The organism is Klebsiella sp. F11 (assembly GCF_056712265.1).
Genome location: NZ_CM160060.1, coordinates 3,854,286 through 3,910,620, shown reverse-complemented (window position 1 = coordinate 3,910,620; position 56,335 = coordinate 3,854,286). Strand labels below are relative to the sequence as shown.

General features: G+C 59.9%; 52 protein-coding genes and 1 riboswitch (2 of these 53 only partly in view). Of the genes, 23 read left to right on the top strand and 29 right to left on the bottom strand.

Annotated features, from left to right (window positions below):
* Positions 1–42, bottom strand: the 5' end (the start) of a protein-coding gene (locus tag AC1M2H_RS19330) for a putative acyl-CoA thioester hydrolase (RefSeq protein ID WP_480148654.1). Its footprint begins 1,242 nt before the window's first position; only the first 42 of its 1,284 coding nucleotides appear in the window; it begins with the start codon at positions 40–42; its stop codon lies beyond the left edge, outside the window.
* Between the two features lie 275 nt (positions 43–317).
* Between AC1M2H_RS19330 and hutI the strand changes: the two genes are divergently transcribed.
* From hutI to AC1M2H_RS19300, 6 genes are all read left to right on the top strand, one after another.
* Entirely contained in the window at positions 318–1,577 is a 1,260-nt protein-coding gene (gene hutI / locus AC1M2H_RS19325) for an imidazolonepropionase (protein ID WP_480148653.1), read from the top strand.
* On the top strand, positions 1,574–2,530 hold the full coding sequence (hutG, locus tag AC1M2H_RS19320) for a formimidoylglutamase (protein ID WP_480148652.1): 957 nt from the start codon (positions 1,574–1,576) through the stop codon (positions 2,528–2,530). The genes hutI and hutG overlap by 4 nt, the downstream gene beginning before the upstream one ends.
* A gap of 56 nt (positions 2,531–2,586) precedes the next feature.
* Positions 2,587–3,312 (top strand): histidine utilization repressor, encoded by a 726-nt coding sequence (locus AC1M2H_RS19315; RefSeq protein WP_480151989.1) that lies wholly within the window; start codon positions 2,587–2,589, stop codon positions 3,310–3,312.
* A 142-nt stretch (positions 3,313–3,454) separates the two neighbouring features.
* The gene (gene hutU, locus AC1M2H_RS19310; protein WP_480148651.1) at positions 3,455–5,140 is read left to right on the top strand and encodes a urocanate hydratase; all 1,686 of its coding nucleotides are present in this window, start codon (positions 3,455–3,457) and stop codon (positions 5,138–5,140) included.
* A 1-nt stretch (position 5,141) separates the two neighbouring features.
* Positions 5,142–6,674: a histidine ammonia-lyase gene (gene hutH, locus AC1M2H_RS19305; RefSeq protein WP_480148650.1), complete on the top strand. Its 1,533-nt coding sequence runs from the start codon at positions 5,142–5,144 to the stop codon at positions 6,672–6,674.
* Between the two features lie 100 nt (positions 6,675–6,774).
* Positions 6,775–8,163, top strand: coding sequence for an amino acid permease (locus AC1M2H_RS19300; protein WP_480148649.1), 1,389 nt, complete (start codon positions 6,775–6,777; stop codon positions 8,161–8,163).
* Positions 8,164–8,198: 35 nt separating this feature from the next.
* Here the strand turns inward: AC1M2H_RS19300 and AC1M2H_RS19295 are convergent, their stop codons facing one another.
* Both AC1M2H_RS19295 and bioA read right to left on the bottom strand, forming a co-directional pair.
* Complete coding sequence (locus AC1M2H_RS19295) at positions 8,199–8,675, bottom strand: kinase inhibitor (RefSeq protein ID WP_480148648.1); 477 nt, start codon at positions 8,673–8,675, stop codon at positions 8,199–8,201.
* Positions 8,676–8,744: 69 nt separating this feature from the next.
* Positions 8,745–10,034: an adenosylmethionine--8-amino-7-oxononanoate transaminase gene (gene bioA / locus AC1M2H_RS19290; protein WP_480148647.1), complete on the bottom strand. Its 1,290-nt coding sequence runs from the start codon at positions 10,032–10,034 to the stop codon at positions 8,745–8,747.
* 85 nt (positions 10,035–10,119) lie between these two features.
* Here bioA and bioB point away from each other — a divergent pair, with 85 nt between their 5' ends.
* Genes bioB through bioD form a run of 4 tightly spaced genes read left to right on the top strand, consistent with a single transcriptional unit; the run spans position 10,120 to position 13,768 of the window.
* Positions 10,120–11,160, top strand: a complete 1,041-nt coding sequence (gene bioB / locus AC1M2H_RS19285) for a biotin synthase BioB (protein WP_480148646.1) — start codon at positions 10,120–10,122, stop codon at positions 11,158–11,160.
* Positions 11,157–12,314, top strand: coding sequence for an 8-amino-7-oxononanoate synthase (gene bioF / locus AC1M2H_RS19280; protein WP_480148645.1), 1,158 nt, complete (start codon positions 11,157–11,159; stop codon positions 12,312–12,314). Before bioB ends, bioF begins: the two co-directional genes overlap by 4 nt.
* On the top strand, positions 12,298–13,053 hold the full coding sequence (gene bioC, locus AC1M2H_RS19275) for a malonyl-ACP O-methyltransferase BioC (protein ID WP_480148644.1): 756 nt from the start codon (positions 12,298–12,300) through the stop codon (positions 13,051–13,053). The genes bioF and bioC overlap by 17 nt, the downstream gene beginning before the upstream one ends.
* Positions 13,046–13,768: a dethiobiotin synthase gene (gene bioD, locus AC1M2H_RS19270; RefSeq protein ID WP_480148643.1), complete on the top strand. Its 723-nt coding sequence runs from the start codon at positions 13,046–13,048 to the stop codon at positions 13,766–13,768. Before bioC ends, bioD begins: the two co-directional genes overlap by 8 nt.
* On the opposite strand, the gene AC1M2H_RS19265 is transcribed toward bioD, so the two are convergent.
* Positions 13,710–14,432, bottom strand: a complete 723-nt coding sequence (locus AC1M2H_RS19265) for an ABC transporter ATP-binding protein (RefSeq protein WP_426815385.1) — start codon at positions 14,430–14,432, stop codon at positions 13,710–13,712. The genes bioD and AC1M2H_RS19265 overlap by 59 nt on opposite strands.
* 737 nt (positions 14,433–15,169) lie before the next feature.
* Here AC1M2H_RS19265 and uvrB point away from each other — a divergent pair.
* On the top strand, positions 15,170–17,185 hold the full coding sequence (gene uvrB, locus AC1M2H_RS19260) for an excinuclease ABC subunit UvrB (protein ID WP_480148642.1): 2,016 nt from the start codon (positions 15,170–15,172) through the stop codon (positions 17,183–17,185).
* Between the two features lie 251 nt (positions 17,186–17,436).
* Here the strand turns inward: uvrB and pmrB are convergent, their stop codons facing one another.
* From pmrB to yvcK, 4 genes are all read right to left on the bottom strand, one after another.
* Positions 17,437–18,534 carry a two-component system sensor histidine kinase PmrB gene (gene pmrB / locus AC1M2H_RS19255; RefSeq protein ID WP_480148641.1) on the bottom strand — a complete coding sequence of 366 codons (1,098 nt, stop codon included), beginning with the start codon at positions 18,532–18,534 and terminating at the stop codon, positions 17,437–17,439.
* A gap of 2 nt (positions 18,535–18,536) precedes the next feature.
* Positions 18,537–19,211, bottom strand: a complete 675-nt coding sequence (gene pmrA / locus AC1M2H_RS19250) for a two-component system response regulator PmrA (protein WP_480148640.1) — start codon at positions 19,209–19,211, stop codon at positions 18,537–18,539.
* Complete coding sequence (gene eptA, locus AC1M2H_RS19245; RefSeq protein ID WP_480148639.1) at positions 19,208–20,854, bottom strand: phosphoethanolamine transferase EptA; 1,647 nt, start codon at positions 20,852–20,854, stop codon at positions 19,208–19,210. The genes pmrA and eptA overlap by 4 nt, the downstream gene beginning before the upstream one ends.
* A gap of 112 nt (positions 20,855–20,966) precedes the next feature.
* Positions 20,967–21,872, bottom strand: coding sequence for a uridine diphosphate-N-acetylglucosamine-binding protein YvcK (gene yvcK / locus AC1M2H_RS19240; protein ID WP_480148638.1), 906 nt, complete (start codon positions 21,870–21,872; stop codon positions 20,967–20,969).
* Positions 21,873–22,081: 209 nt separating this feature from the next.
* Positions 22,082–22,220: riboswitch (molybdenum cofactor riboswitch) on the top strand.
* Here yvcK and moaA point away from each other — a divergent pair.
* The 6 genes from moaA to AC1M2H_RS19210 all read left to right on the top strand — a co-directional run bounded on the left by moaA (position 22,208) and on the right by AC1M2H_RS19210 (position 25,668).
* Positions 22,208–23,197, top strand: coding sequence for a GTP 3',8-cyclase MoaA (gene moaA, locus AC1M2H_RS19235; RefSeq protein WP_480148637.1), 990 nt, complete (start codon positions 22,208–22,210; stop codon positions 23,195–23,197). It overlaps the preceding riboswitch by 13 nt.
* Positions 23,198–23,219: 22 nt before the next feature.
* Complete coding sequence (gene moaB / locus AC1M2H_RS19230; RefSeq protein ID WP_480148636.1) at positions 23,220–23,732, top strand: molybdenum cofactor biosynthesis protein B; 513 nt, start codon at positions 23,220–23,222, stop codon at positions 23,730–23,732.
* 3 nt (positions 23,733–23,735) lie between these two features.
* A complete protein-coding gene (moaC, locus tag AC1M2H_RS19225; protein ID WP_480148635.1) occupies positions 23,736–24,224 on the top strand; it encodes a cyclic pyranopterin monophosphate synthase MoaC in 489 nt (162 codons plus the stop codon).
* Positions 24,217–24,465: a molybdopterin synthase sulfur carrier subunit gene (gene moaD, locus AC1M2H_RS19220; RefSeq protein WP_480148634.1), complete on the top strand. Its 249-nt coding sequence runs from the start codon at positions 24,217–24,219 to the stop codon at positions 24,463–24,465. The genes moaC and moaD overlap by 8 nt, the downstream gene beginning before the upstream one ends.
* 1 nt (position 24,466) lies before the next feature.
* Entirely contained in the window at positions 24,467–24,919 is a 453-nt protein-coding gene (moaE, locus tag AC1M2H_RS19215; RefSeq protein ID WP_480148633.1) for a molybdopterin synthase catalytic subunit MoaE, read from the top strand.
* 44 nt (positions 24,920–24,963) lie between these two features.
* Complete coding sequence (locus tag AC1M2H_RS19210) at positions 24,964–25,668, top strand: Bax inhibitor-1/YccA family protein (protein ID WP_159237240.1); 705 nt, start codon at positions 24,964–24,966, stop codon at positions 25,666–25,668.
* 74 nt (positions 25,669–25,742) lie between these two features.
* Here the strand turns inward: AC1M2H_RS19210 and AC1M2H_RS19205 are convergent, their stop codons facing one another.
* From AC1M2H_RS19205 to AC1M2H_RS19195, 3 genes are read right to left on the bottom strand one after another with little or no spacing between them, the layout of a single operon-like run.
* Positions 25,743–26,708: a lysylphosphatidylglycerol synthase domain-containing protein gene (locus tag AC1M2H_RS19205; RefSeq protein WP_480148632.1), complete on the bottom strand. Its 966-nt coding sequence runs from the start codon at positions 26,706–26,708 to the stop codon at positions 25,743–25,745.
* A complete protein-coding gene (gene clsB / locus AC1M2H_RS19200) occupies positions 26,708–27,952 on the bottom strand; it encodes a cardiolipin synthase ClsB (RefSeq protein ID WP_480148631.1) in 1,245 nt (414 codons plus the stop codon). Before clsB ends, AC1M2H_RS19205 begins: the two co-directional genes overlap by 1 nt.
* Positions 27,949–28,710 (bottom strand): endonuclease/exonuclease/phosphatase family protein, encoded by a 762-nt coding sequence (locus tag AC1M2H_RS19195; protein ID WP_480148630.1) that lies wholly within the window; start codon positions 28,708–28,710, stop codon positions 27,949–27,951. The genes clsB and AC1M2H_RS19195 overlap by 4 nt, the downstream gene beginning before the upstream one ends.
* 131 nt (positions 28,711–28,841) lie before the next feature.
* Between AC1M2H_RS19195 and AC1M2H_RS19190 the strand changes: the two genes are divergently transcribed.
* The gene (locus AC1M2H_RS19190; protein ID WP_426815371.1) at positions 28,842–29,276 is read left to right on the top strand and encodes a YbhQ family protein; all 435 of its coding nucleotides are present in this window, start codon (positions 28,842–28,844) and stop codon (positions 29,274–29,276) included.
* Between the two features lie 262 nt (positions 29,277–29,538).
* Here AC1M2H_RS19190 and AC1M2H_RS19185 read toward each other — a convergent pair whose 3' ends face one another.
* From AC1M2H_RS19185 to cecR, 5 genes are read right to left on the bottom strand one after another with little or no spacing between them, the layout of a single operon-like run.
* Positions 29,539–30,645, bottom strand: a complete 1,107-nt coding sequence (locus tag AC1M2H_RS19185) for an ABC transporter permease (protein WP_480148629.1) — start codon at positions 30,643–30,645, stop codon at positions 29,539–29,541.
* Positions 30,646–30,705: 60 nt separating this feature from the next.
* Positions 30,706–31,827 (bottom strand): ABC transporter permease, encoded by a 1,122-nt coding sequence (locus tag AC1M2H_RS19180; RefSeq protein ID WP_480151988.1) that lies wholly within the window; start codon positions 31,825–31,827, stop codon positions 30,706–30,708.
* Position 31,828: 1 nt separating this feature from the next.
* Positions 31,829–33,568, bottom strand: a complete 1,740-nt coding sequence (locus AC1M2H_RS19175) for an ATP-binding cassette domain-containing protein (protein WP_480148628.1) — start codon at positions 33,566–33,568, stop codon at positions 31,829–31,831.
* Positions 33,561–34,556: a secretion protein HlyD gene (gene hlyD, locus AC1M2H_RS19170; RefSeq protein ID WP_480148627.1), complete on the bottom strand. Its 996-nt coding sequence runs from the start codon at positions 34,554–34,556 to the stop codon at positions 33,561–33,563. Before hlyD ends, AC1M2H_RS19175 begins: the two co-directional genes overlap by 8 nt.
* Positions 34,553–35,230: a transcriptional regulator CecR gene (cecR, locus tag AC1M2H_RS19165; protein WP_480148626.1), complete on the bottom strand. Its 678-nt coding sequence runs from the start codon at positions 35,228–35,230 to the stop codon at positions 34,553–34,555. The genes hlyD and cecR overlap by 4 nt, the downstream gene beginning before the upstream one ends.
* A 258-nt stretch (positions 35,231–35,488) precedes the next feature.
* On the opposite strand from cecR, the gene rhlE reads away from it, so the two are divergent.
* The 3 genes from rhlE to ybiB all read left to right on the top strand — a co-directional run bounded on the left by rhlE (position 35,489) and on the right by ybiB (position 40,295).
* Positions 35,489–36,850, top strand: a complete 1,362-nt coding sequence (gene rhlE / locus AC1M2H_RS19160) for an ATP-dependent RNA helicase RhlE (protein ID WP_480148625.1) — start codon at positions 35,489–35,491, stop codon at positions 36,848–36,850.
* A 206-nt stretch (positions 36,851–37,056) separates the two neighbouring features.
* Complete coding sequence (gene dinG, locus AC1M2H_RS19155; RefSeq protein ID WP_480148624.1) at positions 37,057–39,201, top strand: ATP-dependent DNA helicase DinG; 2,145 nt, start codon at positions 37,057–37,059, stop codon at positions 39,199–39,201.
* A 125-nt stretch (positions 39,202–39,326) separates the two neighbouring features.
* Positions 39,327–40,295, top strand: coding sequence for a DNA-binding protein YbiB (ybiB, locus tag AC1M2H_RS19150; protein ID WP_480148623.1), 969 nt, complete (start codon positions 39,327–39,329; stop codon positions 40,293–40,295).
* A gap of 245 nt (positions 40,296–40,540) precedes the next feature.
* Here the strand turns inward: ybiB and ybiJ are convergent, their stop codons facing one another.
* The 6 genes from ybiJ to AC1M2H_RS19120 form a co-directional block, all read right to left on the bottom strand.
* Positions 40,541–40,801, bottom strand: a complete 261-nt coding sequence (ybiJ, locus tag AC1M2H_RS19145) for a DUF1471 family protein YbiJ (RefSeq protein ID WP_095095340.1) — start codon at positions 40,799–40,801, stop codon at positions 40,541–40,543.
* 285 nt (positions 40,802–41,086) lie between these two features.
* Positions 41,087–41,353: a DksA/TraR family C4-type zinc finger protein gene (locus AC1M2H_RS19140; RefSeq protein WP_480148622.1), complete on the bottom strand. Its 267-nt coding sequence runs from the start codon at positions 41,351–41,353 to the stop codon at positions 41,087–41,089.
* Positions 41,354–41,421: 68 nt separating this feature from the next.
* Positions 41,422–42,099, bottom strand: coding sequence for a PKHD-type hydroxylase YbiX (gene ybiX / locus AC1M2H_RS19135; protein WP_480148621.1), 678 nt, complete (start codon positions 42,097–42,099; stop codon positions 41,422–41,424).
* A gap of 46 nt (positions 42,100–42,145) precedes the next feature.
* The gene (locus AC1M2H_RS19130) at positions 42,146–44,434 is read right to left on the bottom strand and encodes a catecholate siderophore receptor Fiu (protein WP_480148620.1); all 2,289 of its coding nucleotides are present in this window, start codon (positions 44,432–44,434) and stop codon (positions 42,146–42,148) included.
* 295 nt (positions 44,435–44,729) lie between these two features.
* Complete coding sequence (locus AC1M2H_RS19125; RefSeq protein ID WP_480148619.1) at positions 44,730–45,851, bottom strand: mandelate racemase/muconate lactonizing enzyme family protein; 1,122 nt, start codon at positions 45,849–45,851, stop codon at positions 44,730–44,732.
* Entirely contained in the window at positions 45,848–47,353 is a 1,506-nt protein-coding gene (locus AC1M2H_RS19120; protein WP_480148618.1) for a BCCT family transporter, read from the bottom strand. Before AC1M2H_RS19120 ends, AC1M2H_RS19125 begins: the two co-directional genes overlap by 4 nt.
* Before the next feature lie 168 nt (positions 47,354–47,521).
* On the opposite strand from AC1M2H_RS19120, the gene AC1M2H_RS19115 reads away from it, so the two are divergent.
* Positions 47,522–48,427 (top strand): LysR family transcriptional regulator, encoded by a 906-nt coding sequence (locus AC1M2H_RS19115; protein ID WP_480148617.1) that lies wholly within the window; start codon positions 47,522–47,524, stop codon positions 48,425–48,427.
* Between the two features lie 25 nt (positions 48,428–48,452).
* On the opposite strand, the gene AC1M2H_RS19110 is transcribed toward AC1M2H_RS19115, so the two are convergent.
* On the bottom strand, positions 48,453–49,079 hold the full coding sequence (locus AC1M2H_RS19110; protein WP_480148616.1) for a flavin reductase family protein: 627 nt from the start codon (positions 49,077–49,079) through the stop codon (positions 48,453–48,455).
* A 95-nt stretch (positions 49,080–49,174) separates the two neighbouring features.
* Between AC1M2H_RS19110 and rlmF the strand changes: the two genes are divergently transcribed.
* Positions 49,175–50,077 carry a 23S rRNA (adenine(1618)-N(6))-methyltransferase RlmF gene (gene rlmF / locus AC1M2H_RS19105; RefSeq protein WP_480148615.1) on the top strand — a complete coding sequence of 301 codons (903 nt, stop codon included), beginning with the start codon at positions 49,175–49,177 and terminating at the stop codon, positions 50,075–50,077.
* 67 nt (positions 50,078–50,144) lie between these two features.
* On the opposite strand, the gene ybiO is transcribed toward rlmF, so the two are convergent.
* The 6 genes from ybiO to rhtA form a co-directional block, all read right to left on the bottom strand.
* Positions 50,145–52,361, bottom strand: a complete 2,217-nt coding sequence (gene ybiO, locus AC1M2H_RS19100; RefSeq protein WP_480148614.1) for a mechanosensitive channel protein — start codon at positions 52,359–52,361, stop codon at positions 50,145–50,147.
* A gap of 108 nt (positions 52,362–52,469) precedes the next feature.
* Positions 52,470–53,192 (bottom strand): glutamine ABC transporter ATP-binding protein GlnQ, encoded by a 723-nt coding sequence (gene glnQ / locus AC1M2H_RS19095; RefSeq protein ID WP_480148613.1) that lies wholly within the window; start codon positions 53,190–53,192, stop codon positions 52,470–52,472.
* The gene (gene glnP, locus AC1M2H_RS19090; protein WP_032700530.1) at positions 53,189–53,848 is read right to left on the bottom strand and encodes a glutamine ABC transporter permease GlnP; all 660 of its coding nucleotides are present in this window, start codon (positions 53,846–53,848) and stop codon (positions 53,189–53,191) included. Before glnP ends, glnQ begins: the two co-directional genes overlap by 4 nt.
* A gap of 165 nt (positions 53,849–54,013) precedes the next feature.
* The gene (gene glnH, locus AC1M2H_RS19085; protein WP_480148612.1) at positions 54,014–54,760 is read right to left on the bottom strand and encodes a glutamine ABC transporter substrate-binding protein GlnH; all 747 of its coding nucleotides are present in this window, start codon (positions 54,758–54,760) and stop codon (positions 54,014–54,016) included.
* Between the two features lie 414 nt (positions 54,761–55,174).
* Positions 55,175–55,678 carry a DNA starvation/stationary phase protection protein Dps gene (gene dps, locus AC1M2H_RS19080; protein WP_480148611.1) on the bottom strand — a complete coding sequence of 168 codons (504 nt, stop codon included), beginning with the start codon at positions 55,676–55,678 and terminating at the stop codon, positions 55,175–55,177.
* 244 nt (positions 55,679–55,922) lie between these two features.
* Positions 55,923–56,335: the 3' portion of a threonine/homoserine exporter RhtA gene (gene rhtA, locus AC1M2H_RS19075; protein ID WP_480148610.1), read on the bottom strand. Its footprint extends 475 nt past the window's final position; only the last 413 of its 888 coding nucleotides appear in the window; its start codon lies off the right edge, out of view; the stop codon is at positions 55,923–55,925.

Below are 56,335 nucleotides of genomic sequence, written 5' to 3'. Positions count from 1 at the left end.
GGCCAGCGCCAGCGTCAGTCGGGAAACTGAGAATGTGTTCATGTTGCTCCGGGCAAGAATCAATTAGCTATACCCGCCATACTTCAGGTCGTTTCTTTGCTGGCTGCGTGCGCCTGCCACCGCGATACCGACCGAATTATTTGGGGTGTGTGGATAGATAAGCTCTTTAAAACCTGCTTTTTTATACTAAGTTGAGCAAAACGGGAAGACGCTGCGCTAAAAAGTTAGCGTTATGCTGTTTTGCATCCTGAAGCGGAGCCGCTCGCAGTCACAAAAAAATAACAATTATCCCTGCTTTTATTGACATTCTCGGTGGAATGAAAATAAATGTCTATACAACCCATGACAAGTTGACCGGTATGACTGAAGCCACTTCCGATCTCGTTATCTGGCGGAACGCCCGCCTTGCCACGCTGAACCCTCACGACTCGCGGCCTTATGGCCTGCTGGATCGCCACGCGCTGCTGGTGCGCAACGGTCGGATTAAGGCCGTGATCCCTGAAAGCGACGCTCCTGCCGGGCGGAGTATTGATCTCGGTGGCAGGCTGCTGACGCCGGGGCTGATTGACTGCCATACCCATCTGGTGTTCGGCGGCAGCCGGGCGCAGGAGTGGGAGCAGCGGCTAAACGGCGTCTCTTACCAGACGATTAGCGCTAACGGCGGGGGAATTAACTCGACGGTGCGCGCCACCCGCGAAAGCAGCGAAGCGCAGCTGCTGGCGCTGGCGCAGCAGCGCCTGGATCGCCTGTTGCACGAAGGGGTGACCACGGTTGAAATTAAGTCCGGCTACGGGCTGGATCTGGAAAACGAACGCAAGATGCTGCGTGTCGCGCAAAAGCTGAGTGAAAGCAACGCGGTGGAGCTGTCGGCCACGCTGCTTTCCGCCCACGCCACGCCGCCGGAGTATAAAGACGATCCGGACGGCTACATTACCCTGGTCTGCGACACCCTGCTGCCGACGCTGTGGGAAGAGGGGCTGTTTGAAAGCGTCGACGTATTTTGTGAAAACGTCGGCTTCAGCCCGCAGCAAACCGAACGCGTATTCCAGGCGGCGCAGGTCCGCGGAATTCCGGTGAAGGGCCACGTCGAACAGCTCTCATCGCTCGGCGGCGCCCAGCTGGTCAGCCGCTATCGCGGGCTCTCTGCCGACCATATCGAGTATCTGACGGAAGAGGGCGTGGCGGCGATGAGCCAAAGCGGCACGGTCGCGGTGCTGCTGCCCGGGGCGTTTTATTTCCTCAACGAGACCCGCCGGCCGCCGGTAGAACTGCTGCGCCAGTACCGGGTTCCGATGGCGGTAGCGACCGACTACAATCCGGGCACCAGCCCGTTCGCCAGCCTGCATCTGGCGATGAATATGGCCTGCGTCAAGTTCGGCCTGACGCCGGAGGAGGCGTGGGCCGGCGTCACCCGTCACGCCGCCAGGGCGCTGGGGCGTCAGGCGAGCCACGGCCAGCTGGCGGCGGGATTCGTCGCCGATTTTGCCATCTGGGACGCCGAACATCCGGTAGAAATGGTTTATGAACCGGGGCGCAGCCCGCTCTGGCATCGCGTGGTACGAGGAGAAATGCAATGAAGCTGTGGCAACCGACGCCCGCCGGGCTGTGGCAAGGGCGCGACGACAGCGCCGAAGCCGCCAACGCGCTGCGCCTGTTTCAAACGATAGCGCGGGCGGAGCGTTTTGCCCCCGACGAGCAGCCGGGCGAGATTGCGCTGCTGGGGTTTGCCTGCGACGAAGGCGTGCGGCGCAACCGCGGGCGCACCGGCGCGGCAAAGGGGCCCGAGACGCTGCGGCGGGCGCTGGCGAATATGGCCAGCCACGACGGCCACGATCGCTGCGTGGATATGGGCACCGTTAGCGTCGCGGGTGAGGCGCTGGAAGAGGCGCAGCAGGCGCTACGCGAGGCGGTGGCCGCCTGCCAGCGCGCCGGCAAACGCACCCTGGTGTTGGGCGGCGGCCATGAAACGGCCTTCGGCCACGGCGCCGGCGTGCTGGACGCGTTTCCCGGCGAAAAGGTCGGCATTATCAACCTCGACGCCCATCTCGATTTACGCTTTGCCGAACGGGCCAGCTCGGGGACGCCGTTCCGCCAGCTGGCGCTGGAGTGCGAAGCGCAGGGGCGCGGCTTTCACTACGCCTGCATCGGCGTCAGCCGGGCGGCAAATACCCGGGCCCTGTGGGACGAAGCGGCGCGTCGCGAGGTGCGGATCGTTGAGGACCTCGAGGTTCTGCAGGCCTATGACCAGCGGGTTGCGCCGGAAATCGCGCGCCAAATCTCCCTCTACGATCGCCTCTACCTGACCATCGACCTTGATGTTATGCCGGCCGGTGAAATGCCGGCGGTATCGGCTCCCGCCGCGCTGGGGGTGCCACTGGCGACGCTGCTGCGCATCGTCGAGCCGCTGTGCCGCAGCGGCAAGCTGCAGGCGGTGGATCTGGTGGAGTTTAATCCGCAGTTTGACATCGATAGCCAGGGCGCCCGCACGGTGGCCCGGCTGGCATGGCAAATCGCCCATTGGTGGCGCTGACGATTCAGTATATTCTGCTCGTTTCGCCGCCCATTGAGAATAAGGAAAGCCAGGCTATGTTTTCACAGCAATCTCGCTCCGCGCCGGCACCGTTCTATGAAAAGGTGAAGCAGGCGATCAGCGAAAAGATCCAGAGCGGCGTCTGGCGCCCGCACGATCGCATCCCTTCGGAGGCGGAGCTGGTGGCGCAGTTTGGGTTTAGCCGGATGACCATCAACCGGGCGCTTCGTGAGCTCACCGATGAGGGCCTGCTGGTGCGCCTGCAGGGCGTGGGGACCTTCGTGGCGGAGCCAAAAGGGCAGTCGGCGCTGTTTGAGGTCCGCAGCATCGCCGATGAAATCGTCTCCCGTCACCACCAGCACCGCTGTGAGGTGCTGCTGCTGGAAGAGACCCGGGCCGACCTTATCCAGGCGGCGGCGCTCAACGTCGCCGAAGGCACGCGGATATTTCACTCCCTGATGGTGCATTTTGAAAACGACGTGCCGGTGCAGATTGAGGACCGCTGCGTCAACGCCATCGTGGTGCCGGACTATTTGCGTCAGGACTACACCGCCACCACGCCGCACGACTACCTGTCGTTGATTGCTCCGCTAACCGAGGGTGAGCATATTGTCGAAGCGGTACAGGCGAGCGCGCAGGAGTGCGAGCTGCTGCACATTCATGCCCACGATCCCTGCCTGATGATCCGCCGCCGCACCTGGTCGACGACGCATATTGTTTCCCACGCCCGCCTGCTGTTTCCCGGCAGCCGCTATCGCCTGCAGGGGCATTTCGCCTCCTGACCCTCCGCGCGTCGGCAAAAGCGTGATTGCTGACGCAATATAACAAAATTGTATCATTTCTGTTAAATCCTGACTTGCGCATAGTTGTATAGACAAGTATATGTATTTACGTAAACAACGTTAATAGTCAGGAGAAACCCCGATGTCGCAAAGCAAATACCGCCAGCTGGACGTACGTGCACCGCGAGGCACTACGCTGAGTGCGAAGAGCTGGTTGACCGAAGCCCCGCTGCGTATGTTAATGAATAACCTCGATCCGGACGTCGCTGAGAACCCGCATGAGCTGGTGGTTTACGGCGGCATCGGACGCGCGGCGCGCAACTGGGAATGCTATGACGCTATCGTGAAGGCGCTGAAAAACCTGGAAAGCGATGAGACTCTGCTGGTGCAGTCCGGCAAACCGGTGGGGGTGTTTAAAACTCATGAAAACTCCCCCCGCGTGCTGATCGCCAACTCTAACCTGGTTCCGCACTGGGCGACCTGGGAGCACTTCAACGAACTCGATGCCAAAGGGCTGGCGATGTACGGCCAGATGACCGCCGGGAGCTGGATCTACATCGGTAGCCAGGGCATCGTGCAGGGCACCTACGAGACCTTCGTCGAAGCCGGCCGCCAGCACTACCAGGGCAGCCTGAAAGGGCGCTGGGTCCTCACCGCCGGTCTGGGCGGCATGGGCGGCGCGCAGCCGCTGGCCGCGACCCTGGCGGGCGCCTGCTCGCTGAACATTGAATGCCAGCAGAGCCGTATCGATTTCCGTCTGCGTACCCGCTACGTTGACGAGCAGGCGACGTCGCTGGATGACGCCCTGGCCCGTATCAAAAAATATACCGCCGAAGGCCGCGCCGTCTCCATCGCGCTGTGCGCAAACGCCGCCGACATCGTGCCGGAAATGGTTAAACGCGGCGTGCGCCCGGATATGGTTACCGATCAGACCAGCGCCCACGACCCGCTGCACGGCTATCTGCCGAAAGGCTGGAGCTGGGAAGAGTATCAGGAAAAAGCGGTCTCCGACCCGCAGGGCACCATTCAGGCCGCTAAGCGCTCGATGGCCGATCACGTCCAGGCCATGCTGGCCTACCATGAGATGGGCATCCCGACCTTCGACTACGGCAACAACATTCGCCAGATGGCGCAGGAAATGGGCGTCGACAACGCCTTCGCCTTCCCGGGCTTCGTTCCTGCCTATATTCGCCCGCTGTTCTGCCGCGGTATCGGCCCGTTCCGCTGGGTAGCGCTCTCCGGCGACCCGCAGGATATTTATAAGACCGATGCCAAAGTGAAAGAGATCGTCAAAGACGATAAGCATCTGCACCACTGGCTGGATATGGCGCGCGAGCGCATCAGCTTCCAGGGCCTGCCGGCGCGCATCTGCTGGGTTGGCCTCGAGTGGCGCCAGAAGCTGGGGCTGGCCTTTAACGAAATGGTGCGCAGCGGCGAAGTCTCCGCGCCGATCATTATCGGCCGCGACCACCTTGATTCCGGCTCGGTTGCCAGCCCGAACCGCGAAACGGAATCGATGCGCGATGGTTCGGACGCGGTGTCCGACTGGCCGCTGCTCAACGCCCTGCTGAATACCGCCAGCGGTGCGACCTGGGTCTCTCTGCACCACGGCGGCGGCGTAGGCATGGGCTTCTCCCAGCACTCCGGGATGGTTATCGTCTGCGACGGAACCGACGAAGCGGCGGCGCGCATCGCGCGCGTACTGCATAACGACCCGGCAACCGGCGTGATGCGTCATGCGGATGCGGGCTATGAGATTGCGATTGAGTGCGCGGCGGAACAGGGCCTGAATCTTCCTATGGTGGCAGCAACGCAGGAGCAACGCTGAAATGAAAACGTTAACGCTTATTCCCGGCCAGCTGAGCCTGACGCAGCTGCGCGAAATTTACAGCCATCCGCTCAACGTCGCGCTCGATGAGCGCGCCTTCGCGGCGATTGACGAGAGCGTCGCCTGCGTCAACGCGATCCTCGCGGAAGGGCGCACTGCCTACGGCATTAACACCGGTTTTGGCCTGCTGGCGCAAACCCGCATCTCGACCGAGGACCTGGAGAACCTCCAGCGTTCGCTGGTGCTCTCCCACGCCGCCGGTATCGGCGAGCCGCTGGATGACGCCATGGCGCGCCTGATTATGGTGCTGAAGATTAACAGCCTCTCCCGCGGCTTTTCCGGCATTCGTTTGAGCGTGATTCAGGCGCTGACGGATCTGGTGAACAAAGGCGTTACCCCGTGGATCCCGGCGAAAGGCTCGGTGGGGGCGTCGGGCGACCTAGCGCCGCTGGCGCATATGTCGCTGACGCTGCTGGGGGAAGGGAAGGCCCGCTGGCAGGGTGAGTGGATGCCGGCAGCGCAGGCGCTGGAAAAAGCCGGCCTTAAGCCGATTACCCTGGCGGCGAAAGAGGGGCTGGCGCTGCTTAACGGCACCCAGGCCTCGACGGCGTTCGCGCTACGCGGCCTGTTTGAAGCCGAAGATCTGTTTACCTCCGCGGTGGTGTGCGGTGCGCTAACCACCGAAGCGGCGCTGGGCTCGCGTCGTCCGTTTGACTCGCGTATCCACGAGGCTCGCGGCCAGCGCGGGCAGATTGACGCCGCTGCGCTCTATCGCCACGTACTGACCGACGACAGCGCGATTTCGCAGTCGCACCACAACTGCGCCAAGGTGCAGGACCCGTACTCCCTGCGCTGTCAGCCGCAGGTGATGGGCGCCTGCCTGACGCAGATCCGCCAGGCGGCGGAAGTGTTGCTGGTTGAAGCCAACGCGGTCTCCGATAACCCGCTGGTGTTCGCCAGCGAGAATGAGGTGATTTCCGGCGGCAACTTCCACGCCGAACCGGTGGCGATGGCGGCGGACAACATCGCCCTGGCGATCGCCGAAATCGGCTCGCTGTCGGAGCGCCGCATCGCGCTGATGATGGACAGCCATATGTCGCAGCTGCCGCCGTTCCTCGTGAAAAACGGCGGCGTCAACTCCGGCTTTATGATTGCCCAGGTGACCGCGGCGGCGTTAGCCAGCGAAAACAAAGCGCTGTCGCACCCGCATAGCGTTGACAGCCTGCCGACTTCTGCGAACCAGGAGGATCACGTCTCGATGGCGCCGGCCGCCGGTCGCCGCCTGTGGGCGATGGCGGAAAACACCCGCGGCGTGCTGGCCGTCGAGTGGCTGGCCGCCGTCCAGGGGCTGGATATGCGCGAGGGGCTGACCAGCAGCCCGCTGCTGGAAAAGGCGCGTCATCTGCTGCGCGAACGCGTGCCGCACTACACCGAAGACCGCTTCTTCGCGCCGGATATTGATAACGCTATTGCGCTTTTGGCCGCGCGTCACCTGACGCGACTGCTGCCTGCCGTACTGCCCGATCGCAACTAACCATTCGCTGTTCTCTGTACCCGCGTCGGGGGGATATCTTCCCCCCGGCCGTCCTACACGCATATTTGTCGTCGTATAAAAATTATCAGGACACTTGCATATGCAACAACCATCGCCACAAAAGCCACATCTGCTGCGCGGGCTGAACGCTCGCCATATTCGCTTTATCGCGCTCGGTTCCGCCATCGGCACCGGGCTGTTCTACGGGTCGGCCGCCGCCATCAAGGCCGCGGGTCCTGCGGTGCTGCTGGCCTATCTCATCGGCGGCGCGGCAGTCTTTATCGTGATGCGCGCGCTGGGAGAAATGGCGGTGCGCAACCCCATCTCCGGCTCCTTCGGCAGCTACGCGCGGGAGTATCTCGGCCCGCTGGCCGGGTTTATCACCGGCTGGACCTACACCTTCGAAATGGTGATTGTGGCCCTCGCCGACGTGACCGCGTTTGGGATTTATATGGGGCTGTGGTATCCCGACGTGCCGCGCTGGATCTGGGTGCTGAGCATTATCTTTTTCATCGGCGCGATGAACCTGTGCCACGTGCGAATTTTTGGCGAGATGGAGTTTTGGCTCTCGCTGATTAAGGTGGTGGCCATTATTGCGATGATCGCGGCCGGCTGCGGCATCATCTTCTTTGGCTTCGGCCACGCGTTCCCGGCGACGGGGCTGGAAAATCTGTGGAGCCACGGCGGCTTTGCGCCCAACGGCTGGCAGGGAGTTATCGCTTCGCTGGGGATCGTGATGTTTGCCTTCGGTGGCGTGGAGATTATCGGCGTCACCGCCGCGGAGGCGCAGAATCCGAAAAAGGTTATTCCGCAGGCGATCAACACCATCCCGCTGCGCATCGTGCTGTTTTACGTCTGCACGCTGGCGATCCTGATGGCTATTTTCCCGTGGAACAGCTTTGGCGAGCAGGGCAGTCCGTTCGTGCTGATCTTCAGCGGGCTGGGGATTCCGGCGGCGGCGACGATCCTCAATATTATCGTCATTAGCGCCAGCATTTCGGCCATCAACAGCGATATCTTCGGCGCGGGGCGCATGATGTACGGCATGGCGAAAGAGGGGATGGCGCCGAAAAGCTTCCAGCGCATCGCCAGCAACGGCGTGCCGTGGATGACGGTGGTGGTGATGGGCATGGCGCTGCTGGTCGCGGTGGTGCTGAACTACCTGATGCCGGAGCAGATCTTCGTGCTGATCGCCTCGCTGGCGGCGTTTGCCACGGTGTGGGTCTGGCTGATGATCCTGCTGGCCCACTTTGCGATGCGCCGCGGCCTGTCGGCGCAAGAGCGGCGTAATATTGAGTTCCCGGTGCCGTTCTGGCCGCTGGCGCCGCTGCTGACCCTGCTGTTTATGGGGGTGGTGATTGCGGTGCTGGGGATGGTTGAAGAGACGCGTATTGTGCTGATCGCCGGCCTGGTCTGGCTGGGGCTGCTGACCGCGGTGTGGTATGCGCGAGTGCGCAAAACCGCGGTCGTCGCGGTGACGGAGCAGTAGCCGACTTTCCCCGGGCCTGGCCCGGGGAAGGGGGGTTAGCTAAACAGAGCGGTGATGGAGGCGCTGCCGAGGCTGTGGAAATGGACGTTAAAACCGACCATCGCCCCGCTTGCGCCTTCATCGACCTCAATTTTGTCGACGTCCAGCGCGTGCACCGTAAAGATGTAGCGATGGCTCTCTCCCTGCGGCGGCGCCGCGCCGCCGTAGCCCGCCTGGCCGAAATCGGTACGGGTTTGAACCGCCTCTTCCGGCAGCGCCGCGAGGCCGGAGCCGGCGCCCTGGGGCAGCACGCGCGTATCGGCGGGGAGGTTCGCCACGATCCAGTGCCACCAGCCGGAGCCGGTCGGCGCGTCGGGATCGAAACAGGTCACCACGAAGCTTTTGCTGCCCGCCGGCACCTCATCCCACGCCAGATGCGGTGAAATATTGTCCCCCGCGTAGCCCATGCCGTTGAATACATGACGATTGGGCAGTTTTCTCCCATCCTGCAAATCTTGACTGATGAGTTTCATCGTCTCTCCTCAAGTTAATCTACTGATTCGCAAAGAAGTGTAGCGCGTGCGGCGCGGCATTACCGTCTCTTAATCGCTAAAAAATGTTTCTTCCAGCACCGCCGCGTTGACCGCCCGGGTCAGGCGCGTCAGCTGCTCCGCGCTAATGATATACGGCGGCATCAGGTAGATAAGCTTGCCGAACGGGCGCACCCACACGCCCTGCTCGACGAAAAAGCGCTGCAGGGCGGCCATATTCACCGGGCGGCGGGTTTCCACCACGCCAATCGCCCCGAGCACGCGCACGTCGGCCACCAGCGCGGAATCGCGGGCGGGCGCCAGCTCGGCTTTCAGCTGCGCTTCAATGGCGGCAACCTGGGTCTGCCACTCGCCGCCTGCCAGCAGGTTCAGGCTCTCCGCCGCCACCGCGCAGGCCAGCGGGTTGCCCATAAAGGTCGGGCCGTGCATAAAGCAGCCGGCCTCGCCGTTGCTGATGGTTTCTGCGACCGTGCGGGTCGTCAGCGTCGCGGAGAGCGTCATGGTCCCGCCGGTCAGCGCTTTGCCGAGGCACAGTATATCCGCCGCAATGCCCGCGTGATCGCAGGCGAACAGTTTACCGGTACGGCCAAAGCCGGTGGCAATCTCATCGGCAATCAGCAGGATACCTTCGCGATCGCACATCTTACGGATGCGCCTTAACCACTCCGGATGGTACATCCGCATCCCGCCGGCGCCCTGCACGATGGGCTCGAGGATCACCGCGGCAATTTCATGGCGATGGGCGGCCATCAGGCGGGCAAAGGGCACCATGTCCAGCTCGTCCCACTCGCCGTCAAAGCGGCTTTGCGGCGCCGGCGCGAAGAGGTTGTCCGGCAGATAGCCCTGCCACAGGCTGTGCATGGAGTTATCCGGGTCGCACACCGACATCGCGCCGAAGGTGTCGCCGTGATAGCCGTTGCGGAAGGTGAGAAAACGCCGGCGCGGTTCGCCCTTTGCCTGCCAGTACTGGAGGGCCATTTTCATCGCCACTTCGACCGCCACGGACCCCGAGTCGGCGAGGAACACGCACTCCAGCGATTGCGGGGTCATCGCTACCAGCTGGCGGCACAGCGCCACCGCCGACGGGTGGGTTATGCCGCCGAACATCACGTGCGACATCTGGTCGATCTGCGCCTTCATCGCCGCATTCAGCCGCGGGTGGTTGTAGCCGTGGATCGCCGCCCACCATGACGACATGCCGTCAATCAGCCGTTCGCCGCTGGCCAGCGAAAGCTCGCAGCCGCGAGCGGCTACTACCGGGTAAACCGGCAGGGGAGAGGTCATGGAAGTGTAGGGATGCCAGATGTGGCGCCGATCGAAGACGAGATCGTCCATTTTCATAAGCGACTTGTAAACAATTTTGAAAACATTTAGGTTTACGAGTATAAACCGAACCGACAGTTAACAAAACCTTTTGGAGAAGCCAATGGCTCACCACGCACGCTGGACAATGTCGCAAGTTACTGAGTTATTTAATAGACCACTGCTGGATCTGCTGTTTGAAGCCCAGCAGATCCATCGCCAGCATTTTGACCCGCGCCAGGTTCAGGTCAGCACGCTGCTGTCGATTAAGACCGGCGCCTGCCCGGAAGACTGCAAATACTGTCCGCAAAGCGCGCGCTATAAAACCGGTCTCGAGTCCGAGCGCCTGATGGAGGTTGAACAGGTGCTGGAGTCGGCGCGGCAGGCCAAAAACGCCGGTTCGACCCGTTTCTGCATGGGCGCGGCGTGGAAGAACCCGCACGACCGCGATATGCCCTATCTGGAGCAGATGGTCAAAGGGGTTAAGGCGCTGGGGCTGGAGTCCTGTATGACCCTCGGCACCCTGAGCGATAGCCAGGCGCAGCGCCTCGCCGGCGCGGGCCTCGACTACTACAACCACAACCTCGATACCTCCCCGGAGTTCTACGGCAATATCATCACCACCCGTACCTACCAGGAGCGCCTCGACACCCTCGGCAAAGTGCGCGGCGCCGGCATTAAAGTGTGCTCCGGCGGGATTGTCGGGCTGGGCGAAACGGTAAAAGATCGCGCCGGGCTGCTGCTGCAGCTGGCCAACCTGCCGACGCCGCCGGAAAGCGTGCCCATCAACATGCTGGTGAAGGTGAAAGGCACGCCGCTGGCGGACAACGACGACGTCGACGCGTTTGAATTTATCCGCACCATCGCGGTGGCGCGGATCATGATGCCGACCTCCTACGTGCGACTCTCCGCCGGCCGCGAGCAGATGAACGAACAGACCCAGGCGATGTGCTTTATGGCCGGGGCCAACTCCATTTTCTACGGCTGCAAGCTGCTGACGACGCCGAACCCGGAAGAGGATAAGGACCTGCAGCTGTTCCGCAAGCTGGGGCTGAATCCGCAGCAGACTGCGGTGCTGGAAGGCGATAACGAGCAGCAGCAGCGCCTGGAGCACGCGCTGAATAACCCCGATACCGAGGAATATTACAACGCGGCGGTGCTATGAGCTGGCAGCAACGCATCGAGCAGGCGCTGAGCGAACGGCGGCGGGCGGATGCCTTTCGCTCTCGTCAGCCTGTAGCGCAGGGCGCCGGGCGCTGGCTGACCCGCGAGGGGCAGCGCTGGCTCAACTTTTCCAGCAACGACTACCTTGGCCTGAGCCAGCATCCGCTGATTATCGCCGGCTGGCAGCAGGGCGCCGAACGCTATGGCGTCGGCAGCGGCGGCTCCGGCCACGTCAGCGGCTACAGCGACGCGCATCGCCAGCTGGAGGAGGCGCTGGCCGACTGGCTGGGCTATCCGCGCGCGCTGCTGTTTATCTCCGGCTTTGCCGCGAATCAGGCGCTGATTGCCGCCCTGCTCGGCAAGGACGATCGCGCGGTAGCGGATCGCCTGAGCCACGCTTCGCTGCTGGAAGCCGCCAGCTTCAGCCCGGCGCAGCTGCGGCGCTTTCAGCACAACGATGTTCAGCAGCTGAAAGCGTTACTGGAGAAGCCGCTGGCGGGCCAGCAGCTGACGATCACTGAAGGTGTTTTCAGCATGGACGGCGATAGCGCGCCCCTCGGCCCGATCCAACAGGCCACCGCTGAAGCCGGCGGCTGGCTGCTGGTCGACGATGCCCACGGCATTGGGGTGCTGGGCGACGAAGGGCGGGGCAGCTGCTATGCGCAAAACGTCCATCCTGAGCTGCTGGTGGTGACCTTCGGCAAGGCCTTTGGCGTCAGCGGCGCGGCGGTACTGTGCAGCGATGCGCTGGCGGACTACCTGCTGCAGTTTGCCCGCCACCTGATTTACAGCACCGCCATGCCGCCGGCCCAGGCCGTGGCGCTCAGCGCCGCGCTGCAGACTATCCGCGGCGATGAGGGCCGGCGGCGGCGGGAAGCCCTGGCCTGCCGCATTGCCCGGTTCCGGGACGGGATGCGCGACTATCCCGGGCAGCTCACCGAATCAATCAGCGCCATTCAGCCGTTGATCGTGGGGGACAATACGCGCGCCCTGCGCCTGGCGGCCCGCCTGCGCGAGCAGGGCTGCTGGGCGACGGCGATCCGCCCGCCGACGGTGCCGGTCGGCAGCGCCCGGCTGCGGCTGACCCTGAGCGCGGCGCACGAGCCTGAGGATATCGATCGCCTGCTGGAGGTGCTGCATGACGGCGGTGAATAAACGCGCGGTGGCCGCCGCCTTCGGCCGGGCGGCGAGCGGCTATACGCAGCACGATGAGCTGCAGCGGCGCAGCGCCGAGCTGCTGCTGGGACAGCTTAACGGCCGGCGCTTCGCCGAGGTGCTGGACGCCGGCTGCGGCCCCGGCGGCATGAGCCGCTGCTGGCGCGAGGCGGGCAGCCGCGTCATCGCGCTGGATATCTCCGTCGAGATGCTGGCAGAGGCCCGGCGTCAGCAGGCCGCGCACGGCTACGTGGAGGGCGATATTGAATCCCTGCCGCTGCCGGAGGCCTGCGTGGACCTGGCGTGGAGTAATTTGGCCGTGCAGTGGTGCGACGACCTCAGCGCCGCGCTTGCCGAGCTGTATCGGGTGGTGCGCCCCGGCGGGCGGGTGGCGTTCAGCACTCTGCTGGCCGGCTCGCTCCCCGAGCTCAACCAGGCCTGGGCGACGATTGACCGGCATCCGCACGCCAACCGTTTTCTCAGCGAGCAGGCGGTACGCAGCGCGCTGGGCGGCTGGCGGGCCGAGGCGCAGGTTCATGCCGTGACCCTGCCGTTTACCGATGCCCTGAGCGCGATGCGTTCGTTAAAAGGTATCGGCGCCACCCATTTACACGAGGGGCGCAGCGCGGCACCGCTCAGCCGCGGCAAGCTGCGCCAGCTTCAGCTGGCATGGCCCAAACGGCACGGGCAGTGCCCGCTGACCTACCATCTTTTTACAGGAGTCATTGAGCGTGATTGAACGTTATTTTGTCACCGGAACGGATACTGAAGTCGGTAAAACGGTGAGCAGCTGCGCCCTGCTGCAGGCGGCGAACCTGCAGGGCCGGAAAAGCGCCGGCTATAAGCCGGTGGCCTCCGGCAGCGAGTTCACGGAGCAGGGCCTGCGCAACGACGACGCCCTGGCCCTGCAGCGCCACAGCCGCGTGGCGCTGAGCTATGAACAGGTTAACCCGTTCGCCTTTGCTGAACCCACTTCACCGCATATTATTAGCGCCGATGAGGGGCGCCCCATCACCGCCGCTGCGCTCTCCGCCGGGCTGCGCGAGCTGGAGAAGCAGGCCGACTGGCTGCTGGTGGAAGGAGCGGGGGGCTGGTTTACGCCGCTGTCTGAAACCCTGAGCTTTGCCGACTGGGTGCAGGAGGAGCGGCTGCCGGTGATTCTGGTGGTGGGGATTAAGCTGGGCTGCATTAACCACGCCCTGCTGACGGCTCAGGCGGTGCGCCAGGCGGGACTGCCGCTGGCGGGCTGGATTGCCAACGACGTCCAGCCGCCGGGGAAGCGCCACCGCGAATACCTCACGACCCTCAAACGGCTGCTGGCCGCGCCCATGCTGGGCGAGATCCCGTGGCTGGAGGAGGCGTCGTCGCGGCAGGATCTCGGCCGATATCTCGATCTTAGCGCGCTGGATCGGGCGTCATCCACTTCGCCAGCAGCGGTTCATCCAGTTCCATAACGTCGCCCTGCGCCACGCTGCGCCCGCGGTGCAGCAGGCAGAAGCGGTCGGCCACCCGGCGAATAAACGGCAGGTGCTGCTCGGCGAGCAGCACCGTTAAGCCGATATCCCGGTTCAGGCGCACCAGCAGATCCCCCAGCTTATGCATAAAGTGCTGTCCGCTGCCGCGCGACGGCTCGTCGAGTATCAGCAGGCGCGGTCGGACGATCAGCGCCCTCGCCAGCGCCAGCTGATACCTGTCGTCTTCCATAAGCGCGGCGCCCTTGCTCTGGCGAAGGGCGTAGAGCTGCGGAAACAGATCGTAAATCTCGCTGCTCACCACGGCGCCGGGCGTCCCGCCTGCCGCCAGCGCAACATGCAGATTCTCTTCTACGCTGAGCTGGGTAAAGATGCGCCGGTCCTGCGGCACGTAGCCGATACCGATGATGCTGCGTGAATGAGCGGAGAGCGGCATCAGGTCGCAGGGCGGCGCCCCGCGCTCCTGCCAGGTGATGCTGCCGCTGGCGACCGGGAGATTTCCGGTAATACAGTTGACCAGAGTGGTTTTCCCCATTCCCTGGCTTCCCATCACGCAGGTGCACTCTCCTGGCCTGAGCTCAAGATCGACGTTCCACAGCGTGTGCTGGCTTCCATAGTACTGATTGACGGCGCGTAGACTCAACATAGACGTTTTCTCCTTTTTGGCGACGACGAGCGGGACAAACATTCTGCAAATCTCTTGCCAGGAAAAAGAAGTGACGGCATTTTTCTGCCAGAACAGGTCGCGCCTGCAGCCCCGCGCAGGGATCGGCGAAGCGGCTGCACTCTCCCGGTGCTAAGCGGCGTGAAACGTGGTGCAGAAAGAAGCAAAAAGGCGGCCGTCTTTAGCTGATAAACATCAAAAATAATTCAATAATATTTTTTAGCCGCGCGTTTTTGTTCGGCGGACAATTTCGGCCGGGTGGCAGAGGTCATGGCCTGCAGCGAGTTATCCACTATTCCTGTGGATAACCTTGTGTATTAGAGTTAGAGAACTTGCGGTAAGCTAGAGATTACGCGGCCTGCGGCGGAATTGGCGCGAAACCCGTCTTTTATTAAATTCTGTTTTATATCAATTGGTTGTATAAAATCAATGGCTGTAAGGAAAGTGTCACCTGCTGCCATAAAAGATTCATCGCCTTGCTTGACAAATGTTAAATGACAAAATTTTCTGGGGATAACCTTACTCAGCGGCGGATTATTCCACAAGACGGTCTTTTTTTGCTCAAATGTAACCGCCTGACGCAGGGTTTACAGGGCAAACAATAATACGATACTGGTTTTATATCCAGTATTATTTATTGGCAAAAGCGGCGGCGGCGAGTAGAATTAAACACCTGCTGTTTCGCGCCGGGCGCTTCATCCTCCTTCAGGGTCAGACATATGAGTAAAACGTTCACGCTGCATTCCGCTTTCCGTCCCTCTGGCGATCAGCCGGAAGCCATCCGCCGCCTCGAAGAGGGGCTGGAAGATGGCCTGGCGCACCAAACGCTGCTGGGAGTAACCGGATCGGGGAAAACCTTCACCATCGCTAACGTCGTTGCCGACCTGCAGCGTCCGACGATGGTGCTCGCGCCTAACAAGACCCTGGCGGCGCAGCTGTATGGCGAAATGAAGGAGTTTTTCCCGGAGAATGCCGTCGAGTACTTCGTCTCCTACTACGACTACTACCAGCCCGAAGCCTACGTGCCGAGTTCGGACACCTTCATCGAGAAGGACGCCTCGGTCAACGAACATATTGAGCAGATGCGCCTGTCGGCAACCAAGGCACTGCTGGAGCGCCGCGACGTCATCGTGGTGGCCTCGGTCTCGGCCATTTATGGCCTCGGCGATCCCGACCTGTACCTGAAAATGATGCTGCACCTGACTACCGGCATGCTGATTGACCAGCGGGCGATTCTGCGCCGCCTCGCGGAGCTGCAGTACACCCGCAACGACCAGGCGTTCCAGCGCGGGACCTTCCGCGTTCGCGGCGAGGTCATCGACGTCTTCCCGGCCGAATCGGACGACATTGCCCTGCGCATTGAGCTGTTCGACGAAGAGGTTGAACGTCTGTCGCTCTTTGACCCGCTTACCGGACAGGTGGAATCGTCCATTCCGCGCTATACCATCTACCCGAAAACGCACTACGTTACTCCGCGCGAACGTATCGTTCAGGCGATGGAAGAGATAAAAGTCGAGCTGGCGGACAGGCGCAAGGTGCTGCTGGAAAACAACAAGCTGCTGGAAGAGCAGCGCCTGAGCCAGCGTACCCAGTTTGACCTTGAAATGATGAACGAGCTGGGCTACTGCTCGGGCATTGAAAACTACTCGCGCTACCTTTCCGGACGCGGGCCGGGCGAGCCGCCGCCGACGCTGTTCGACTATCTGCCGGCGGATGGCCTGCTGGTTATCGATGAATCCCACGTCACCATTCCGCAAATCGGCGGGATGTATCGCGGCGACCGGGCGCGTAAAGAGACGCTGGTGGAGTACGGTTTCCGCCTGCCGTCGGCGCTGGATAACCGTCCGATGAAGTTTGAGGAGTTTGAGGCGCTGGCGCCGCAGACTATCTACGTTTCGGCGACGCCCGGCGCCTATGAGCTGGATAAATCCGGCGATGAGGTGGTCGATCAGGTGGTCCGTCCGACCGGCCTGCTGGACCCGGTCATCGAAGTGCGTCCGGTGGGCACTCAGGTCGACGATCTGCTATCGGAGATTCGCCAGCGCTCCGCCATCAACGAGCGCGTGCTGGTGACGACCCTGACCAAGCGGATGGCCGAAGACCTGACCGAGTACCTCGAAGAGCACGGCGAGCGCGTGCGCTACCTGCATTCGGATATCGATACCGTCGAGCGTATGGAGATTATCCGCGATCTGCGCCTCGGCGAATTCGACGTGCTGGTCGGGATCAACCTGCTGCGTGAGGGGCTGGATATGCCGGAGGTTTCGCTGGTGGCGATCCTTGATGCGGACAAAGAGGGCTTCCTGCGCTCCGAGCGTTCGCTGATCCAGACCATCGGCCGCGCGGCGCGTAACATCAACGGTAAGGCGATTCTCTACGGCGACAGAATCACCGCCTCGATGGCGAAGGCCATCAGCGAAACCGAGCGGCGTCGTGAGAAGCAGCAGCGCTACAACGAAGAGAACGGCATCATCCCGCAGGGCCTGAACAAGAAGGTGGTCGATATTCTGGCGCTGGGCAGCAGCCTGGCGAAGACCAAGGCCAAGGGGCGCGGCAAGTCGCGTTCACCGGTGGAGGCGGATACGCCAGCGCTGACGCCAAAAGCGCTGCAGCAGCGCATTCACGAGCTGGAAGGGCAGATGATGCAGCATGCGCAGAACCTGGAGTTCGAAGAAGCGGCGCAGATCCGCGACCAGCTGCATACGCTGCGGGAGCTGTTTATCGCCGCGTCGTAGGCCAGCGGCCGTTGCCGCCAGCCTGGGGCCGCGCGGAACGCTCGCGACCTACGGGCAGCGCCTGCGGATGCGCGCGCCGCCCGGGCCAAAATGGCAAATAAAATGGCCCGCTGGGCCGGATCTTAATATCCGCTTAATCTTGTTCAGGGACACTATCTCCATTCTAATGAGGATAGCGTCATGCAAAAACTACACTTTCACCAATATCTGGCCATCACCTGCGCCTTTATTATCGTCGTCGCCTTCTTCCATCAGTGGGTGCTGACCTTCTGACGCGAAGGCCTGGGGAAGAGCACCCAGGCGCGAACGCCGGGGCCCGGCTGGCGGTTATGCAAAAAGAACTGGGTATCGTGCAGCTGGGCGATACGGGTGACGATGCTTAATCCCAGACCAATGCCGCCGTAGCGGCTGTCCATGCGAACAAACGCTTTGCTCAGCTCGCCGCTTTTCGCTTCATCAATTCCCGGACCTTCGTCCTCCACCGCCAGAATCGGCGTTGACCCTGCCTGAATCGATACCCGGATCGTTGAATCCGTCGGACTATAGCGGTGCGCGTTCTCCACCAGATTACGCAGCACCACGCGCAGCAGCGTGGCGTCGCCGGAAACCATCACCTTCTCGTCCGGACCCGCGATCTCAAGCTTTTGCCGGCGCGGCGCCAGCATCACCTCCAGCTCCTCCGCAAGCGGCTCAACGACATCCTCCATCAGCTGCACCTGCTGGTAGCTCCCGGCGGAAAACGACTGCCCTACGCGGGCCAGCTGCAGGAGCTGGGAGATGCTGTTGGTCATCTGATCGAGGCGCTGGATAAGCGGAGCGACGCCGACGCCGTGCACTTTGGCCAGCAGTTCGAGGTGCAGGCGCAGCCCGGCCAGCGGCGTGCGCAGCTCGTGGGCCACGTCGGCGGTAAACAGGCGCTCGCGGTCGAGCGTCAGGTTCAGGCGCGATACCAGCTGGTTCAGCGCGGTGGTGACGGCGGTCACTTCCGGCACCGACTCGCTGAGTTCGATGGGCTGGAGGTTATCCGGAGTGCGGTTTTCCAGCTCGCCCTGCAGGCGGGAGAGCGGGCGGGTTATCTTTTTCACCGCCAGCAGGCTGATATAGAGCGCGAGGCCGATAATCAGCAGGCTTGGGATCAGCAGGCTGGCGACCGCTTCCCGCACCTCGTGCTCAACGTGCTTCTGGTTGTTGTGGCCCTCAATGGCGCTGGCCACCAGCAGCTGAATTTGCTCTTTGCTTTCATGCCACAGCCAGAACACGCTGATAATCTGGCAGACCGCCAGAATGGTGCCGATGGTCAGCAGCAGGCGAAAGCGCATGGTCCATTTTTCGGTGGCGAACAGCGGCATCTCTATGACTCCGATTCGGTATTATTCACCAGCATATAGCCGAAGCCCCTGATGGTGCGGATCCGCGCCTTGCCGACCTTATCGCGCAGGTTGTGAATATGCACTTCCAGGGTATTGGTCGCCGGTTCGTTATCCCAGCTGTAGATATCGTTGTAGAGAATTTCCCTATGTACCGGGCTGCCCGCCTTCATCATCAGGCGCGACAGCAGGGAGTACTCTTTCGGCGTTAGCTCCAGCGAATCTTCGCCCAGCCACACCTGCCGGCGGGTGATATTGAGGCGCAGGTTGCCGACCGCCATTTCGCTGTCGCCCTGGTTATGGTGGCGACGGAGCAGCGCGCGGATGCGGGCGTTAAGCTCTTCCAGCGCAAAGGGCTTCACCAGATAGTCGTCGGCGCCGGTATCGAGGCCGTCAATGCGGTCTTCGACGGTATCGCGGGCGGTGAGGATCAGCACCGGCTGACTGAATTTCTCCCGCCGCATCCGCGCAAGGAAGTGCAGGCCGTCCTCATCCGGCAGCCCGAGATCGAGGACCACCAGACCGTAGTGGTTGCTGGCCAGCGACAGCGCGGCCTCGTGAGCGCTGGCGACGCCGTCGCAGGCGTACCCCTCGCTCTGCATGGCCAGTATTAATCCCTGTAACAGGAGCGCATCGTCTTCAATGACTAAGATTTTCATCTGCCGGCCTCGCTTATGCATGGCGTTAAAATACCGTCTGTCGCCCGGTATTCGCGGGTACTGACCCCGAACAGGCCGAGCAGGGTGGAGAACAAGTTATCCTGCGAATAGGCCGCCGTTGTTGCTTTTTGCTGCAGGCACCTGCTGGAAATACCGTAGCGCTGCTGGTAATCCTGCGACAGCCACATCAGCATCGGGACGCGCTTTTGCGTATCCGGCGCGATGGACCACGGCAGCCCGTGCAGATAGACGCCGTCTTCGCCCAGCGACTCGCCGTGGTCGGAAAGATAGACCAGGCTGGTGGTAAATTTATCCTGCTTTGACTGCAGCAGCTTTATCGCCTTATCCACCACGTAATCGGCGTACAAGATGGTGTTGTCGTAGGTGTTGGTCAGCTGCTGCGGCGTGCACCTCTGGATTTCATTGGTATCGCAGGTCGGGGTGAACTTTTTGAATTCAGCCGGGTAGCGATTGTAGTACGTCGGGCCGTGGCTGCCGATAGTGTGCAGAACGATAATGCCGTCCTGTTGCAAATTGTCGATGTAGCTTTCCAGATTATGGAACAACACCTCATCGTAGCATTCGCCATCGATGCACTGACCCGCCAGCTTGAGATCGGTAACGTTCTGATGCGGGACGCGATCGCAGGCGCCTTTACAGCCGCCGTCGTTGTCGTTCCACAACACCTGAATACCGGCGCGCTGCAGAATATCCAGCACGCCCTCCTGGTGATGGGCCAGCTCTTCATCATAGCGCTCGCGCGGCATGTTGGAGAACATGCACGGAACCGAGACGGCGGTGGCGGTGCCGCAGGAGGTGGTGTTGGGGAAATAGATAACGTTATCCTGCCGCAGGCGCGGGTTGGTGTCGCGGGAGTAGCCGCCGAGGGCGAAATCTTGCGCCCGCGAGGTTTCTCCCAGCACCAGAATAGTCAGGTTTTTCCGAGGCCCGTCGCGCATTTGCGACTTCTGCCGCGTGTCTTCGCCAATTTTGACCAGCGGCAGATTGTCCATTTTATTGTGCGCATACCACGAGTTGATCGCCACGATGCTGTTTGACGGACTCAGCGACTTCACCAGCTCTTTATTGTTGCGGAACACCGAGGCGTAATCTTTATAAAACAGGGCGGCAATCAGCATGATAAGGATCGCCGAGAGCGCAACGTTCAGCAGCCGCACGGCGACGCCGCGCGCGAACGTTTTCGGCCTACGCACTTCAATCCACCAGGCCAGCGCCACCGCCAGCACGCCGGAAAGTCCGAGCGTCAGCACCATCCTGCCCGACAGCAGGGCGAAGCTCTCCGCCGGCGTAGTATCAAGAATATTGGTTATCATCGCCCGGTCGATAATGACCCCGAAGGTCCAGATAAAGTACTGCGCCGAGGCGCTGAGTAGAATAAACAGGCTGATAACGACGCGGTCGAGCTTCAGGAAAGAGGCCAGGGTGGTGAGGATATTCATGACGCTGAAGGCGACCAGCGGCATGCTGAGAAACACCAGCCAGTTATGTGGGCTATTGACCGGCAGCAGGGTGAAGACCTGGCGGTAGAAGGCGATATTCAGAAATAGCCCCACGTAGGCGGCAAAGAGAATCAGATAAACCGTGCGGCTCACTACCGGCCGACGCAGTGGAAATAACGACATAGCAAAAGTCCTGATGAAAACATGCTCGCTATGCTGTCACTTCTATTTTAAGACAACCTTAAGATATTAATGTGGGGAGCCGATGCTCCCCGCGCTATGCATCAATGCGTAATTAACCGGGGATCTGAATCGCCTTCTCCAGCGCGTTGCGCAGCAGTCGGCGATCGTGACGATAGGTGACGTCGCTGGCATCCAGCGGCGTCTGGATGATCATCCGCTCCTCAAGGCCGCTGGCATCGGCCTTCGGCCCGATGACGACGGCGTCAATTACCCGCTTGCCCACGTAGTGCTCCATAATCGCGATGCGGTCTGCCAGCGTCAGGCTGGCGGCCGGGCTGTGCTCTTTGCCGAGGTTGTCGATAAAAACCATCGGCGCCGGCGTGCGGCGCAGCGCCTGCGCCATCTCGTCGAGGAGCAAAATAGGCAGCAGGCTGGTGTAAAAGCTGCCGGGGCCGATCAGGATCAGATCGGCTTCGGCGATCGCCGCAACCGCTTCGCGGGTGGCGGGAACCGGCGGGGTCAGCATCAGCTCGCGCGGCACGCGGGGGAGCTGGTCGATATTCACCTCGCCATAAACTTCGTGGCCTTCGTCGTCAATCGCCATCAAGTCCACCGGTTGTTCCGACATCGGTATCAGGAAGGCGTCAACTTTTAGCAGGTTTCTGATTAAATTAATCGCCTCTAAGGGCCTGACGCTAAGGTTATCAAGGGCCTTTAACATCAGGTTTCCGAGGTTATGTCCGGAAAGTTCGCCGTTACCGCTAAAACGGTACTCAAACATGGCGGATGCCACGCTGGGTTCGGCGATCAGCTGGTTAATACAGTTGCGCATATCCCCCCAGGCAATGCCGCCTTCAGCGCGGCGAATGCGCCCCGTGGATCCGCCGTTATCGGTGGTGGTGACGATGCCGGTCAGGCGCGATCCGAGCGATGAGAGCGACGACATGACCCGGCCCAGACCATGCCCTCCGCCAAGAGCCACGACCCGATCGAGATCGGCGAAAGTCCGATTGCGCATACAAATTCCTTATCTCAAATTAACGGGCTCACGGTAACCGATCTACCCCTAAAAGACGATGCCCCGATCCTGACAAACTGACCGACATCAATGCAAAACCATGAATTTTGGCTATTCTGTAGCGAAAATGCACGATCATACCGATATGTACATAATTATATAGCGAAATAGGAAATGGCGAAACGGTCATTTCCGCGCTACTATCGGCATAAACCCGTTAACACTCTAGCCTCTGTGCCTGTGTCGCAAGATATGGCGCTTTGGCCGTGACAGCCCAGCTAGTCACCAGGGCGTGGAAAGAAATGACCGCGTCTCCCGAATCTGGAAAGGTGTATATGGCCTTACAGCTTACCGATGCATTTGCGCGGAAGTTTTATTACTTGCGCCTGTCGATTACTGACGTGTGTAACTTCCGTTGCACCTACTGTCTTCCGGACGGCTACAGGCCCGGCCCGGTGAACAACAAAGGCTTTCTTAGCGTAGATGAAGTTCGTCGCGTCACGCGCGCTTTTTCCGCCCTCGGCACCGAAAAAGTGCGCCTCACCGGCGGTGAGCCTTCGCTGCGCCGCGATTTTGTCGATATTATTGCCGCCGTGCGTGAAAACCGCGCCATTCGCCAGATAGCGGTCACCACCAACGGCTACCGCCTGGCGCGGGACGTCGAGCGCTGGCGCGACGCCGGGCTAACGGCGATCAACGTCAGCGTGGACAGCCTCGACGCCCGCCAGTTTCACGCCATCACCGGGCAGGATAAATTTCAGCAGGTGATGGACGGCATCGATGCCGCCTTCGCCGCCGGCTTTGAGAAGGTGAAGGTCAACACCGTGCTGATGCGCGATGTAAACCACCATCAGCTCGACACCTTCCTCGCGTGGATCCAACCGCGCCGTATCCAGCTGCGCTTTATCGAGCTGATGGAGACCGGAGAGGGCAGCGATCTGTTCCGCCGTCATCATATTTCCGGCCTGGTGCTGCGCGACGAGCTGCTCAGACGCGGCTGGATCCACCAGATTAGACAGCGCAGCGACGGCCCGGCGCAGGTCTTCTGCCATCCGGACTATGCCGGCGAGATCGGCCTGATCATGCCCTATGAAAAAGATTTCTGCGCCACCTGCAACCGCCTGCGCGTCTCCTCCGTGGGCAAGCTGCATTTGTGCCTGTTCGGCGACGGCGGCGTAGATTTACGCGATCTGCTGGCCGAGGACTGCCAACAGGCGGTGCTGAAAGCGCGCATCTCCGAAGCGTTAACCCATAAAAAGCAAACCCATTTCCTGCATCAGGGCAACACCGGAATTACGCAAAACCTGTCGTATATTGGCGGATAATTGATTCTAAAGGAGCGAACAGATGAGTCAGGCCAGCGCTGAGTTTATCCCGACCCGCATTGCTATTCTCACCGTTTCCAGCCGCCGCGGCGAAGAGGATGATACCTCCGGCCACTGGCTGCGCGACGCGGCGCAGGAGGCGGGGCATGCGGTTGTGGATAAGGCGATTGTGAAAGAGAACCGCTACGCCATTCGCGCCAGGGTATCGGCGTGGATCGCCAGCGACGACGTTCAGGTGGTGCTTATTACCGGCGGCACCGGCTTTACCGAGGGCGATCAGGCTCCGGAGGCGCTGCTGCCGCTGTTTGACCGGGAAGTTACGGGCTTTGGCGAGGTTTTCCGCATGCTCTCCTTTGAAGAGATCGGCACCTCGACTCTGCAGTCCCGCGCCGTTGCCGGCGTGGCCAACGGCACGCTCATTTTTGCGATGCCCGGTTCGACCAAAGCCTGCCGCACCGCGTGGGAAAACATCATTGCGCCCCAGCTCGATGCGCGTACCCGCCCGTGTAACTTTATCTCCCATTTGAAGAAATAATTTATGTCACAACTGACCCATATTAACGCCGCCGGCGAGGCGCACATGGTCGACGTCTCGGCGAAGGCCGAAACGGTTCGCGAGGCGCGGGCTGAGGTTTTTGTCGAGATGCAGGCGACCACGCTGGCGATGATTATCGACGGCAGCCACCATAAGGGTGACGTTTTCGCCACCGCGCGCATTGCCGGGATTCAGGCGGCGAAGCGCACCTGGGAGCTGATCCCGCTGTGCCATCCGCTGATGCTCAGCAAGGTGGAGGTGAACCTGCAGGCGCAGCCTGAACATAGCCGGGTACGGATCGAATCCCTGTGCCGGCTGACCGGGAAAACCGGGGTTGAGATGGAGGCGCTGACCGCGGCCTCCGTGGCGGCGCTGACGATTTACGATATGTGCAAAGCCGTGCAGAAAGATATGGTGATTGGCCCGCTGCGCCTGCTGGCGAAGAGCGGCGGCAAATCCGGCGACTTTAAGGCGAACGAGGCTCATGATTAAGGTTCTGTTTTTTGCCCAGGTGCGCGAGCTGGTGGGCACCGATGCGTTAACCCTCGAGGCGAGCGAAGCCACGACTGTGGAAGCCGTTCGCCGCCAGCTCATCGCCCGCGGCGAGCGCTGGGCGCTGGCGCTGGAACAGGGCAAGCTGCTGGCGGCGGTGAACCAGACGCTGACCACCTTTGACCATCCGCTCGCCGCCGGCGACGAAGTGGCGTTTTTCCCGCCGGTCACCGGAGGCTAAGATGACGCAAACGCGCATTATCGTTAGCCCGGCGCGTTTTCGCGTGGGCGACGAATATCCGTGGCTTGCCGAGCGCGATGAGGACGGCGCCGTCGTCACTTTCACCGGCAAAGTGCGTAACCACAACCTTGGCGCTAGCGTGAAGGCGCTGACCCTCGAACACTACCCGGGCATGACCGAAAAATCGCTGGCGGAGATTGTCGAGCTGGCGCGGGAGCGCTGGCCGCTGGGGCGGGTCACGGTTATCCACCGCATCGGTGAAATGTGGCCGGGTGAAGAGATTGTGTTTGTCGGGGTCACCAGCGCGCACCGCAGCAGCGCCTTTGCCGCCGGTGAATTCATCATGGATTATCTGAAAACCCGCGCGCCGTTCTGGAAGCGTGAAGCCACGCCGGAAGGCGAACGCTGGGTTGACGCGCGCGACAGCGATCGCCAGGCGGCAGAGCGCTGGTAGTGTGATACGCTTAAGAGGTTAATTTCGTTAATCAGGAGATAGTCATGGACAGATTCCCCCGTTCCGATTCCATCGTTCAGGCGCGCAGCGGCCTGCAAACCTATATGGCCCAGGTGTACGGCTGGATGACGGTCGGCCTGCTGCTAACGGCGTTTATCGCCTGGTTCGCCGCCAACACGCCGGCGGTGATGATGTTTGTCTTTTCCAGCAAAATTACCTTCTTCGGGCTGATTATCGCCCAGCTGGGGCTGGTATTCGTGCTCTCCGGCATGGTGCAGCGCCTGAGCGCGGGTATGGCGACGACGCTGTTTATGCTCTATTCGGCGCTGACCGGGCTCACGCTATCCAGCATCTTCATCGTCTACACCTACTCGTCGATTGCCAGCACCTTTGTGGTCAGCGGCGGGATGTTTGGCGCGATGAGCCTCTACGGCTACACCACCAAACGCGATCTCAGCGGCTTTGGCAACATGCTGTTTATGGCGCTGATTGGTATCGTTCTGGCCTCGCTGGTGAACTTCTGGCTGAAGAGCGAGGCGCTGATGTGGGCGGTGACCTATATCGGGGTGATTGTGTTCGTGGGCCTCACCGCCTATGACACCCAGAAGCTGAAAAATATCGGCGAGCAGATCGACACCCGCGATACCTCGACGCTGCGCAAATACTCGATCCTCGGCGCGCTGACGCTGTATCTGGACTTTATCAACCTGTTCCTGATGCTGCTGCGTATTTTCGGCAACCGCCGTTAAGATCTAAAAACCCCGGCAGGCCTTACGCCGCCGGGGTTTTCTTGTTCTCTCTTATCTTCTCTTCTGCTCTCTTTTCATCCGCCCGCCAGCCTGCGCTGATTTTTCTCCCGCAGCTTTTTGGCCTGGCTTTCCAGAATCAGATAGCCCACCGTGGCGATAGCCAGCGGCAGGAAGTAATAGAGCAGGCGGTACGCGAGCAGGGCGGCAATCACCGCTCCCCGGGAGATTGGTTCCGCTGAGAGCATCGCGATAAACACCGCCTCCAGCACGCCAATACCGGCGGGGATATGCACGACCACCCCGACGATGCTGCTCACCAGCAGCGCGCCGAGCACCAGGAAATAGCTGACCTCCTGGCCCAGCAGCAGCCAGATAATAACCCCCATCACCAGCCAGTTGGCGCCGGAAAGCGCGGCCTGCAGCAGCGCGAACCGCCACGAGGGAAGCACCAGCCGCTGCCCCTTTATCGTCAGGTGGCGGCGCCTGGCGAACGCGCAGGCCCACAGGTAGAGGGCCGAAACCAGCAGCATTACGATGCCGATGATGCGCAGCGACTCCTCGCTGATATACCAGCGCGCGGGAAGCCGCACCAGACCGGCGCTGAAAACCACCCCGCCGAGCACCACGTAACCCAGCCAGTTGGTGGTAATGCTCAGCGAAAAGATGCGGGTAATGGTTCCGCCGCGCAGGCCGAGGCGGGAATAAAGACGATAGCGCATCCCAATCCCGCCGATCCAGGTGCTGAGGGTCAGGTTGAAGGCGTAGCAGATAAACGACACCAGTATCACCTGGCGCTTAGCCAGCCGGTGCCCGCAGTAGGCGCGCCCGAGCAGGTCATAACAGCCGTAAATCAGATAGCTGACGATAACCAGGCCAAAGGCGCCAAGCCGCGCCGTGCGGTTGTAGCCGCGAATCACTTTCCACACTTCCGGCCAGTCTATTTTTTGCGCATAGACCACCAGCAGTATGGCAACGGCGATAAAAAAGAGTCCGCTGAGGATGCGTTTGGCCAGCCGCCAGCGAGGGTGAGATTTAGCCATCAGGATTTTACCTCCGGGCTCTGCGCCGACGTCCGGTCCTGGGTTTCTATCTCCGGCTGCGCCGGCGGTTTGACCTGCGCCATCTTCGGCGTATGGGCGGGCAGCCAGCCTACCCACGCCGGGAAGTGGCGCAGGAAGTGGAACGCCAGCACGCTGCGGCCCAGATTCCACCAGCTGCGTTTGGGTAGCATGGAGCGGTCTACCTGCCTGCAGTCCTGCTGGATCAGCGTATTAAGATTATCGCGCAGAGTCTGGTTGAAATCGCGGTCGTGAACGATCAGGTTGGCCTCGAGGTTTAATGACAGGCTCAGCGGGTCGAGGTTGCTGGAGCCGACAGTGGCCCAGTGGTCGTCCGCGAGGGCGACTTTGCCGTGCAGCGGGCGGCGGCGATACTCAAAAATTTGCACGCCGCCCTTCACCAGATAGTTGTAGAGCAGGCGTGCGCCAACCTTGACGATGGGAATATCGGGTTCGCCCTGCACGATAAGCTTCACCCGCACGCCGCGCCGGGCGGCGCTGCGCATGGCGTGCAACAGCCGGTAGCCGGGGAAGAAGTAGGCGTTGGCGATAATGACCTCCCGGCGCGCGTTGGCCAGCATTTTCAGATAGTGGCGCTCAATATCGTCCCGATGATCGGTATTATCCCGCCAGACGAACAGCGCCTGCGCTTCGCCGGGATGCTGGTTAACCTCCGGCTGATGGCGACGCCGCCGCCAGCGACGGCGTCCGTCTTCGCGGGCGGGCAGGTTTTGCTGCACAAATTGCGCAATATCCAGCACCACCGGCCCCTCCACCTGCACGGCATAGTCCTGCTTCGCCTCCGGGCCGTAGCTGGTCATATGCTCCGCGGAGTAGTTAATGCCGCCGACAAACGCCGTAGCGTCATCGACGACGACAATTTTACGGTGCATGCGCCGAAACAGGTTGGTGCGCATCCCCAGCAGGCGCGGACGCGGGTCGTAGTAGCGAAATATCACCCCCGCTGAGATGAGTTCGTTAACGAAGCCATCGCTGAGGTCAGGGGAGCCGTAGCCGTCGAGCAGCACCTCCACCTCGACGCCGCGGCGCGCGGCCTTCAGCAGCACCGCGTGGAGCTGCCAGCCCACGTCATCCTCGAACCAGATGAAGGTTTCAAGGGTCACCTTACTCCGGGCGCGGTCGATGGCGCGAAACAGCGCCGGATAGTAGCTATCGCCGTTCTCCAGAAGCTGGATCCGGTTTCCATTTTGCCAGCTGCATTTCACAGATGAAGCTCCACGCTGAGCGGGGCGTGATCGGAAAGATGACGCCATTGCTGAAGATCCAGCGCCCGCGGCTGACCGGCGTGGACGTTTTTGATATAGATGCGGTCAAGGCGCAGCATCGGAAAGCGCGCCGGGAAGGTGCGTGCCGGGCGGCCGCGGGCGCGGGTGAAGATCTCCTCCAGCCCGGCCAGCGCCCTGAGCGGACGGTTGGCCTGCTGGCGCCAGTCGTTAAAATCGCCCGCCACCACCACCGGCTCCCCCTCGGGCAGGCGGTTAACCCGCTCCGCCAGCATCGCCAGCTGGGCTCGCCGCTGGCCCGCGCTGAGGCCTAAATGGGCGCAGATCAGATGCAGATTGATGCCGCTTTCCGGCGCCACGATCCGACAGTAGAGCAGGCCGCGCTTTTCGCTCTCGCCGACGGAAATATCGAGATTCTCATAATATTCAATGGGGAATCGGGAGAGCACGGCGTTGCCGTGGTGTCCCTGCGGGTAGACCGCGTTGCGCCCGTAGGCGTAATCGCTCCACATCGCATCGGCCAGATACTCATAATGGGTGGTGTCCGGCCAGTCTTCGATATGCAGCGGGTGAATCTCATGCGCGCCCATCACCTCCTGGAGGCAAACAATGTCGGCACCGATGCTGCGTACCGCGTCACGGAGTTCGGGCAGAATGAAGCGCCGATTAAACGTCGTAAAGCCTTTATGGGTGTTAATTGTCAGCACGTTTACTGAGAATAAAGGGTTTTTCTCGGCCATATTTCTCCGGTTAACATCTCTTTCCTGAATGAAATAGTGTAGTAGCTGTCACAAAAAGATGCGGTGATACGGAATTTTCCGTAAAGTGCGGTACTCTGAGCTACAGATAAAGATCCTTCAGGAGAGAAGCCATGAAGTGGCAACAACGTGTACGCGTCGCAACTGGCCTCAGTTGCTGGCAGATTATGTTGCATCTACTGGTCGTGGCAGTACTGGTGATGGGTTGGATGAGCGGCGCGCTGGTGCGCGTCGGATTAGGGCTGTGCGTGCTGTACGGCGTGACGCTGCTGTCGATGCTGTTTTTACAGCGTCACCACGAAGAGCGCTGGCGCGATGTCGGTGATTTCCTTGAGGAGCTCACCACCACCTGGTACTTTGGCGTGGCGGTTATCGTACTGTGGCTGCTGTCGCGGGTGCTGCACAATAACCTGCTGCTGGCGCTCGCCGGACTGGTTATTCTGGCCGGTCCGGCGGTGGTATCGCTGCTGGCGAAAGATAAAAACCGCTACTCTAAGTTTGGGCTGCATCAGGGCGGCAGCGCCGCGAACCCGCCAAAGCATAGATAATAGCGATGCTTCGGCGGGCAAAGAAAGGACAAGCCAACGCCGAGGCAGCCTGAGCAATGGCGGGATCCCCTAAAGCGTTCGGGTTGCATCAAGGCGGCGACGCAGCGAATCCCCGGGAGCATAGATAGCTATGTGACCGGGGGGAGTGACAAATCTGCCGGGAGCAGATTTGAACGCTGCCAGCAGCGGCCCCGAAGGGGTGAGGCCCAGGATGGGCCGAGTAATCAAGCCAACGCCGAGGCAGCCTGAACGATGACGGGGATCAGGCGATCTTTCTGCGGAACATCGCATACGCCGCTGACCCCGTAGTGGCCGCTATGACCAGCAGCGGCCACAAGCTTCCCCACACGATTTCCAGACTCGCGTCCTTCAAATAGATCTGCTTGGTAATATCGGTAAAATGACGAATGGGGTTTATCCACGTCACCTCCTGCAGCCATTGCGGCATGTTTTCTACCGGTGAAACGTAGCCGGAGAGCAGGATTGCCGGCATCATAAAGACAAATACGCCAATAAACGCCTGCTGCTGGGTCGAGCACAGCGACGAAATCAGCAGGCCGAACCCCACCAGCGAAAGCCCGTAAATCAGCATCGTAAAGTAAAACAGCAGCAGCGAGCCGGCGAAGGGGATCTGATAGGCCCAGATCCCGACCCCCAGCACGATGCTGGCCTGCAGGGTGGCAACGATTAGCGCCGGTATCGCTTTGCCGACGAAAATTTGCCAGGTCGCCAGCGGCGAGACCAGCAGCTGATCGAGGGTTCCCTGTTCGCGCTCGCGGGCCACCGATAGCGAAGTGACGATCATCACCCCGATAGTGGTGATCATGGCGATCAGCGACGGCACCACGAACCATTTATAGTCGAGGTTGGGGTTATACCAGTTGCGTACGATCAGCTCGCTGTTGTTGGGCTTCGCTTTCCCCTCCAGCAGCTCCTGCTGATACTCTTTGACGATCTGCTGCAGGTAGTTGGCGGCGATTTGCGCGCTGTTTGAGTTGCGGCCGTCCAGCAGCAGCTGGAGCGGGGCGGTCCGATAGCTATCGAGGTTGCGCGAGAAATCCGCCGGGAAGCGGATCAGCAGCAGCGCCTTCTGTTCATCAATAGTGGGCTGGATCTCCTGCGGGCTTTTGAGGATCAGGATATGGGTGAACGCGCTGGCGCGGGCAAAACGCTGCGTCAGCTCAACCGCGTGCCTGCCATTATCTTCGTTATAGATAGCGATGGTGGCGTTGGTTACCTCGAGGGTCGCGGCGAAGGGGAACAGCAGCACCTGAATCAGCACCGGCATAATCAAAATCGCCCGCGTCTGCGGCTCGCGCAGCAGCGACTGTAGTTCTTTGCGAATCAACGTCCATAAGCGATGAAACATCTTCAGCTCTCTCTTTACGCTGCCCCCGGATAGCGACCGTAGGGGGAGTGGCTAATGCCCTTAATCTAAGCGCCGTTTGGTTTTCAGCCACGTCAGGCCGATAAACATCGCCGCCGAGGCGATGAGAAACATCAGGTTTACCAGCAGCACCACCGGAATATTGCCCGCCAGAAACAGGCTTTGCAGGGTGCTGACAAAATAGCGCGCCGGGATAACGTAGGTCACCGCGCGGATTATCGCCGGCATGCTGTCGATCTGGAAAATAAACCCGGACAGCATAATCGACGGCAGAAAGGCGGCGTTGAGCGCCACCTGGGCGGCGTTAAACTGGTTGCGGGTAATGGTCGAAATCAGCAGTCCCATCCCGAGGGTGCTGAGCAAAAACAGGCTGGTGATGAAAAACAGAATCACCAGCGAGCTGCGGTAGGGCACGTTGAGAATAAACACCGCCACCAGCATGCACAGCAGCATCGCCAGCATGCCGAGAAAATAGTAGGGGATCAGCTTACACAGCAGCAGCTCGACGCGGGTAATTTCGGTGGAGAGCAGCGCCTCCATAGTGCCGCGTTCCCACTCGCGGGCGATAACCAGCGAGGTGAGAATCGCCCCGATCACCGTCATAATGATGGTGATCGCGCCGGGAATAATAAAATGCTGGCTGATCGCCGCCGGGTTAAACCAGTAGCGGGTCTGCACGTCAATCAGCGGCTCGAAGGTTTCACCGCGATCCTCCGCCCGCTGCTGCTGCCAGATCTGCCAGATACCTTCGATATAGCCCTGGGCAAAGTTGGCGGTATTGGGCTCGCTGCCGTCGGTAATGAGCTGAATGGGGGCGTCGTCGCCGGGGCGAGCCATCTTCTTGTCAAAATCCACCGGAATGGTCACCAGCGCGCGGATCCGCCCGGCCTGCATAAGCTGAATCAGCTGTTGGCGGTTATCGCTGATGGTGGCGTCGATATAGGGCGAGCCGGTCAGGGTATGGACGAAATCCAGCGCCTCTTCGCTCTGCTGCTCCAGCAGCACGCCGACCCGCAGCCGGCTGGAATCGAGGTTGATGCCGTAGCCAAAGATAAACAGCAGCATCAGCGGGATGACTACCGCAATCAGCCAGCTGCTGGGATCGCGCACGATCTGCCGCGTCTCCTTGACGCACAGGGCGTGCACGCGCCGCCATGACAGCATTTTAGCGCTCACTGCTATTCTCCTTATCCCAGTCGTGAATCAGGGTGATAAACGCCTGCTCCATGGTGGGGTCCGGCTGCTCATCGTTGGCCGCCAGCGCCTTTAGCGCATCCGGCGTGCCGCTGGCGATAAGCTTGCCGCGATAGACCAGGCCGATCCGGTCGCAGTATTCGGCCTCGTCCATAAAGTGGGTGGTGACCATCACCGTCACGCCTTTATCCACCATGCTATTGATATGCAGCCAGAATTCGCGGCGGGTGAGGGGGTCGACGCCGGAGGTGGGCTCATCGAGAAACAGGATATCCGGCTCGTGCATCAGCGAGCAGGCCAGGGCCAGCCGCTGCTTGTAGCCCAGCGGCAGCTCGTCGGCGGCGTGGCCGGCAATTTCCTTTAGGCCGAAGGCTTCGCTCATGCGCTCGATTTTCTCGTTCTGCGCCCGGCCGCGCAGGCCGTAAACCCCGGAGAAGAAGCGCAGGTTCTGCTCTACGCTCAGGTTGCCGTACAGCGAGAACTTCTGCGCCATATAGCCGAGATGCTGACGCGCCTTGCCGGAGCTGAGCTTCAGATCCATACCCAGTACCAGCGCCTTGCCGGAGGAGGGCACCAGCAGGCCGCACATCATTTTAAAGGTGGTCGATTTGCCCGCGCCGTTGGGGCCGAGGAGGCCGAAGATTTCGCCGCGCTGCACCTTGAAATCAACGTGGTCGGTGGCGGCGAAATCGCCGAATTTTTTGGTTAAGCTTTGCGCTTCGATCACCGTTTCATCGTGGGAGCCTTCGACACGATGAATAATCGCCCCCAGCGGCGATTCTGCGGTGCCGGCGCCGCCCAGCAGGTCGATAAACGCATCCTCAAAGCGCGGCGCGGTTTCGGCGATCTCCAGCGGCGGCAGGTTGGCGTGATTGCGCACCTCATCAATGCTGGCCTCCTTCCTGAGGATCAGACGTACCGATTTGCCCTGAATCACGCCGTCGCTGATTTGCGGCAGCTTCAGCGCCCGCTGCAGAAGGCGGCGGTTGTTCTCTTCGCGGCTGGAGACCAAAAAGCTGCGGCCGGCCATCGTTTGGGTCAGGGAACGGGGCTCTCCCTGATACAGCAGCTGGCCTTCGTTCATCAGCAGTACCTCGCGGCACTGCTCCGCTTCATCAAGATACGAGGTGCTCCAGAGGATCAGCATCCCGTCCCCCGCCAGCTCGTGGACCATTTGCCACAGCTCGCGGCGCGAAATGGGATCCACGCCGACGCCCGGTTCGTCGAGCAGCAGCACCTTCGGTTCGCCCACTAACGTACAGGCCAGCCCCAGCTTCTGCTTCATACCGCCGGAGAGCTTACCGGCCAGCCGCCCGGTGAAGGGGCCGAGGGAGGTAAACTCGAGCAGGCGGTCGAAAATCTTGCGCCGCGCTTCGCCGGTCACGCTGCGCAGATCGGCATACAGCGTCAGATTCTCCATAACCGTCAGGTCTTCATACAGGCCGAACTTTTGCGGCATATAGCCGAGCACCGCGTGCAGGGCGCTATCGTCGGCAATCGGATCGAAGCCGATCACCCTGGCGCTGCCGCTATCCGCCTTGAGCAGCCCGGCGAGCATGCGCATCAGGGTGGTTTTCCCCGCGCCGTCGGGGCCGACCAGCCCGGTAACGTAGCCGGAGCGCACGGTGCAGCTCAGCGGGGCGACGGCGGGCCGCGTCATGCTGGCGAAGCTGCGGCTCAGCCCGTCAAGGGTGATGAGCTCCTCACTCATGTTCGTTTCCGCTGCTGAAGGCGATGGTGACCGGCATCCCCTGGCGCAGGGCGTCGTCGGCGTCGGTCACCACGATACGCAGGCGGTAGACCAGGTCGGTTCGCAGGTCCGGCGTTTCTACGGTCTTCGGCGTAAATTCAGCCGTGGGCGAGACGAAGCCAATCCTGCCGTGCCACGGTTGATTGGGGCGGCTATCGGTATACAGCAGCACTTCACGTCCGGGCCGCGCGTTGCCGAGGTTTTTCTCATCAATGTAGGCGCGAACCCATACCGGACGGGTTAACGATAGCGTCATAACCGTCGCCCCGGCGCTGAGCATGCTGCCCGGCTCAACGGCGCGGGTCATCAGCGTGCCGTCGGAAGGGGCGGCCAGCGTGGTATCGTGCAGATCGAGCTTCGCCTGCGCTAAGGCGGCCTGCGCCTGTTCAAGGCTGGCTTTGGCCTGGGCTATCTCCTGCGGACGGTTGCCCGCGCGATACTGGCGTAGCTTATCCTGCGCCGATTTCAGCGTGGCCTGGGCCTGGTCGCGGGCGGAGCGCGCGTTGTCGAGATCGTTGACGGAAATGGCGCTGCTTTTGCGCAGCCCCAGCTGGCGCTGGTAGAAGTTCTGCGCGTATTCATAGGCGGCCTGCGCCTGGTTGACCGCCGCCGCGGCCTGGGCAACCTCTTCCGCCCGGTAGCCGGCCATCATCAGGTCGTACTGCGCCTGGGCGGTTGAGACGTTGGCCTGCGCCTGCTGCAGCGCGTTTTCGTAAGGGGCGCGGTCGAGCTGGCCCAGGGTTTGCCCGGCCTTGATAGCATCGCCCTCATCCACGCTTAGCGAGGCCAGCCGCCCGCCGACGCGAAAGCTCATATTTACGGTACGAATATCGACGTTGCCATACAGGGTCAGTCCCTTCTGCTGGCTGCTTTGATACCACCACCAGCCGCCGCCTGTAGCAACGATCAGCAGCAGCATCACCAGGACGACGATGAGCGGTTTTTTCATGATCCCAAACTCCTTTGCGATAACCCTTGCAGAACGAAATCGATATGGCAGGCAATAACCTGATAAATTTGCTCGGTTTTTTCGGTATCAAACTGCGTCCATCCGGTGCGCAGCAAAATGGTCTCTCGCCCGAGGCGAAAGGCGAGGATCTCCCCCAGCAGGGCGTGGGTATGCAGGATCATTCGCGTGTCGTCAGCCTCGAGTCCGGTAAAGGCGGCGATTAAGCGCGTCAGATAGCGGTGCAGCGGAGCGATAACCTGGTCATGGATCAGCTGGTACGCCGGGGTGGGCGACAGCTGCTCCCGGGAAATAAATTTGCTCAGGTTCACCGTGTCATCCTGGGTCAGCAGCAGGATCATATTGCGGCAGGCGCCGAGGATCAGCGCCCGCATGGCCTCTTTATCCGGGTGCGGCTCGGCAAGCAGCCGCTCCGCCGCTTCGGCGTGGGGGCGAAAGTTGTGGCCGATAAAGTCGGCTATCCACTGCGCGCAGGCGAGATAGAGATCGTCTTTTGAGCCGAAATAGTAGGGGATTGCGGCGATATTTTGCCCGGCGAGAGCGGCAATATCGCGGGTGGTGGCATGCAGGCCATATTCGCCAAACTGGGCGATGGCGGCGCTAATCAACTGGCTTTTTGCCTGTTCGCCTTTGCTGGTCGCGGGAGTGGTATTCATCGCACCTGAAAAAATTAATCAATCGATTGATTAAGAGTATGACCAATTCACGAAACTGTCCACAATGGTGAAGACTCTTTTGCTGGTCGATCGGCCGAGATTGATTTCGCAGAAAAAACCCGCGGGGATATTTTATGCGATACGTCACAAAACCTGCTAGACTGCGCCCCTTCATGGCATTGTGGTTTTTGCCATCTCTTTCGCAATAATCTCCCCGAAAACTACGCCTGTATAAGGCCGGGGCGGTTTGGAGTTGTTATGTCTTTTGATTCCCTTGGCCTGAGTCCTGAAATCCTACGCGCTGTTGCCGAACAGGGTTATGTTGAGCCAACCCCCATTCAGCAGCAGGCGATCCCTGCGGTGTTGCAGGGGCGCGATCTGATGGCCAGCGCCCAGACCGGCACCGGCAAAACGGCGGGCTTTACTCTGCCGCTGCTGCAGCATCTGATCCAGCAGGAACCGCACGCGAAGGGCCGTCGCCCGGTGCGCGCGCTGATCCTCACCCCAACCCGTGAGCTGGCCGCTCAGATTGGCGAAAACGTCCGCGACTACAGCAAGTATCTGAACGTTCGCTCGCTGGTGGTGTTCGGCGGGGTGAGCATTAACCCGCAGATGATGAAGCTGCGCAGCGGCGTCGATATCCTGGTGGCAACGCCGGGTCGTCTGCTGGATTTGGAACATCAGAACGCCGTCAGCCTGGATAAGGTTGAAGTGCTGGTGCTGGATGAAGCCGACCGGATGCTGGATATGGGCTTTATCCATGATATTCGCCGCGTGCTGGCGAAGCTGCCGGCGAAGCGCCAGAACCTGCTGTTCTCGGCAACCTTCTCCGACGAGATTAAATCGCTGGCGGAAAAGCTGCTGCATAACCCGCTGGAAATCGAAGTTGCCCGCCGCAACACGGCCTCCGAGCAGGTAAGCCAGTACGTGCATTTCGTCGATAAGAAGCGCAAGCGCGAGCTGCTGTCGCAGATGATCGGCGAAGGCAACTGGCAGCAGGTGCTGGTCTTTACCCGCACCAAGCATGGCGCCAACCACCTGGCGGAACAGCTGAACAAAGACGGCATTCGCAGCGCCGCTATCCACGGCAACAAAAGCCAGGGCGCGCGTACCCGCGCGTTAGCTGATTTTAAATCCGGCGGCATTCGCGTACTGGTGGCGACCGATATTGCCGCCCGCGGCCTTGATATCGAAGAGCTGCCGCACGTGGTGAACTACGAGCTGCCGAACGTGCCGGAAGATTATGTCCACCGTATCGGTCGTACCGGACGTGCAGCCGCGACCGGCGAAGCGCTGTCGCTGGTCTGCGTTGATGAGCATAAGCTGCTGCACGACATCGAGCGTCTGCTGAAAAAAGAGATCCCGCGCATTAGCGTGGCCGGCTATGAGCCGGATCCGTCCATCAAAGCGGAGCCGATTCAGAACGGTCGCCAGCAGCGCGGCGGCGGTCGCGGTCAGGGCCAGGGACGCGGCGGCCAGAGTCAGGGGCGCGGCGGTCAGAGCCAGGGTCGCGGTCAGCACTCTTCGCCGCGCCGCAGCGAAGGTGACGCGCCGAAAGCGCGCACTCAGGACGGCAAACCTCAGCGTCGTCGCTCGCGCAAGCCGGCGGCCGCTGAGTAACCGCACTTTCGCAAACCTGCTATCCCTGCGGCAGCCCGGCGCTGCCCGCGGGTACAGGTTTGACTCTCCGGGCGGGTTTTCCCGCCCGGAACTCCCCGCCTGACGCTAAACCTCGAGCACGATCCCCGTTTGCTCAGAAAGAAATTCCTCCAGTCAGGCAAAAAGTGTCACAATAGTGGCTGTTTATACAGTGTTCAGGTTTTCTCATGGCTTTGACCACTGCGCTAAAAACGCAAATCGCCGCCTGGTATAAGGCGCTCCAGGAACAGATTCCGGACTTTATTCCCCGTACTCCGCAGCGGCAGATGATTGCTGACGTGGCGAAAACGCTTGCCGGGGAAGAGGGAAGGCACCTGGCGATTGAGGCGCCGACCGGCGTCGGGAAAACCCTGTCGTACCTGATCCCCGGTATCGCCATTGCCCGCGAAGAGCAAAAAACGCTGGTGGTCAGTACCGCCAACGTTGCGCTGCAGGACCAGATCTTCAGCAAAGACCTGCCGCTGCTGCGTAAAATTATTCCCGATCTGCGCTTCACCGCCGCCTTCGGCCGCGGGCGCTACGTTTGCCCGCGTAACCTCAACGCGCTGGCCAGCACTGAGCCAACGCAGCAGGACCTGCTGGCGTTTCTTGACGACGATCTCACGCCGAATAATCAGGCGGAGCAGAAGCTGTGCGCCACGCTGAAGGGCGATCTTGATAGCTACAGATGGGACGGCCTGCGCGATCATAGCGACAAGGCCATCGATGACGCGCTGTGGAGCCGCCTGAGCACCGATAAGGCAAGCTGCCTGAACCGCAACTGCCACTACTATCGCGAATGTCCGTTCTTCGTCGCCCGGCGGGAGATACAGGAGGCCGAAGTGGTGGTGGCCAACCACGCGCTGGTGATGGCGGCAATGGAGAGCGAAGCGGTGCTGCCGGAGCCGAAAAACCTGCTGCTGGTGCTCGACGAGGGTCACCATCTGCCCGACGTCGCCCGGGATGCGCTGGAGATGAGCGCCGAAATTACCGCCGCCTGGTATCGGCTCCAGCTCGATCTCTTCACCCGCCTGGTGGCGACCTGCATGGAGCAGTTTCGCCCCAAAACGACGCCGCCTCTGGCGAACCCCGAGCGGCTGAACGCCCACTGCGAGGAGCTGGCCGAGCTCATCTCCTCGCTGAATAATATTCTGAATCTCTACATGCCCGCCGGTCAGGAAGCCGAGCACCGTTTCCCGATGGGGGAACTGCCGCAGGAGGTGATGGATATCTGCCAGCGGCTGGCCAAGCTGACCGAGACGCTGCGCGGCCTGGCGGAGCTGTTTCTGAACGATCTTAGCGAAAAAACCGGCAGCCATGACGTGGTCCGCCTGCACCGGGTGCTGCTGCAAATGAACCGCGCGCTGGGCATGTTTGAAAGCCAGAGCAAGCTGTGGCGGCTGGCGTCGCTGGCGCAGTCATCCGGCGCGCCGGTCACTAAATGGGCCTCCCGCGTTCTGCGCGACGGCCAGGCGCATATCTGGTTCCACTGCGTCGGCATTCGCGTCAGCGAACAGCTGGAAAGGCTGCTGTGGCGCAGCGTGCCGCATATTATCGTCACCTCCGCCACCCTGCGCTCGCTGAACAGCTTTTCTCGCCTGCAGGAAATGAGCGGTCTTAAGGAGAAGGCCGGCGATCGCTTTGTCGCCCTGGATTCCCCCTTCAACCACGTCGAGCAGGGCAAAATTATCATCCCGCAGATGCGCTATGAGCCGGTCATCGACAACGAAGAGCAGCATATTGCCGAAATGGCGGCCTGCTTTCGCGAGCACGTCGAGAGCAAAAAGCACCTCGGGATGCTGGTGCTGTTCGCCAGCGGGCGGGCGATGCAGCGTTTTCTCGAGCACGTCACCGATCTGCGCCTGATGCTGCTGGTGCAGGGCGATAAGCCCCGCTATCGGCTGGTGGAGCTGCATCGTAAAAAGGTGGAGAGCGGCGAGCGTAGCGTGCTGGTCGGGCTGCAGTCGTTTGCCGAGGGGCTGGACCTCAAGGGCGAGCTGCTGAGCCAGGTGCATATTCACAAAATTGCCTTTCCGCCGATCGACAGCCCGGTGGTGATCACCGAAGGCGAGTGGCTTAAAAGCCTGAACCGCTACCCCTTCGAAGTGCAAAGCCTGCCGAGCGCCTCTTTCAACCTGATTCAGCAGGTCGGCCGCCTGATCCGCAGCCACGCCTGCTGGGGAGAGGTGGTGATTTACGATAAGCGTTTGTTGACCAAAAATTACGGCAAGCGTTTACTGAATGCATTACCCGTGTTTCCGATAGAGCAGCCTGCCGTCCCGGAGGTTATAGTAAAAAGTAAAACAAAACAGACGCGTCGCAAACGTCGCTAGCGGCGCAGGTCGGCAATGTGAACAGCACGACTCGTCCTCCTTCACGCCGGCGGTGACGGGTTGTCGCAATAATACGGCGGCAATCTGCGTATCGCGTGAAGCAGGGCGGATAAGAGGAATCTTCGATGGATTACACCAAGATCGTTAAAGAAGTCGGACGGGGGAAAAATCACGCCCGCGACCTGGATGCGGAGACCGCCCGCGCGCTGTACGCGCGGATGCTTAGCGGCGAGGTTGCGGAGCTTGAGCTCGGCGCGATCCTGATTGCCCTGCGCATTAAGGGTGAAGGCGAAGCGGAGATGAAGGGCTTCTACGAAGCGATGCAGCAGCAAACTCTGCGCCTGACGCCGCCGGTAGCGCGGCCGATGCCGATTGTGATCCCAAGCTATAACGGCGCGCGTAAGCAGGCCAACCTGACGCCGCTGCTCGCCGTCCTGCTGCATCAGCTCGGCTTCCCGGTGCTGGTGCACGGCGTCAGCCACGATCCGACCCGGGTGCTGACGGAGACGATTTTTGAGCTGATGGGGATCCCGATTACGCAGCACGCCGGCCAGGCCCAGGCGCGTCTGGACGGTCACGAGCCGGTCTACGTCCCCGTTGGCGTTCTCTGCCCACCGCTGGAGAAGCAGCTGGCCCTGCGCTGGCGGCTGGGCGTACGCAACAGCGCGCATACCCTGGCCAAGCTGGCGACGCCGTTTGCGGAAGATGCGGCCCTGCGGCTGTCGAGCGTGTCGCATCCGGAATACATCGGCAGGGTGGCAAAATTCTTTAGTGAAACCGGGGGGCGGGCGCTGCTGATGCACGGCACCGAAGGCGAAGTCTATGCCAACCCGCAGCGCTGTCCGCAAATTAGCCTGATTGACGAGAGCGGAACGCGGGCGCTATACGAGCGGCAGAATGATGCCCCGACGCAGGCGACGTCGCTGCCGGAGTCAAAAGATCCGGCGGTGACCGCGCGCTGGATTGAGCGCTGCGCGGCGGGGCTTGAGCCGCTACCGCAGGCGCTGCGAATTCAGCTGGCGTGCTGCCTGCTGGCGACCGGAGAGGCTGGGTCCCTGGACGAGGGGCTGGCTAAGGTGGCGCAACGCTGGTAGCGCGGGGCGCTCACTCGCAGCCGGAATCAGCGAGGAGCGCGGGGGAATAGGTAACGGAACGTTCCTCCTGGCCGAGGATATACAGAGCTGCTCGCGTGCCAGGGCGGCGCAAAACCACCGCCTGAAGGCGTAACCCGGCCTCGAAAAAAAGCCAAAAAAAAGCCCGTCCGGTGGCACGGACGGGCAAAAGGGTATTAAAGGGTATTTCAGGGGTAATACAGTGGCATTACAGGGTCGGGCGGCGATTATTTATAGATAACCGCGGTACCGCTAACTTTGTTGTTGGTGTTAGCGGAGGTGATGCTGTAACCCGTTGCGCCAGCGGCATCCGCTTTAGCAGCAAGTTTGGCTTCCAGGCCATCCAGAGTCGTTGCGCCTTCCGCAGAAACGACGCCGATTTTATTCATGCTTTCCGCCTGAGACGGGGTTACCGACTGAGCGGCGAAAGCGCCAAAGGACAGAGCGGACAGGGCGATAGCAGCGGCAGCATATTTGATGGTTTTCATAGTTAATTTCTCGCAGGTTATTCTGTTAAGGTGACGATGTTCCGTCGATGTGATAAGTATCACGTTTTTTTGCGAGATATAAAATCGAAGGTAATTAACAGTCTCAATCGAATTTTTTGAATGATTATTAATTTATTGATTATTAATAAATTATTTATGAGAAACGAGGCGTCGGCTTTTGCAAAGAGGCTCGGCGGGCTTTCAGGGCACATTTTGCCACTTTATTCGCCAAAAAACGTGCGCGAAAAGATAACGCGATCTGTGGTAATGAACGGTAAAGGAAGGTCAGCGTAGCTGGCTATCCTTGGAGCCGCGCCGATTATATCCTGAAAATGTATTGTTATGTAAATCTTTATCCTGCTGGCATTTCACGCAGTATCTGACCCCCGGGATCGCCTTACGCCGGGCCTCCGGAATCGGCTCTCCGCATTCATCACAAAATTTGTGGCTCTCGCCGGACGGTAGCTCGCTTCGCGCCCGCGCCACCGCGTCGTCAATGGTGCTGTCGATCTGCTGCTGCACCGCGTCATCATTTGCCCACCCTGATGCCATACTGCACCTCCTCGCTATTGTTACTGTCAGTATAGAGAAGATGGGGGTAAAAATGGGCCAGGCAAGGATCAGATTTCCGACCAGTCCCGCAGCAGGTTGTGGTACAGGTTAAGCAGCGATAGCACTTCATCGCTCTCGCCGTGGCGGCTTTTCAGGGTCTGAATATTGCGGTCCAGCTCGAACAGCATGCCGCGGCGTTTGTCATCGCGGATCATGGACTGGATCCACAGGAAAGAGGCCACGCGCACGCCCCGGGTAACCGGCGTCACGCAGTGCAGGCTGCTCGACGGGTAGAGCACCAGGTCGCCCGCCGGCAGCTTGACAGAATGCTGGCCATAGGTGTCGTTGACCACCAGCTCGCCGCCTTCATAACTCTCCGGCTCGCTCAGAAACAGAGTGGCGGAAAGGTCGGTGCGCATCCAGCCGCCCTGGGCCTGACTGCGGACCGCGCCGTCAACGTGAAAACCGTAGGTTTCGCTCTGCTGATAGCGGTTAAACAGCGGGCTGGAGAGGCTTTTGGGCAGCGCCGCGGCGAAGAACAGCGAGCTGCGGTTGAGCGCCGCAACGACCCTGTTCTGCAGTTCACCGTACAGCGGGCTGCGGGTATCGACCTGCTGATTCTTTTTCACCTGCGCGCCCTGATCGCCGGTGGTGGCGCGTCCGTCCACCCACTCGGCCTGCTGCAGCTGCGCGCGAAAATCGTCAACTTCCTGTGGGCTGAGAACGGCAGGGATATGGTACATCATCGGTGTTTCTCCTGAGAAAACGGGGCGTTGCCGCCCCGCGTGTGGATTAGAAGTGCACGTTGGCGGTCAGCAGGAACGTACGCGGTTCGCCCGGGTGATAACGGTATCCGCTCTTGTTGATAGAGGAGACATAGTTGGTATCAAACAGGTTATAGACGTTCAGCTGCAGATCGAGGTTACGGTTAATGCGATAGCCGACCTTCGCATCCGCCACCCAGTAGCCTTCAGTGTAGGACGGCGTGCCGACGGCGCCATCGCTGCCGCGGTGCATACTGCCGACATAGCGCGCGCCGGCGCCAAGGGCAAGGGCATCGGTGGCCTGGTACTGGCTCCAGACGGTAAAGGCGTGCTCAGGGGTGTACGGCAGCGAGCTGGTGCCGTCCTGGGCGATGTTTTTGCCCTCGCGGACGCTGGCGTGCTGCTGAGTATATCCGCCGATAACCTGCCAGTCCTGGGTGATATTGCCGGCCAGCGACAGCTCATAGCCTTCAACGCGCTTCTTACCGTACTGGGAATAGGTGCCGTCGTCGTTTTGCTCGACTTCGTTCTCAATATCGGTACGGAACAGGGCCGCGGTCAGCAGCAGGCGTTTATCCATCAGCTCCCACTTGGTGCCCACTTCGCTGGTTTTCGCTTTCTGCGGCTGGAAGTCGGTACGGTTGGCGCTATTCCCCGTGCCGCTCTGGGCCAGGGCAAAGTTGTTGCCTCCCGGAGGCTGCTGGGAGATCGCATAGTTGACGTAGACGTTGCCGTTGTCGGTCAGGTGATACAGCGCGCCGGCCTTCCAGTTCACCAGGTTGCCGCTGGTGGAGGTATCAACGGTGGTGACCGGGGTATTTTTGGCCACGCCTTCCGGGCAGGCAATGGCGCCGCGTCCGGTACCGCCGCAAAGGCTGGCGCTGTCGTATTTGGTCTGGTAGTTATCCAGACGAATACCGCCGTTCAGCTCGAAATCACGGGTAATCTGCAGGGTATCGAAGGCATAGATTCCGAAGGTATCCGTCTGTCCGTTGGCGTTGGCGCCGCTGCGGTCCAGGCCGCCGATGGAGATGGCGCTGTTGGGGTGATAGATATTGACCGACGGCGGCGTAATCGGATAAACGCCGTAGTTGGTCTGCGTTTCGCGGGTCAGCTCGAAGCCGGCACTGATGTCATGCCCGATCGAGCCGGTATAGAACTTTGAGGTCAGGTTGGTCTGGTTGGTCAGAATTTTGTTGCTGACGTCCTTGGTGTTCGCCAGGCGCGACCAGCTCCAGGTGCCGACGTCGTTCGGGTCAGGCTGGGTGATGTTGGTGGCGCCGCCCATCACCGCGGTCAGCAGGTAATCCTGCTTCACGCGCGACCAGCGGGTGGTGTTGCGGATCGTCGTGTTATCGCTCAGATCGTGTTCGAAGCGCATGGTCACCGTATCGGTGGTGGAGTCGTCGTAGTCCGAATCGGTACCGTAGAAGTTGCTGGTCGCCACTTTACCGGAGTTATTCAGGGCTGCGGTGCCCGCGCTCGGGGCGGAGTATCCCGGCAGGCCGATGGTCGGAATGCCGCCGTCCGGGGTGTTGTGCTGGGTCACGTGCAGATAGTTCAGGTACAGGCGGTTGTCGGTGCCGAGGCCGAAGGCGGCGGATGGCGCAACCCCGTAACGCTCATTTTTAACGTTGTCGCGACCGGCATCGTGGGTTTTCTCACCCATCAGGTTCAGGCGCACCGCGCTGGTGTCGCCAACCGCCTGATTGATATCGAGGGTGCCGCGACGGAACCAGGCGCTGCCGACGCTTGCGGAGGCATCAATGCCTGAGTCCAGACGCGGCTGCTTGCTGATCATATTGATGGAGCCGCTTGGCGCGCTGCGGCCGTAGTCAGAACCCGATGGGCCCTTGATGACTTCGACCTGCTCGGTGTTAAAGGTGTCGCGGGTCACGCTGCCGATATCGCGAACGCCGTCGATATAGATGCTGTTTGACGTATCGACGCCGCGCATATAAACGGAGTCGCCGGTGGACGAGCTGCCGTTTTCACCGGCATAAAATGCCCCCACGCCCGGGACGTTTTTCAACGCATCGGTGAGGTTGGTGACGCCCTGATCTTTCATCACCTGATCGGAAACTACCGTTATCGTCCGCGTGGTATCCGCCAGCGGGCGGGAAAACTTAGGGTCGGCGGATTGCGTGGGGGCATACAGAGAGGGAGCCTGCGCTTCCACCACCAGCGTTTCGCCGCTATTTTTTTCAGTGCTGCCTGCCGCCAGCACCTGGCCTGTCGGCGACAGGCTCAGACACAGGCCGGTAAAGATCGTCAACGAGCCAAAACTGCTGAACGGTAAATTTTGTTTTTTGTCCATTTCAATAAGCAACTTATAGTTTTAATTTAAGCCATTAAGAGCGCAGGCAAAGCGATGCCGTGCCCCGACCACTGCAGGTGTTTGTTACAATAACAATGAGTTTGATAATGATTTTGATAACCATTATCAAATAACGGCAAATTTCTATCACTCATTGATAAAAAAATAAATACATTTCTTTACATACACTACATTTTTTCTACATAAAGCGATGGTGCGCGGGGGAGAGGGAAGAGAGAGGCACGACCCGCGGCAGCGTGCTGCTGCTGCGGATCGTCATTTTGCGGCGCTATTCTCAGGATTTAACCCGATATTTTTCGATGAAGTTTTCATCAAGAGTGATGCCGAGGCCTGGGGCGTCCGGTACCCTGACCTTGCCATCAGCGACGGGAATTTTATTACTGACCAGCTGGTTATAGATAAGGCTTTCGCTTTGGGAGTATTCAATTAAATCGCCGAAGCGCGTGGATGCCAGGAAATGAACGGTGGCATGCAGCAGGATCCCGGTACTAAAGCCGTGAGGAACCAGGCTCACGCCGGCTGATTCCGCCAGCTGATTAATCTTGCGGATTTCAGAAATGCCGCCGCAGCGCGTAATATCAGGCTGAACGATGGAGGGCGCCGCCTCTTCGATAAACTGCCTGAATTCGGGGTAAGTGGACAGAGCTTCGCCGCCGGTGATCTTAACGGGCAGGGTGTCGGAAAGCCGACGGTAGCATTTCAGGCTGTCCGAAGGAACGGGCTCCTCAATCCAGTTCAGGTCGAATTCCCTCAGCATCTCGAAGCGCTGCTTCGCCACGGAGAAGTTTTTCCACAGCCCGACAAGATCGATCTGCAGAGCAATATCCGGGCCGACGGCCTCGCGGATACAGCGCACGGTTGCCACGTCGCGCTCGGGATCGACGCCAAAACCGTTGCCGCCGAACTTGATGCTGCGAAAACCCTGTTTAACCAGCTGTAGCGCGCTAGCGGCGCTCTGCTGCGGGAGGCTGGAGGGGATGAACGTGCCGTACGCGTTTATCTCGTCCCGGTATTTGCCGCCCAGCAGGGTATGGACAGGCACCCCGTAATGCTTCCCGGCGATATCCCACAGGGCGATATCAATCGCGCCGATCGCGTGAATCCCCACGCCGCGCCGCCCCATGTACTCGCTGGCGGTAAACATGGCGTCCCACAGGCGGGCAATATCAAGCGGGTTTTGCCCGATGAGCTCGTGCCTGAGACCCATACAGGTCGAGTGCGATATCGGCGCCTCAATAACGGCTTTTACCACGGACGGGGAACTGTCAGACTCGCCGATGCCGGTAATGCCTGAATCGGTATGAACGCGAACGATGACGGCATCGTCGCCCCACTCGCAGCTATCGTCCAGCCCCGGAACGCGCAGCCATATCACTTCTACTTCTGTAATTTTCATTTTCCCTGTCCTTCAACTGAATAGTGTTGTCTGAGCCAGCCCGCCGTTCCGATGATGCAGATAATCAGGATCGCGATAAACGGCGCTGCCGTCAGCGTTACCGCCGTCTTGAGCGTTGACAGTGACGCGTTGATATACAGCATCGCCAGGGGGATTAATCCCAGCATGACGCACCAGAAGAGGCGCAGCGTGCGGGACGGGTCCTGGCCTTGCTGAAGGCCTTTAGAACTGACGGCGGCGACCGTATAGGCGGTTGCGTCGAGGTGCGAGGCGAGGAAAACCACCATCAGCAGGTAATAAAAAAGTGAGCACAGGGTGCCGAGAGGCAGGTTGCCCAGCAGCTGGCGAACGGCGTTTTCGCCTCCCTCCGCTGACAGGATATGCGGAACGTTAATGACGCCGCTGTTAAACATGTCGATGGCATATCCGCTGAGGCTGCCAAAGAAGAACCAGCAGCCCGCGCAGCCCCCCAGGATAAGCCCAAGGATCACTTCACGGATGGTGCGCCCGCGGGACACGCGGGTAATGAAGATCGAAACGCCCGGCGTGTAGGTTATCCAGTAGAGCCAGTAAAATACGGTCCAGTCTTTATTGAAGGTGCCATTATCGATAGGATCGGCGAACAGGCTCATATGCAAATTGCTCAGCGTCAGGCCGACGCTGTTGACGAAGTTATCGATGATAAACGACGTTTTTCCGACCAGCAGTACCACGCAGCCAAACAGCAGGGTCATCCCGCAGGCCGCTTTTGCCAGCTTCTGCATCCCGCCGTCGATACCGATGTAGGAGCTCAAGGAAAAGGTCAGGGTAATAATCGCCAGCAGAATGGCTTTAAGTAAAAAATTATTCTCAATACCAAAAATGTAAGACAGGCCGGATGAGACGGTGCCGACAGTAATCGTCGTCGTCAGCACCAGACCACCAAAGGTTGAGAACAGAAAAATAAGGTCAATAATTCGTCCCAGCGGGCCTTTATCGCTTATTCCGGTAATTGAAGAAATAAGCGAAGAGAGATTAAGTCCGCGAGATTTATTAATATAAAAATGATAAGCCATTGCTAAAGAAGCAATTGAGTATATTGCCCACGGCGTTATCCCCCAGTGGAAGAATACGTAAGAAAGGCTGACTTTGAGGGCCTCTTTACTTTCCGGAGTAATATCCAGTCCGGGCGTTTGATAGTAATAGGCCCACTCCATAAAGGCCCAGTACATTGTCGCCGAACCGAGGCCCGCACAGATAAACATAAATATCCAGCTGAGGTTTGAATATTCCGGATTGCCGTCGCCCAGCTTAATGGTTCCGTAGCGGCTGAAGGCAATGACAAAGGCGAAAATAACGCACAGGAAGCCGAGCAGCTGTACGATGGAGCCAATAGAATTCGTCAGGCTGGTGAACATCTTACTCGCGATTTGCTCTGATGCCGTAGGGTGAAGCATCAGCATAGTAATCGTGGCCAGCACAACGATAATGCTGATGGCGATCAGAAAGAAATCATTTTTCACCGCACCTGTATTTGGTGGTACTCTTTCGTTGTGACTTTTCATATTTATTCCTGAGGCAGAATTATTTTTATAAAGGACCGGGCAGCAGATAACTTCGCGGTAATTAAGGTGGAATTGCGCCACCACCACAACCTCTTTTTGCTTATAGAACTATAAGATTTGATAATTATGGCCGACAATAATCAGCGAAACGTCACCCGAATACCCCAGCTGAGCTGGCTGCTGGCATTTAAGAGCGTGGCCGAACACGGTAGTTTTACCGTCGCAGCTCGTGATCTACATCTCAGCCAGCCGGCCGTCAGTCAGCGTATTTCGCGGCTTGAGGATCTGCTAAAAACGCAATTATTTTTTAGGGATTCAAAAGTTGTAAAGCTGACGGACTCCGGCAAGGCGCTGCTGACGCAAATAGAAAGCCCGTTTGCCGAAATATTGGGAGTGCTGGAGTCATTCCACCAGGCGCACGGTAATCAGCTATTGATGATCGAAACGGAGCCGGTGTGGAACAGGGTGATCTTATCGCCTCTTCTGCCGCCTTTTCTCACCGCCCACCCGGATATTATCTTCCGGCAGGCGCTGACCACCCACCATCTTGACTTTACCGTGGGTACCGAGCTGGCGGTGAAATGGGGAGAAGGAAAGTGGGAGGGCTTTGACGCGCAGTTTCTCTCCGGCCTTGAATACTATCCGGTCTGCTCCCCGGACTATCTGCTGAAACATCGAATTGAAACGCCGGACGATCTCGCCCGCGTCAGAATCCTGCACGAGCGCGACTATGCCGACTGGAACTTCTGGCTCAAATATCATCCGTGTAAGGGGCTGAATCTTAACGACGGGCACGTCGTTGGTGAATCCAATGTCTTGATGTCGCTGTCTATTTCAGGCGTCGGCGTTGCGCTTTGCGGCCTGTCTCTGGTTCGCGAATATATCGCCTCCGGCGCGCTTGTGCTGCCGCTTCCTGGGCATAAGGTCAGGCATTACAAAGCGTATTACATCCTGACGCGGAAAAATCAGAAGATCTCCAGCCAGGCCAAAGCGTTTATTGAATACCTGCACGCAATAAGCCTGGTGGAGTGATGCCGCGGCGCCGCAGGCCGCTTTTTCATTGTGTACGCTGGCGGTCATCCGGGCGGATCAGATCAAACCGCTGGCTTTCATCAATACTGTAGTAGGCGCTCGGGCCGCCGGCGCGGAGAATCGGCCGGGCCTTCGCGGTCTGGTATACGCCGTTCTCCAGCAGCGATTCATCGATATGGACCGCCACCACTTCCCCCAGCACCAGCCAGCTGTCGACGGGGGCGCCGTCGGCGGTCGTTAAGCGGATGCACTGCGAGAGCCGGCACTCAAAGTTCACCGGGCTTTCCGCAACCCGCGGGGCGGCGACGATCCGGCTGGCGGCGGCGGTCAGTCCGGCGCGGACGAATTCGTCTTCGTGACGCGGGATGCTGGCAGAGGTCTCGTTCATGGCCTCGGCCAGCGGACGGGTTGCCAGGTTCCAGACAAACTCTTTGGTTTCGACAATATTCTGTACGCTATCCTTCCAACCGCTGCTGGCAAAGCCGATAATCGGTGGCCGATAGTTAAAACAGTTAAAGAAACTGTAGGGCGCGAGGTTGCGCTGTCCTGCCGTATCCAGCGAGGCGATCCAGCCGATCGGGCGCGGCCCGATAATGGCGTTCAGCGGGTCGTGAGGCAGGCCGTGCCCCTGCGAAGGTTGATAGAAATACATACAATATCCGTAGCGGAAGAGGAGATATCCAGACTCCCTTATTTACCGCGCCGCCGTCAACGGGTATCTTACGCGGCTGTTCAAAGGAGATTGCCATGAAAGCCCAGAAACCGGGGTTACACCCGCGTAACCGTCATCATCAACGCTATGATTTGCCCGAGCTATGCCTGGCTCACCCCGAGCTCGAGGGCTTTATCACCCTGAACCCGGCGGGCGAGCAGACCGTTGACTTTGCCAACCCCATCGCGGTGAAGGCGCTGCTGGCGCACTTTTACGCGGTGAAACACTGGGATATTCCGGACGGCTTCCTGTGTCCGCCGGTGCCGGGAAGGGCGGATTATATCCACCATCTCGCCGACCTGCTGGCGCTGGATACCGGCGCTATTCCCGCGAACGCGAGCATTCTTGACGTCGGCACCGGCGCAAACTGCATCTACCCGCTGATCGGCGCGCACGAGTACGGCTGGCGCTTTACCGGCAGCGAAATCAGCCAGCAGGCGATCTCCAGCGCCCAGGCGATTATCGCCGGCAACCCGGGGATGAGCCGCCAGATTCGCCTGCGTCGTCAAAAAGACGCCGCGGCGATTTTTACCGGCGTGATCCATAAAAACGAATGCTTTGACGCGACGTTGTGCAACCCGCCGTTCCACGACTCCGCCGCCAGCGCTCAGGCGGGCGGCGAGCGCAAACGGCGTAATCTCGGTCTGGGCGCCGATAGCGTGCTGAACTTCGGCGGCCAGCAGCAGGAGCTGTGGTGCGAGGGCGGCGAGGTGGCCTTCATCACCCGGATGATTGAGGAGAGCCAGCAGTTTGGTCGTCAGGTGAAATGGTTCACGTCGCTGGTTTCCCGCGGCGACAATCTGCCGCCGCTGTATCGTGCCCTGACTGAAGCCGGCGCGGTGAAGGTGGTGAAAAAAGAGATGGCGCAGGGGCAGAAGCAGAGCCGCTTTATCGCCTGGACCTTTATGGATGAGGCAAAGCGCCGACGCCCGTTTTAAGGCGTGCGGCGGCCGCACCTCTGCTTAGCGTTGCTGGCTCCCCGGTCTGCTCCGCGCAGCCGGGGCGCTATAGAGTTGGCTGCGCGGGGGCCGGCGGCTCGTCGACGGCGGCGGCGGGCATCGGCAGCACCTGGTAGGTTTGCACCGGAGCGCGCACGCCGGCAAGGTCGAAGTGCCTTTTGACCTGGGTATCCAGCGCAAAACGCACCGTCCACTGCTTCAGCGGCAGCGTGGTAAAGGTCACCCGCAGGGTAAAGGCGGTATTGCTCAGGCCGACCAGCCCGGCAAACGACGGCTCGCCAATCACCAGCCCGCGCACCTCCTCCTGGGCCATCACGTCCGCCACCGCATCCTTCAGCGCCTGGTTGGCCTTATCCAGATCCTCATGGCGGTCGACGTCATAGTTTGCCACCACCGAGCCTATGCCGCGCACGAAGTTGGCGAAGGTGGTGATCGAAGACCACGGAATAATGTGGTAGGCGCCGGTATCCTGGCGCACCCCGACCGAGCGGATCGACATCCGTTCCACCGTGCCGGTTAATGGCCCGATCGTCACCAGATCGCCGGTGTTCATCCCGTTCTCAAACTGAATAAAAATGCCGGTGATAATATCTTTCACCAGCGTCTGGGCGCCGAACGAAATGGCCAGCCCCAGCGCCCCGGCGCCGGCCAGCAGCGGGGCGATATTCACCCCCACTTCGGAGAGCAGGATCATCACGGTAATGGTACTGATGATCACCGCCAGGGCGTTGCGAAACAGCGTCAGCAGGGTTCTCGCCCGGGCGCCCGGCAGCGGGCGGCCGTGAATATCCGAGGCGAGGCGGTTTTCTATCAGACTGGCGAGCAGCGTCCAGCCGATGGCGGAGAAGAACAGGATCAGCGCGATGCGGATAATCACGTCCACCGCCTTCTGCCCGGCGCCGTTGTGCATCCAGTTCCAGAAGTCGAACAGCCCCCAGGCGCTGAGCAGCAGCATAATGGCGACGGCGACCACCAAAATGCGCGCCACCTTCAGCGCCACGGAGATCCAGCCGTTGAGCCGCTTCTGCAGCTCAGGATAGCTGCGCTGGGTTTGCGGCGACAGGGTGATGGTTTTAGCTATCCAGCGCGACAGAATGCCGGAGATCAGCGCCGCGGCGCCGACGATCGCCAGGCTGCGCAGCGTGGCGCCCATCATAAACTTCAGGCTGTTGCCGGGGTCGAAAAGCGAGAAGAAAAACAGCACGATGAAATAGGCGCAGGCCAGCCAGTGCCACACCAGCGCGAAGGCGCGGATAAACAGGCTGAAGAAGGCCAGAGAGCGATCCGCCAGATGGAGTAGTCCTTCGGTAATCGCGTGCTTGTTATGAAAAATCAGGTACAGCGCCCACAGGGTGATGCACAGCATAATGGCCACGTTGGCGAGCGCGCCGACCTGGACGTTGACCTGGTTGGAGATAATCGGCACGGCGACGATCAGGCCGTAGCCAATCAGGCTGCTGAGCGCGCTCAGGCGCAGGTTCCAGTATTTTGCGCTGTCGTCGCTGAGGTTAAACGGCCGCAGCTCCGCTACGCGTGGGCAGAAGATCAGCCGCAAAATGGCTTTGAAGAACTCGATCAGCGCGAAGGCGTTCAGAAACAGGCTCTGCTGAAAGGCGATGGTGCGGTTGCCGCCGTTGAGCCTGTCGCTGAGCAGCTGGCCGACGAACAGGGTGAGCGCCAGCAGGATCAGGTCGAAAATAAAGGCGCCGGCGATTGTGGCCGGCAGCTGCAGCCAGTTGCTGCGATCGTGGTTTTTATGCCGCCCCCACTGGCCCATTTTGCGATACAGCGGCAGCGCCGCCAGCCGCACCAGCCACCAGAAGATAAAAATCAGCCCGGCCAGTAGCAGGAAGGTGCCCGCGGCGTGGCGAAAGGTATCGGCATGGAAGGGCTTATGCGGCGCGCCGGTAATATTGCGCCACAGCTGCGAGAAGCGCGACGAAAAGCGCTCGCCGTATTCGCGGCTGATGTGGGTGACATTTTCCAGCACCGTCGGCTGATCTTGCTCTTTCGGCGGCGTCAGCGTGGGCGCGCTGGCCGGCGGCGGCGTGGCGGCGGCGGTGCGCAGCTGGTCAATTAGCTCCTGGCGGGCGGCGTCGTTCTCCAGCACGTCGGCCAGCGCCGCGTAGGCGGTCTTTTTCTGCTCAAGGTCGGGTTCGCTGCCGCCGGACTGCTGCGGAGCAGCGGTCGGAACGCCGGGCAGGGTCGCGGCGGAAAGCGGGGCGGTAAATAGCGCGGCGAGCAGTAGCAGGATCCACGGCACGAGCACCTCCGTTGCGTCTCAAACCAGTAAGTATAGAAGACGATGTCGGGAGGGCGGGGCTGGGATGAATCTGGAAAGCGGCTCCCCGCGCGGGGGAGCCTTTGACTATCAGGCAACGTGCTGCAGGAATTCGCGCAGGCGCGGGCTCGGCGGGTTCTTGACCAGAACCTGCGGATCGCCATCTTCCGCAATACGCCCTTTGTCGATGAAGATCAGGCGCGAGGCCACTTTTTCGGCAAAGCCGATTTCGTGAGTCACGATAACCATCGTCATCCCTTCCTCTGCCAGATCCTGCATCACCTTCAGCACTTCATGACGCAGCTCCGGGTCCAGTGCGGAGGTTGGCTCATCGAACAGCATCATTTTCGGCTTCACCGCCAGCGCGCGGGCGATGGCCACGCGCTGCTGCTGGCCGCCGGAGAGCTCTGAAGGATAGTGGTGCGCGCGTTCGGCAAGCCCCACTTTTTCCAGCAGATCTTTCGCCAGCTTCTCGGCCGCCTCTTTCTTCGCCCCGCGCACGCGCAGCGGCCCGAACATCACGTTCTCCAGCGCCGTCAGGTGCGGGAAGAGATAGAACTGCTGGAACACCATGCCGGCTTCCTGGCGGATCAGGCGATCGTCTACCTTCGGATCGTTGACCTTCAGGCCGTCGACGATCAGCTCGCCGCTGGTTATCTCTTCCAGCTTGTTGATGCAGCGCAGCAGGGTTGATTTACCGGAGCCGGAAGGCCCGATAATCACCACGACTTCGCCTTTGCTAATCTTCAGATCGATATCATGCAGCACCTGAGTTGGGCCAAAGTGCTTGGAAACGTTTTTAAATTCAATCACAGGATTTTCATCCTTCTTTCAAGACGGCGCAGAATAAAGCTCAGAACCAGGGTGATAATGAGATAAATAACGGCAACGGCGCTCCAGATCTCCAGCGCGCGGAAGTTACCGGCAATAATCTCCTGTCCCTGACGGGTCAGTTCGGCAACGCCGATGACGATAAAGAGCGAGGTATCTTTGATGCTGATGATCCACTGGTTGCCCAGCGGCGGCAGCATGCGGCGCAGCGCCAGCGGCAGGATCACGTGGCGAATCGTTTCGCGCCGGGAGAGGCCGAGCGCCAGGCCGGCTTCGCGGAAGCCCTTGTGGATCGAGAGCACCGCGCCGCGGGTGATTTCCGCGATATAGGCGCCGGAGTTGATCATGATCGTCACCACCGCGGCGGAGAACGGATCGATGCGCAAATCATTAAACGCCATCGGCAGGGCGAAGTAGATAAACATCACCTGCACCACGATCGGGGTGCCGCGAATAATTTCAATAAAGACCAGCGCGATGTGGTTTGCAATCCAGCCGCCAAAGCAGCGGGCGAAACCGGCGACGAGGCCGATTATCAGACCGCCGGCCAGGCCGAGGACCGAGATCCACAGCGTCATTTTGGCGCCTTCCAGCAAAATCGGAATGGCGGGCCAGATGGCACTCCAGTCAAACTGCATAATGGGTTCCTGTTACCGTGTTGAAAACAGAGGATGGCCCTCTGAGAAAAAATGACTCAGGCCTGCTGCGAGGCGATGCCCGGCACAGGGCGCAAGCGCCGGTGCCGGGCGACCAGACCTCAGCAGGCCTGTAAGTGATATATCCGTGCGGATACGGTCTGCTTATTATTTTGGCTCAGTACCGAACCATTTTTTATAAATTTCGTTGTAGGTGCCGTTTTCGCGCAGGGTTTTCAGCGCGCCGTTCACTTTTTCACGCAGCTCGTCGCTGCCTTTCGGGAACGCGATACCGTAGTTCTGCGCTTCCAGCGACTCGCCTACCGCTTTAAACTGGCCGTGGCCGGCGGTTTTGATGAAGTACAGGATATTTGGCGTATCGTGCAGTACGGCATCGGCGCGGCCGGTACCCAGCTCCATATAGGCGTTATCGATGTTCGGGAACTGGCGCAGGTCTTTGGTTTTGATATTGGCCTTGGCGTAGTCAACGGAGCCGGTGCCGCCTTTAACCGCGAGCACTTTACCGTTCAGATCCTTCACGTCTTTGATATCGTTGTTGTTCTCTTTCACCATCACCAGCAGGCCGCTTTTATAGTAGCCATCGGAGAAGTCGATCGCTTTTTTACGCTCTTCGGTAATGGTAATCCCCGCCAGCGCGAGGTCGATGTTTTTCGTTTGCAGCGCCGGGATGATGCCGCTGAAATCCATTGGCTTCAGGGTATAGTCCAGTTTCAGCTCTTTGGCGATGGCGGCCCACAGGTCGACATCGAAGCCCACATACTTATCGCCTTGCTTAAATTCAAATGGAACAAACGCCGTATCGGTGGCAACAATCAGTTGTTTTTCAGCGGCCTGGGAAGAAACCGCAAAAGCCAGGGTCAGTGCAGCCAGTGAAACTTTTAATACAGACTTCATAGTATTTCCTTTTTTATCCACGGGACGATCCCCTGCGAGAACGAGTAACCCTATGAAAAAATCGTGCCAGTTTTACAACCTGTTGTTTTATAACAACCAGGGTCGTTCCTGTTGCACGCTTTCGGGTCTGGCAAACGCAATATGCACCATGGTGGGGCGTCATTTTGGTGCGTCATAAATATGCCGAATAACAAGAACATTTTTAACGCAAACACCGGTGGGAAAACAATCTTGCCGTAACGATTGTGTGAGGTAATTATTACATTTGATTTACCTTAGTATGCATTTTGACCATAGTGGTGCACTTAAATGGTGCATACAGGCGTGGGCAAGAAAAAAGTAAGAAAAAAGCGGGAGAGGCGAGGGGGAAAGAAGCAGTGCCGCCAGCGGGGCTGACGGCATTCGGTGTGCCGATTATTCGATATTAGATTCGATAAACCACAGGAATTTATCCAGATCGCGAGAAGCGGCGGTGAAGATATCGGCGGTATCTTCGTCTTTGGCCTCGCTAATCGCTTTACGCACGTCGTTGGCGACAATCGCGTAGCGGTCGGCCAGCTCTTTCAGGTGATCCTGGACGCTATGAATGTCCAGCGGATAGCTTTTCAGCGGGGTTTTGCTGTTGATAACCTGGGTGGTGCCCAGCGCGACGCCGCCGAGCTGTACGGCACGTTCGGCCATCGTATCAAGGTGTTCGGTCAGCGCCGTGCGGAAGCCATCCAGCATTTCATGAACGGCAATAAAGTTGGCACCGCGCATGTTCCAGTGAGCCTGTTTGGTGATCAGCGACAGGTCGATGAACTGGATAACCTGACGATTGAGCAGCTCAACGGTGGCTTTTTTCTCGCCGTCGGCCACATCATTGCGGGTATATTGCAGGTTAGACGCTTTAGTTTTAACCAGTTTTGCGGTACTCATAGTTTCATATCCTCTTGATATTTATACTCGTCATACATCAAATTCGAATTATATGGAGCGCTTGTCCCCGGTAACTCATGGGGTCAAGTATAGCAACGGATACGCAAAAGGCGGCGTCGGTAGTCTCTATCGGTTTGATAGCGCAGACGTGTTGGTAATTTTAAAAAACATTTAAATCAATGAGCTGCTGGCGTTTTTAGCGAATTTTGCACGGCGCGGCGGCCGTGCAGAAGCGTCCGATAATTTAGCCGATATCCACTTTTTTCAGCTGCGTTTCCCGGCGCATCGTCAGCGTCGACCCCATCGAGGCGAGGATAATCGCCCCCAGCGCCAGGGTCTGCGTAAAGGTCAGCGTCTCGCCAAGAAACACCATTCCCGATAGCGCGGCAAGGGCGGGCTCCATGCTCATCAGAGTGCCGAATGTTTTGCTCGGCATGCGGGTGAGGGCGATCATTTCCAGCGAGTAGGGAAGCGCGGTAGAGAGCACGGCGATCCCCAGGCCCAGCGGCAGCAGCGACCACTGAAACAACGTATCCGTTGCCTGCAGCATCCCCAGCGGCACAAAAATCACCGCCGCAATCAGCGAGCCCATCGCCACCGTTGCCGGGCCGTGTTCTTCACCCGCGCGCTGGCCGGTGAGAATATAGACCGCCCAGC

What these genes read in the sequence shown, in the direction of transcription:
- hutI (WP_480148653.1), top strand. Translation starts at nt 318, where the DNA reads ATGAAAATAAATGTCTATACAACCCATGACAAGTTGACCGGTATGACT.
- hutG (WP_480148652.1), top strand. Translation starts at nt 1,574, where the DNA reads ATGAAGCTGTGGCAACCGACGCCCGCCGGGCTGTGGCAAGGGCGCGAC.
- AC1M2H_RS19315 (WP_480151989.1), top strand. Translation starts at nt 2,587, where the DNA reads ATGTTTTCACAGCAATCTCGCTCCGCGCCGGCACCGTTCTATGAAAAG.
- hutU (WP_480148651.1), top strand. Translation starts at nt 3,455, where the DNA reads ATGTCGCAAAGCAAATACCGCCAGCTGGACGTACGTGCACCGCGAGGC.
- hutH (WP_480148650.1), top strand. Translation starts at nt 5,142, where the DNA reads ATGAAAACGTTAACGCTTATTCCCGGCCAGCTGAGCCTGACGCAGCTG.
- AC1M2H_RS19300 (WP_480148649.1), top strand. Translation starts at nt 6,775, where the DNA reads ATGCAACAACCATCGCCACAAAAGCCACATCTGCTGCGCGGGCTGAAC.
- AC1M2H_RS19295 (WP_480148648.1), bottom strand. Translation starts at nt 8,675, where the DNA reads ATGAAACTCATCAGTCAAGATTTGCAGGATGGGAGAAAACTGCCCAAT.
- bioA (WP_480148647.1), bottom strand. Translation starts at nt 10,034, where the DNA reads ATGAAAATGGACGATCTCGTCTTCGATCGGCGCCACATCTGGCATCCC.
- bioB (WP_480148646.1), top strand. Translation starts at nt 10,120, where the DNA reads ATGGCTCACCACGCACGCTGGACAATGTCGCAAGTTACTGAGTTATTT.
- bioF (WP_480148645.1), top strand. Translation starts at nt 11,157, where the DNA reads ATGAGCTGGCAGCAACGCATCGAGCAGGCGCTGAGCGAACGGCGGCGG.
- bioC (WP_480148644.1), top strand. Translation starts at nt 12,298, where the DNA reads ATGACGGCGGTGAATAAACGCGCGGTGGCCGCCGCCTTCGGCCGGGCG.
- AC1M2H_RS19265 (WP_426815385.1), bottom strand. Translation starts at nt 14,432, where the DNA reads ATGTTGAGTCTACGCGCCGTCAATCAGTACTATGGAAGCCAGCACACG.
- uvrB (WP_480148642.1), top strand. Translation starts at nt 15,170, where the DNA reads ATGAGTAAAACGTTCACGCTGCATTCCGCTTTCCGTCCCTCTGGCGAT.
- pmrB (WP_480148641.1), bottom strand. Translation starts at nt 18,534, where the DNA reads ATGCCGCTGTTCGCCACCGAAAAATGGACCATGCGCTTTCGCCTGCTG.
- pmrA (WP_480148640.1), bottom strand. Translation starts at nt 19,211, where the DNA reads ATGAAAATCTTAGTCATTGAAGACGATGCGCTCCTGTTACAGGGATTA.
- eptA (WP_480148639.1), bottom strand. Translation starts at nt 20,854, where the DNA reads ATGTCGTTATTTCCACTGCGTCGGCCGGTAGTGAGCCGCACGGTTTAT.
- yvcK (WP_480148638.1), bottom strand. Translation starts at nt 21,872, where the DNA reads ATGCGCAATCGGACTTTCGCCGATCTCGATCGGGTCGTGGCTCTTGGC.
- moaA (WP_480148637.1), top strand. Translation starts at nt 22,208, where the DNA reads ATGGCCTTACAGCTTACCGATGCATTTGCGCGGAAGTTTTATTACTTG.
- moaB (WP_480148636.1), top strand. Translation starts at nt 23,220, where the DNA reads ATGAGTCAGGCCAGCGCTGAGTTTATCCCGACCCGCATTGCTATTCTC.
- moaC (WP_480148635.1), top strand. Translation starts at nt 23,736, where the DNA reads ATGTCACAACTGACCCATATTAACGCCGCCGGCGAGGCGCACATGGTC.
- moaD (WP_480148634.1), top strand. Translation starts at nt 24,217, where the DNA reads ATGATTAAGGTTCTGTTTTTTGCCCAGGTGCGCGAGCTGGTGGGCACC.
- moaE (WP_480148633.1), top strand. Translation starts at nt 24,467, where the DNA reads ATGACGCAAACGCGCATTATCGTTAGCCCGGCGCGTTTTCGCGTGGGC.
- AC1M2H_RS19210 (WP_159237240.1), top strand. Translation starts at nt 24,964, where the DNA reads ATGGACAGATTCCCCCGTTCCGATTCCATCGTTCAGGCGCGCAGCGGC.
- AC1M2H_RS19205 (WP_480148632.1), bottom strand. Translation starts at nt 26,708, where the DNA reads ATGGCTAAATCTCACCCTCGCTGGCGGCTGGCCAAACGCATCCTCAGC.
- AC1M2H_RS19195 (WP_480148630.1), bottom strand. Translation starts at nt 28,710, where the DNA reads ATGGCCGAGAAAAACCCTTTATTCTCAGTAAACGTGCTGACAATTAAC.
- AC1M2H_RS19190 (WP_426815371.1), top strand. Translation starts at nt 28,842, where the DNA reads ATGAAGTGGCAACAACGTGTACGCGTCGCAACTGGCCTCAGTTGCTGG.
- AC1M2H_RS19185 (WP_480148629.1), bottom strand. Translation starts at nt 30,645, where the DNA reads ATGTTTCATCGCTTATGGACGTTGATTCGCAAAGAACTACAGTCGCTG.
- AC1M2H_RS19180 (WP_480151988.1), bottom strand. Translation starts at nt 31,827, where the DNA reads ATGCTGTCATGGCGGCGCGTGCACGCCCTGTGCGTCAAGGAGACGCGG.
- AC1M2H_RS19175 (WP_480148628.1), bottom strand. Translation starts at nt 33,568, where the DNA reads ATGAGTGAGGAGCTCATCACCCTTGACGGGCTGAGCCGCAGCTTCGCC.
- hlyD (WP_480148627.1), bottom strand. Translation starts at nt 34,556, where the DNA reads ATGAAAAAACCGCTCATCGTCGTCCTGGTGATGCTGCTGCTGATCGTT.
- cecR (WP_480148626.1), bottom strand. Translation starts at nt 35,230, where the DNA reads ATGAATACCACTCCCGCGACCAGCAAAGGCGAACAGGCAAAAAGCCAG.
- rhlE (WP_480148625.1), top strand. Translation starts at nt 35,489, where the DNA reads ATGTCTTTTGATTCCCTTGGCCTGAGTCCTGAAATCCTACGCGCTGTT.
- dinG (WP_480148624.1), top strand. Translation starts at nt 37,057, where the DNA reads ATGGCTTTGACCACTGCGCTAAAAACGCAAATCGCCGCCTGGTATAAG.
- ybiB (WP_480148623.1), top strand. Translation starts at nt 39,327, where the DNA reads ATGGATTACACCAAGATCGTTAAAGAAGTCGGACGGGGGAAAAATCAC.
- ybiJ (WP_095095340.1), bottom strand. Translation starts at nt 40,801, where the DNA reads ATGAAAACCATCAAATATGCTGCCGCTGCTATCGCCCTGTCCGCTCTG.
- AC1M2H_RS19140 (WP_480148622.1), bottom strand. Translation starts at nt 41,353, where the DNA reads ATGGCATCAGGGTGGGCAAATGATGACGCGGTGCAGCAGCAGATCGAC.
- ybiX (WP_480148621.1), bottom strand. Translation starts at nt 42,099, where the DNA reads ATGATGTACCATATCCCTGCCGTTCTCAGCCCACAGGAAGTTGACGAT.
- AC1M2H_RS19130 (WP_480148620.1), bottom strand. Translation starts at nt 44,434, where the DNA reads ATGGACAAAAAACAAAATTTACCGTTCAGCAGTTTTGGCTCGTTGACG.
- AC1M2H_RS19125 (WP_480148619.1), bottom strand. Translation starts at nt 45,851, where the DNA reads ATGAAAATTACAGAAGTAGAAGTGATATGGCTGCGCGTTCCGGGGCTG.
- AC1M2H_RS19115 (WP_480148617.1), top strand. Translation starts at nt 47,522, where the DNA reads ATGGCCGACAATAATCAGCGAAACGTCACCCGAATACCCCAGCTGAGC.
- AC1M2H_RS19110 (WP_480148616.1), bottom strand. Translation starts at nt 49,079, where the DNA reads ATGTATTTCTATCAACCTTCGCAGGGGCACGGCCTGCCTCACGACCCG.
- rlmF (WP_480148615.1), top strand. Translation starts at nt 49,175, where the DNA reads ATGAAAGCCCAGAAACCGGGGTTACACCCGCGTAACCGTCATCATCAA.
- glnP (WP_032700530.1), bottom strand. Translation starts at nt 53,848, where the DNA reads ATGCAGTTTGACTGGAGTGCCATCTGGCCCGCCATTCCGATTTTGCTG.
- glnH (WP_480148612.1), bottom strand. Translation starts at nt 54,760, where the DNA reads ATGAAGTCTGTATTAAAAGTTTCACTGGCTGCACTGACCCTGGCTTTT.
- dps (WP_480148611.1), bottom strand. Translation starts at nt 55,678, where the DNA reads ATGAGTACCGCAAAACTGGTTAAAACTAAAGCGTCTAACCTGCAATAT.